The sequence below is a fragment of the Bacillus sp. PK3-067 genome (genome assembly GCF_056738645.1).
Genome location: NZ_CP096490.1, coordinates 1603756 through 1661426 on the forward strand (window position 1 = coordinate 1603756; position 57671 = coordinate 1661426).

General features: G+C 33.8%; 63 protein-coding genes (2 of these 63 only partly in view). 41 read left to right on the forward strand and 22 right to left on the reverse strand.

Annotation, left to right across the window (positions count from 1 at the left end; all coding sequences use genetic code 11):
- On the reverse strand, positions 1-810 hold the 5' portion of the coding sequence (locus M1D73_RS08405) for a LysR family transcriptional regulator (protein ID WP_121868187.1). It extends 84 nt beyond the left edge of the window; the window shows 810 of its 894 coding nt (coding positions 1-810); its start codon is at positions 808-810; its stop codon lies off the left edge, out of view.
- A gap of 162 nt (positions 811-972) precedes the next feature.
- Between M1D73_RS08405 and M1D73_RS08410 the strand changes: the two genes are divergently transcribed.
- The 5 genes from M1D73_RS08410 to M1D73_RS08430 are packed head-to-tail and all read left to right on the forward strand — an operon-like array spanning position 973 to position 6764.
- The gene (locus M1D73_RS08410; protein WP_121868188.1) at positions 973-1965 is read left to right on the forward strand and encodes an ABC transporter ATP-binding protein; all 993 of its coding nucleotides are present in this window, start codon (positions 973-975) and stop codon (positions 1963-1965) included.
- Positions 1943-2968: an ABC transporter substrate-binding protein gene (locus M1D73_RS08415; RefSeq protein WP_063246154.1), complete on the forward strand. Its 1026-nt coding sequence runs from the start codon at positions 1943-1945 to the stop codon at positions 2966-2968. Before M1D73_RS08410 ends, M1D73_RS08415 begins: the two co-directional genes overlap by 23 nt.
- Positions 2969-2980: 12 nt before the next feature.
- Positions 2981-4651 (forward strand): ABC transporter permease, encoded by a 1671-nt coding sequence (locus tag M1D73_RS08420; protein ID WP_121868190.1) that lies wholly within the window; start codon positions 2981-2983, stop codon positions 4649-4651.
- Positions 4648-5910, forward strand: a complete 1263-nt coding sequence (locus M1D73_RS08425; protein ID WP_033689189.1) for an MBL fold metallo-hydrolase — start codon at positions 4648-4650, stop codon at positions 5908-5910. Before M1D73_RS08420 ends, M1D73_RS08425 begins: the two co-directional genes overlap by 4 nt.
- Before the next feature lie 20 nt (positions 5911-5930).
- Positions 5931-6764 (forward strand): hypothetical protein, encoded by an 834-nt coding sequence (locus M1D73_RS08430; RefSeq protein ID WP_000755316.1) that lies wholly within the window; start codon positions 5931-5933, stop codon positions 6762-6764.
- A 49-nt stretch (positions 6765-6813) separates the two neighbouring features.
- Here M1D73_RS08430 and M1D73_RS08435 read toward each other — a convergent pair whose 3' ends face one another.
- A complete protein-coding gene (locus M1D73_RS08435) occupies positions 6814-7236 on the reverse strand; it encodes a YfmQ family protein (protein WP_000214581.1) in 423 nt (140 codons plus the stop codon).
- Between the two features lie 41 nt (positions 7237-7277).
- Between M1D73_RS08435 and M1D73_RS08440 the strand changes: the two genes are divergently transcribed.
- From M1D73_RS08440 to M1D73_RS08460, 5 genes are all read left to right on the forward strand, one after another.
- Positions 7278-7394, forward strand: a complete 117-nt coding sequence (locus M1D73_RS08440; RefSeq protein ID WP_001987133.1) for a hypothetical protein — start codon at positions 7278-7280, stop codon at positions 7392-7394.
- A 65-nt stretch (positions 7395-7459) separates the two neighbouring features.
- Positions 7460-7621: a hypothetical protein gene (locus M1D73_RS08445; RefSeq protein ID WP_000108701.1), complete on the forward strand. Its 162-nt coding sequence runs from the start codon at positions 7460-7462 to the stop codon at positions 7619-7621.
- Positions 7622-7798: 177 nt separating this feature from the next.
- A complete protein-coding gene (locus tag M1D73_RS08450; protein WP_001214666.1) occupies positions 7799-8893 on the forward strand; it encodes a serine hydrolase in 1095 nt (364 codons plus the stop codon).
- A gap of 113 nt (positions 8894-9006) precedes the next feature.
- The gene (locus M1D73_RS08455; protein WP_000208265.1) at positions 9007-9582 is read left to right on the forward strand and encodes a histidine phosphatase family protein; all 576 of its coding nucleotides are present in this window, start codon (positions 9007-9009) and stop codon (positions 9580-9582) included.
- Between the two features lie 89 nt (positions 9583-9671).
- Positions 9672-10043: a hypothetical protein gene (locus M1D73_RS08460; RefSeq protein ID WP_000461779.1), complete on the forward strand. Its 372-nt coding sequence runs from the start codon at positions 9672-9674 to the stop codon at positions 10041-10043.
- Positions 10044-10061: 18 nt separating this feature from the next.
- On the opposite strand, the gene M1D73_RS08465 is transcribed toward M1D73_RS08460, so the two are convergent.
- Genes M1D73_RS08465 through M1D73_RS08475 form a run of 3 tightly spaced genes read right to left on the reverse strand, consistent with a single transcriptional unit; the run spans position 10062 to position 11678 of the window.
- Positions 10062-10994 carry an alpha/beta fold hydrolase gene (locus M1D73_RS08465; protein ID WP_063225442.1) on the reverse strand — a complete coding sequence of 311 codons (933 nt, stop codon included), beginning with the start codon at positions 10992-10994 and terminating at the stop codon, positions 10062-10064.
- Entirely contained in the window at positions 10955-11284 is a 330-nt protein-coding gene (locus M1D73_RS08470) for a DUF3147 family protein (RefSeq protein WP_121868192.1), read from the reverse strand. Before M1D73_RS08470 ends, M1D73_RS08465 begins: the two co-directional genes overlap by 40 nt.
- The gene (locus M1D73_RS08475) at positions 11268-11678 is read right to left on the reverse strand and encodes a MarR family winged helix-turn-helix transcriptional regulator (RefSeq protein ID WP_000282374.1); all 411 of its coding nucleotides are present in this window, start codon (positions 11676-11678) and stop codon (positions 11268-11270) included. The genes M1D73_RS08470 and M1D73_RS08475 overlap by 17 nt, the downstream gene beginning before the upstream one ends.
- 121 nt (positions 11679-11799) lie before the next feature.
- Here M1D73_RS08475 and M1D73_RS08480 point away from each other — a divergent pair, with 121 nt between their 5' ends.
- Positions 11800-12627 (forward strand): PP2C family serine/threonine-protein phosphatase, encoded by an 828-nt coding sequence (locus M1D73_RS08480; RefSeq protein ID WP_002040904.1) that lies wholly within the window; start codon positions 11800-11802, stop codon positions 12625-12627.
- A gap of 42 nt (positions 12628-12669) precedes the next feature.
- Here the strand turns inward: M1D73_RS08480 and asnB are convergent, their stop codons facing one another.
- Positions 12670-14493 (reverse strand): asparagine synthase (glutamine-hydrolyzing), encoded by a 1824-nt coding sequence (gene asnB, locus M1D73_RS08485; protein WP_071740384.1) that lies wholly within the window; start codon positions 14491-14493, stop codon positions 12670-12672.
- 252 nt (positions 14494-14745) lie between these two features.
- Here asnB and M1D73_RS08490 point away from each other — a divergent pair, with 252 nt between their 5' ends.
- Positions 14746-15312: a sigma-70 family RNA polymerase sigma factor gene (locus tag M1D73_RS08490; RefSeq protein ID WP_000840007.1), complete on the forward strand. Its 567-nt coding sequence runs from the start codon at positions 14746-14748 to the stop codon at positions 15310-15312.
- Entirely contained in the window at positions 15309-16415 is a 1107-nt protein-coding gene (locus tag M1D73_RS08495; protein WP_000653138.1) for a DUF4179 domain-containing protein, read from the forward strand. Before M1D73_RS08490 ends, M1D73_RS08495 begins: the two co-directional genes overlap by 4 nt.
- Positions 16416-16456: 41 nt before the next feature.
- Here M1D73_RS08495 and M1D73_RS08500 read toward each other — a convergent pair whose 3' ends face one another.
- Positions 16457-17530 carry a WD40/YVTN/BNR-like repeat-containing protein gene (locus M1D73_RS08500; protein ID WP_121868193.1) on the reverse strand — a complete coding sequence of 358 codons (1074 nt, stop codon included), beginning with the start codon at positions 17528-17530 and terminating at the stop codon, positions 16457-16459.
- Positions 17531-17740: 210 nt separating this feature from the next.
- Between M1D73_RS08500 and M1D73_RS08505 the strand changes: the two genes are divergently transcribed.
- Both M1D73_RS08505 and fbpA read left to right on the forward strand, forming a co-directional pair.
- The gene (locus tag M1D73_RS08505; RefSeq protein WP_000510034.1) at positions 17741-18640 is read left to right on the forward strand and encodes a cation diffusion facilitator family transporter; all 900 of its coding nucleotides are present in this window, start codon (positions 17741-17743) and stop codon (positions 18638-18640) included.
- Positions 18641-18833: 193 nt separating this feature from the next.
- Entirely contained in the window at positions 18834-19004 is a 171-nt protein-coding gene (gene fbpA / locus M1D73_RS08510) for a Fur-regulated basic protein FbpA (protein ID WP_000098302.1), read from the forward strand.
- A gap of 56 nt (positions 19005-19060) precedes the next feature.
- Here fbpA and M1D73_RS08515 read toward each other — a convergent pair whose 3' ends face one another.
- Positions 19061-19732, reverse strand: a complete 672-nt coding sequence (locus tag M1D73_RS08515) for a GntR family transcriptional regulator (protein WP_121868199.1) — start codon at positions 19730-19732, stop codon at positions 19061-19063.
- A gap of 16 nt (positions 19733-19748) precedes the next feature.
- A complete protein-coding gene (locus M1D73_RS08520) occupies positions 19749-20714 on the reverse strand; it encodes a DMT family transporter (RefSeq protein ID WP_000378080.1) in 966 nt (321 codons plus the stop codon).
- A gap of 136 nt (positions 20715-20850) precedes the next feature.
- On the opposite strand from M1D73_RS08520, the gene M1D73_RS08525 reads away from it, so the two are divergent.
- Positions 20851-21162 carry a DUF3784 domain-containing protein gene (locus tag M1D73_RS08525; protein ID WP_000879373.1) on the forward strand — a complete coding sequence of 104 codons (312 nt, stop codon included), beginning with the start codon at positions 20851-20853 and terminating at the stop codon, positions 21160-21162.
- 35 nt (positions 21163-21197) lie between these two features.
- On the opposite strand, the gene M1D73_RS08530 is transcribed toward M1D73_RS08525, so the two are convergent.
- The gene (locus M1D73_RS08530; RefSeq protein ID WP_000757677.1) at positions 21198-22385 is read right to left on the reverse strand and encodes a GTP-binding protein; all 1188 of its coding nucleotides are present in this window, start codon (positions 22383-22385) and stop codon (positions 21198-21200) included.
- 168 nt (positions 22386-22553) lie between these two features.
- On the opposite strand from M1D73_RS08530, the gene M1D73_RS08535 reads away from it, so the two are divergent.
- From M1D73_RS08535 to nhaC, 4 genes are all read left to right on the forward strand, one after another.
- On the forward strand, positions 22554-23546 hold the full coding sequence (locus M1D73_RS08535; RefSeq protein WP_002195363.1) for a permease: 993 nt from the start codon (positions 22554-22556) through the stop codon (positions 23544-23546).
- Positions 23547-23559: 13 nt separating this feature from the next.
- On the forward strand, positions 23560-24444 hold the full coding sequence (locus M1D73_RS08540; protein ID WP_121868195.1) for a TIGR03943 family putative permease subunit: 885 nt from the start codon (positions 23560-23562) through the stop codon (positions 24442-24444).
- A 112-nt stretch (positions 24445-24556) separates the two neighbouring features.
- Positions 24557-25216 (forward strand): class I SAM-dependent methyltransferase, encoded by a 660-nt coding sequence (locus M1D73_RS08545; RefSeq protein WP_001104669.1) that lies wholly within the window; start codon positions 24557-24559, stop codon positions 25214-25216.
- A gap of 463 nt (positions 25217-25679) precedes the next feature.
- Positions 25680-27083 (forward strand): Na+/H+ antiporter NhaC, encoded by a 1404-nt coding sequence (gene nhaC / locus M1D73_RS08550; RefSeq protein ID WP_000843992.1) that lies wholly within the window; start codon positions 25680-25682, stop codon positions 27081-27083.
- 40 nt (positions 27084-27123) lie between these two features.
- Here nhaC and M1D73_RS08555 read toward each other — a convergent pair whose 3' ends face one another.
- On the reverse strand, positions 27124-27504 hold the full coding sequence (locus tag M1D73_RS08555) for a MerR family transcriptional regulator (RefSeq protein ID WP_000291863.1): 381 nt from the start codon (positions 27502-27504) through the stop codon (positions 27124-27126).
- Between the two features lie 16 nt (positions 27505-27520).
- Positions 27521-28231, reverse strand: coding sequence for an SDR family NAD(P)-dependent oxidoreductase (locus M1D73_RS08560; RefSeq protein ID WP_000759544.1), 711 nt, complete (start codon positions 28229-28231; stop codon positions 27521-27523).
- 191 nt (positions 28232-28422) lie between these two features.
- Between M1D73_RS08560 and fumC the strand changes: the two genes are divergently transcribed.
- Positions 28423-29811 (forward strand): class II fumarate hydratase, encoded by a 1389-nt coding sequence (gene fumC / locus M1D73_RS08565; RefSeq protein WP_000456610.1) that lies wholly within the window; start codon positions 28423-28425, stop codon positions 29809-29811.
- 95 nt (positions 29812-29906) lie between these two features.
- Here fumC and M1D73_RS08570 read toward each other — a convergent pair whose 3' ends face one another.
- Positions 29907-30329: a PH domain-containing protein gene (locus M1D73_RS08570; protein ID WP_000669069.1), complete on the reverse strand. Its 423-nt coding sequence runs from the start codon at positions 30327-30329 to the stop codon at positions 29907-29909.
- Positions 30330-31019: 690 nt separating this feature from the next.
- Here M1D73_RS08570 and M1D73_RS08575 point away from each other — a divergent pair.
- Positions 31020-31784 (forward strand): DUF2087 domain-containing protein, encoded by a 765-nt coding sequence (locus tag M1D73_RS08575; RefSeq protein ID WP_001280271.1) that lies wholly within the window; start codon positions 31020-31022, stop codon positions 31782-31784.
- A gap of 97 nt (positions 31785-31881) precedes the next feature.
- A complete protein-coding gene (locus M1D73_RS08580) occupies positions 31882-33291 on the forward strand; it encodes an MATE family efflux transporter (RefSeq protein ID WP_000804124.1) in 1410 nt (469 codons plus the stop codon).
- A gap of 56 nt (positions 33292-33347) precedes the next feature.
- Here the strand turns inward: M1D73_RS08580 and M1D73_RS08585 are convergent, their stop codons facing one another.
- Positions 33348-34046 (reverse strand): peptidase E, encoded by a 699-nt coding sequence (locus M1D73_RS08585; RefSeq protein ID WP_000762118.1) that lies wholly within the window; start codon positions 34044-34046, stop codon positions 33348-33350.
- A gap of 392 nt (positions 34047-34438) precedes the next feature.
- Here M1D73_RS08585 and M1D73_RS08590 point away from each other — a divergent pair, with 392 nt between their 5' ends.
- The 6 genes from M1D73_RS08590 (at position 34439) to M1D73_RS08615 (ending at position 38213) form a co-directional block, all read left to right on the forward strand.
- Positions 34439-34837, forward strand: a complete 399-nt coding sequence (locus M1D73_RS08590; protein WP_000347525.1) for a DUF3942 family protein — start codon at positions 34439-34441, stop codon at positions 34835-34837.
- A 107-nt stretch (positions 34838-34944) separates the two neighbouring features.
- Positions 34945-35358 (forward strand): BlaI/MecI/CopY family transcriptional regulator, encoded by a 414-nt coding sequence (locus M1D73_RS08595; RefSeq protein WP_000495053.1) that lies wholly within the window; start codon positions 34945-34947, stop codon positions 35356-35358.
- A gap of 4 nt (positions 35359-35362) precedes the next feature.
- On the forward strand, positions 35363-36175 hold the full coding sequence (locus M1D73_RS08600) for a M56 family metallopeptidase (protein WP_121868196.1): 813 nt from the start codon (positions 35363-35365) through the stop codon (positions 36173-36175).
- Between the two features lie 53 nt (positions 36176-36228).
- Positions 36229-36942: a cytochrome c-type biogenesis protein CcdA gene (ccdA, locus tag M1D73_RS08605; RefSeq protein ID WP_000990443.1), complete on the forward strand. Its 714-nt coding sequence runs from the start codon at positions 36229-36231 to the stop codon at positions 36940-36942.
- 18 nt (positions 36943-36960) lie between these two features.
- Positions 36961-37515 carry a TlpA family protein disulfide reductase gene (locus M1D73_RS08610; RefSeq protein WP_000733173.1) on the forward strand — a complete coding sequence of 185 codons (555 nt, stop codon included), beginning with the start codon at positions 36961-36963 and terminating at the stop codon, positions 37513-37515.
- 17 nt (positions 37516-37532) lie between these two features.
- Complete coding sequence (locus tag M1D73_RS08615; protein WP_000454850.1) at positions 37533-38213, forward strand: prolipoprotein diacylglyceryl transferase family protein; 681 nt, start codon at positions 37533-37535, stop codon at positions 38211-38213.
- A 121-nt stretch (positions 38214-38334) separates the two neighbouring features.
- Here M1D73_RS08615 and M1D73_RS08620 read toward each other — a convergent pair whose 3' ends face one another.
- A complete protein-coding gene (locus M1D73_RS08620; protein ID WP_000724012.1) occupies positions 38335-38472 on the reverse strand; it encodes a hypothetical protein in 138 nt (45 codons plus the stop codon).
- Complete coding sequence (locus tag M1D73_RS08625; RefSeq protein WP_121868197.1) at positions 38472-39566, reverse strand: response regulator aspartate phosphatase; 1095 nt, start codon at positions 39564-39566, stop codon at positions 38472-38474. The genes M1D73_RS08620 and M1D73_RS08625 overlap by 1 nt, the downstream gene beginning before the upstream one ends.
- 143 nt (positions 39567-39709) lie before the next feature.
- Here M1D73_RS08625 and M1D73_RS08630 point away from each other — a divergent pair, with 143 nt between their 5' ends.
- Complete coding sequence (locus tag M1D73_RS08630) at positions 39710-39886, forward strand: hypothetical protein (protein WP_002040916.1); 177 nt, start codon at positions 39710-39712, stop codon at positions 39884-39886.
- Between the two features lie 39 nt (positions 39887-39925).
- Here the strand turns inward: M1D73_RS08630 and M1D73_RS08635 are convergent, their stop codons facing one another.
- The gene (locus M1D73_RS08635; protein ID WP_000427637.1) at positions 39926-40471 is read right to left on the reverse strand and encodes a helix-turn-helix domain-containing protein; all 546 of its coding nucleotides are present in this window, start codon (positions 40469-40471) and stop codon (positions 39926-39928) included.
- Positions 40472-40621: 150 nt separating this feature from the next.
- On the opposite strand from M1D73_RS08635, the gene M1D73_RS08640 reads away from it, so the two are divergent.
- Complete coding sequence (locus M1D73_RS08640; protein ID WP_000658538.1) at positions 40622-41953, forward strand: D-serine ammonia-lyase; 1332 nt, start codon at positions 40622-40624, stop codon at positions 41951-41953.
- Positions 41954-42106: 153 nt separating this feature from the next.
- Positions 42107-43354 (forward strand): DUF445 domain-containing protein, encoded by a 1248-nt coding sequence (locus tag M1D73_RS08645; protein WP_000058302.1) that lies wholly within the window; start codon positions 42107-42109, stop codon positions 43352-43354.
- Positions 43355-43384: 30 nt separating this feature from the next.
- On the opposite strand, the gene exsE is transcribed toward M1D73_RS08645, so the two are convergent.
- The 4 genes from exsE to M1D73_RS08665 are packed head-to-tail and all read right to left on the reverse strand — an operon-like array spanning position 43385 to position 46386.
- Complete coding sequence (gene exsE / locus M1D73_RS08650) at positions 43385-44341, reverse strand: exosporium protein ExsE (RefSeq protein ID WP_001261429.1); 957 nt, start codon at positions 44339-44341, stop codon at positions 43385-43387.
- Positions 44338-45408: a hypothetical protein gene (locus M1D73_RS08655; RefSeq protein WP_001039115.1), complete on the reverse strand. Its 1071-nt coding sequence runs from the start codon at positions 45406-45408 to the stop codon at positions 44338-44340. The genes exsE and M1D73_RS08655 overlap by 4 nt, the downstream gene beginning before the upstream one ends.
- Positions 45401-45844 carry a hypothetical protein gene (locus tag M1D73_RS08660; protein WP_000972341.1) on the reverse strand — a complete coding sequence of 148 codons (444 nt, stop codon included), beginning with the start codon at positions 45842-45844 and terminating at the stop codon, positions 45401-45403. Before M1D73_RS08660 ends, M1D73_RS08655 begins: the two co-directional genes overlap by 8 nt.
- Complete coding sequence (locus M1D73_RS08665) at positions 45841-46386, reverse strand: RNA polymerase sigma factor (RefSeq protein ID WP_256737415.1); 546 nt, start codon at positions 46384-46386, stop codon at positions 45841-45843. Before M1D73_RS08665 ends, M1D73_RS08660 begins: the two co-directional genes overlap by 4 nt.
- Before the next feature lie 221 nt (positions 46387-46607).
- Here M1D73_RS08665 and M1D73_RS08670 point away from each other — a divergent pair, with 221 nt between their 5' ends.
- The 6 genes from M1D73_RS08670 (at position 46608) to M1D73_RS08695 (ending at position 53044) form a co-directional block, all read left to right on the forward strand.
- Positions 46608-47246 carry a response regulator transcription factor gene (locus M1D73_RS08670; protein WP_000694093.1) on the forward strand — a complete coding sequence of 213 codons (639 nt, stop codon included), beginning with the start codon at positions 46608-46610 and terminating at the stop codon, positions 47244-47246.
- A gap of 4 nt (positions 47247-47250) precedes the next feature.
- On the forward strand, positions 47251-48351 hold the full coding sequence (locus M1D73_RS08675) for a sensor histidine kinase (RefSeq protein WP_000397690.1): 1101 nt from the start codon (positions 47251-47253) through the stop codon (positions 48349-48351).
- A 138-nt stretch (positions 48352-48489) separates the two neighbouring features.
- Positions 48490-49428, forward strand: coding sequence for an ABC transporter ATP-binding protein (locus M1D73_RS08680; RefSeq protein ID WP_001093804.1), 939 nt, complete (start codon positions 48490-48492; stop codon positions 49426-49428).
- A 37-nt stretch (positions 49429-49465) separates the two neighbouring features.
- A complete protein-coding gene (locus M1D73_RS08685; RefSeq protein WP_001020163.1) occupies positions 49466-50575 on the forward strand; it encodes an ABC transporter permease in 1110 nt (369 codons plus the stop codon).
- Between the two features lies 1 nt (position 50576).
- The gene (locus tag M1D73_RS08690) at positions 50577-51722 is read left to right on the forward strand and encodes an ABC transporter permease (RefSeq protein WP_000651904.1); all 1146 of its coding nucleotides are present in this window, start codon (positions 50577-50579) and stop codon (positions 51720-51722) included.
- 110 nt (positions 51723-51832) lie between these two features.
- Complete coding sequence (locus tag M1D73_RS08695) at positions 51833-53044, forward strand: phospholipase D-like domain-containing protein (RefSeq protein WP_000591939.1); 1212 nt, start codon at positions 51833-51835, stop codon at positions 53042-53044.
- Positions 53045-53098: 54 nt separating this feature from the next.
- Here M1D73_RS08695 and pyrH read toward each other — a convergent pair whose 3' ends face one another.
- Complete coding sequence (pyrH, locus tag M1D73_RS08700; RefSeq protein WP_001248059.1) at positions 53099-53842, reverse strand: UMP kinase; 744 nt, start codon at positions 53840-53842, stop codon at positions 53099-53101.
- A 376-nt stretch (positions 53843-54218) separates the two neighbouring features.
- Here pyrH and M1D73_RS08705 point away from each other — a divergent pair, with 376 nt between their 5' ends.
- From M1D73_RS08705 to malS, 3 genes are all read left to right on the forward strand, one after another.
- The gene (locus M1D73_RS08705; protein WP_000713293.1) at positions 54219-55490 is read left to right on the forward strand and encodes a cation:dicarboxylate symporter family transporter; all 1272 of its coding nucleotides are present in this window, start codon (positions 54219-54221) and stop codon (positions 55488-55490) included.
- Positions 55491-55514: 24 nt separating this feature from the next.
- A complete protein-coding gene (aspA, locus tag M1D73_RS08710; RefSeq protein ID WP_000224188.1) occupies positions 55515-56954 on the forward strand; it encodes an aspartate ammonia-lyase in 1440 nt (479 codons plus the stop codon).
- Positions 56955-57029: 75 nt separating this feature from the next.
- A protein-coding gene (malS, locus tag M1D73_RS08715; protein WP_002195357.1) for an oxaloacetate-decarboxylating malate dehydrogenase crosses the window boundary here: on the forward strand, positions 57030-57671 show its 5' portion. Its footprint extends 1071 nt past the window's final position; 642 of the gene's 1713 nt are visible here — the first part of the coding sequence; the start codon lies at positions 57030-57032; the stop codon falls past the right edge of the window.

Here is a 57671-nt window from a genome sequence, read left to right on the forward strand (position 1 = left end):
ATAAATATTACGCTGAAATTCAAATTCAGGGATTGGTATATAGCATAGCTCATTTCGTTGTATTTCTTGCTCGATAGCAAGTTTAGAAATAAAGGCAATTTCATTACCATATTTTAAAATTTGTTTCATTGTTTCTAATGAGTCTAATTCAATTTCAGATTGGAATGTAATGTTGTGCGCCAACGTCCATTGTGTAAGTAAATCTCTCGTTGTAGATGGATTACGATGCAATAGTATGCGTTCCTTTTCGATATTTTGTAACGATACATTGTCTTTCTTTGAAAAATGATGTTCTTTGGAAAAGGCAAGAACAAGTGTATCGGGCATTATATTCGTTTGTTTTAAAAGTGGTTCATCAAATGGAGCAGCGGAAATTATCCCAAGATCGATTTCGTGATTTTGTAGCATCATTCGAATTTCAGGGGCTGTTTTCACTAGTAGCGTTATTTTTATATTGGGAAATTCGCATTGAAATTGATGAACGACTTCTGGCAAAAGATAAGTCGCTGGTACATAACTAGCGCCGATTGTTATAGCACCTTTATGAAAATCTTTAAACTCTTGCGTGACACGTCTAGCTTCTTTCATAAGCGCATCTATTTTACAAGCATAATGGTGCAAAGCCTCACCAGCCTCTGTTAAGAAATACCTTCCAGAACGTAATTCAAATAAAGACACACCGAGTTCTTCTTCTAAGCTTTTTATATGAAATGTAATAGTTGGTTGTTTAACGCCAAGTTTTTCTGCAACGATTGTAAGCTTTTTGTATTTCTTAATAAGTACTACAATTTCTAATTTTAAGAGATTCATTATGAATTGCCGCCTTTTTTATTTTAACTATAGAAAAAATCTATAGAAATAAATAGTTTATTAGAAGTTTTTTAATTTAATCTTTACAGTACATTAACATTGAGTATAAATCTTCCATATAGAATGAAAGCAGGTTAAGAATGAGGGGAGAGAGGTGAAGCAATGGATATTACAATTAGTGGATTAGAAAAGACATTTGGAAAAATACAGGCGTTAAAGCCGTTGCAGATTGTAATGAAACAAGGGGAATTCACTACACTTTTAGGACCTTCGGGGTGTGGGAAAACGACTTTGCTTAGAATGATAGCAGGACTTGAAGAACCGGATAAAGGAGAAATATATTTTGGAGACCAGTGCATGTATTCTGCTACAAAAAAGATAAAGACATCTCCTCATGAACGGAATATCGGTATGGTATTTCAAGATTTTGCTTTATGGCCGCACATGACTGTTTTTGAAAATGTTGCATTTGGTTTAAGGGCTACAAAGCAAACGAATCATTTACGAGAAAAAGTAGAAGATGCGATAAAGCGAGTTCGCCTGCAAGGTATGGAGAAACGGTATCCACACGAACTTTCTGGTGGACAGCAACAACGTGTCGCATTCGCTAGAGCAATTGTAACAAAACCTCACTTTATTTTGTTTGATGAACCGCTAAGTGCACTCGATGCAATTTTGCGAGAAGAAATGAGAATAGAGCTTATGGATATCGTTCATTCCATTGGTTTAACTGCACTGTATGTCACTCACGATCAAATAGAAGCAATGTCAATGTCAGACCAAATTATTGTCATGAAACAAGGAGAAGTATTACAAAAAGGAACACCGGAAGATATTTATGTGAAACCGTCTCATGAATTTGTTGCCAAATTTGTTGGTAAGGCGAATTGGCTTGTAGAGGGTGAAAAAATGATTCGTCCAGAGCATGTGAATTGGACAAAAAATGATGTGTGCGAAATGTATACAGGTGAAATTCAGCACGTTACATATGTAGGAGAACGTTATGAAGTGAAAGTAAATATGGGGACTTTAGGCATCTGGACAGCCTATCACAATAGTAAGCTAAGCATCGGTAAACCAGTATCGTTATATGTGCCAAAAAAATGTATTCATCATATAGGGGGAGAATCGTATGAAGAAATTCAGTTCGCTTAAGTCTTTATTTGTATGTACTTTATTATTTTCGGCTGTAGTAACAGGGTGTAGTTCAAAGACAGGCAATGCAGATGCGAAAAGTAAAAATACGACTGAAAAGAAAATTGTTGTATATAGTGCAGGGCCAAAAGGGTTAGCAGAAAAAATTCAAAAAGACTTTCAAAAGAAAACTGGTATAAAGGTGGAAATGTTTCAAGGGACAACTGGTAAAATTTTAGCGAGAATGGAAGCTGAAAAGAAAAATCCAGTCGTTGATGTAGTCGTACTTGCATCATTACCAGCGATGGAAGGATTAAAGAAAGAGGGTCAAACGTTAGCTTATAAAGAAGCGAAACAAGCTGATAAGCTGCGTTCTGAATGGTCAGATGATAAAGGACATTATTTCGGGTATAGTGCTTCAGCATTAGGGATTGTGTACAATACAAAAAATGTGAAGACAGCGCCTGAAGATTGGAGCGATATAACGAAAGGAGAATGGAAAGGGAAAGTGAATCTTCCAGATCCAGCACTTTCAGGTTCAGCTTTAGACTTTGTAACAGGATACGTGAAAAAGAATGGACAAGATGGATGGAATTTATTTGAGCAGCTTAAGAAAAATGAAGTTACAGTAGCAGGAGCAAATCAGGAAGCGTTAGACCCAGTTGTAACAGGTGCGAAAGATATGGTCATTGCGGGTGTTGATTATATGACGTATAGCGCAAAAGCAAAGGGTGAACCTGTTGATATTGTATATCCAAAAAGCGGAACAGTTATTAGCCCACGTGCAGCTGGGATTATGAAGGATAGTAAAAATGTTGAAGGTGCAAAAGAGTTTATTGATTATTTATTATCCGATGATGTACAAAAACAAGTTTCTAAAGCGTATTTATTGCCTGGTAGAACAGATATAAAAGCTGAAAATAGACCAAATGTAGAAGAGATTCCAGTATTAAATATTGATTGGAAAACAGTTGAGAAAGAGCAAGATGAAATAGGAAAACAATTTAAGAAAGTATTTCAATAAGATGGTGATTCCATGGTAAATCGATTCGTATCAGTAAGACAAGTTGGAATGACGGTAGCGTTATTACTTGTAGCGATGTTAATCGTCATTCCACTTTTTCTTATTTTATTTTCTAGTGTATATGAAAATAGTAGTTGGAACTTTTTAAAGCCTTTTGAAGTGATGCAGAGTGGTGGATTAGCTGGGATTTTTCTAAATTCGATGCTTCTAGGTGTACTCGTTGTAATAGGTGCTACAATATTTGCATTTCCATTAGCGTTTATTATGAGCAAAACAGATGTAGGAAAGTATAGTAAGTTAGATATTGTTTTTATGATTCCATTTATGACACCGCCGTATATTGGATCGATGGGCTGGATTTTGTTCATGCAACCTAACGGCTATTTTGAACAATTTTTCCCGATGCTAAAGACAGTTTCATCATCGTTTTTTAGTTTAGGAGGTATGGTATTAATTATGAGTCTGCATTTATTCCCATTCCTTTATTTCATGCTGAAAAACACGTTACTTCAGATTGGGAGTAGTAAAGAAGAAGCTGCAGCAGTTCATGGCGGAAGTTTTTTCTATCGTTTAAGAAAAATAATATTGCCGTTATTAGTATCAAGTTATGTAATGGGTGCTTTACTCATTTTCGTAAAGACGATTGCTGAATTTGGAACACCGGCTACATTCGGACGTAGAATAGGATTCCACGTGTTAACATCAGAAATCCATAAATTTATTTCGAGTTGGCCAATTGATTTTAGTAGTGCAACAGCATTATCTTTTTTATTACTTAGTGCTTGTATGCTCATTTGGTATATGCAAAATGTATTGAATCGAAAGTATTCATATGCAATAGTTAGTGGAAAAGGTGTGAAATCTAAAAGATATACTTTGTCTATATTTACGCGCGTTGTAGCATGGATGTATGTAATTGGTTTATTAATCGTATCAATTGGAATTCCATACTTTTCTATACTTATTGCTTCTTTTTCAAAATTAAGAGGCGGCGGTTTACATGTAAATAACTTTACAACAAGTCATTATGAGGCATTGTTTACAATGGGGTCTCCGGGATTAGAGGCTTTATGGAATAGTTTTCTTTTTTCACTCGTAACAGCGATTATTGCGGTAATGATTGGAGTCTTTTTGGCACTTATGATTCGAAAGGGGAAAAAAACCTCTGAAAAATGGCTTGATATGTGCGGTATGTTACCGAATATGGTACCAGGAATCGTTATGGTTGTAGGTCTTATTCTATTTTGGAATTCACCATATATGCCTATGTCAATTTACAATACACCAGTCATGGTTATCGTAACGTATGTTGTGCTGTTTTTACCTTACACGGTGCAATATGTAAAATCATCACTCGGACAAATTGATGATTCTCTCATGCAGGCAGGAAGTGTTTTTTCTGGAAATTATATTTATATTTTTAGAAAAATAATATTGCCTCTTATTATCCCAGGCATTCTTGCTGGATGGGCGATGACATTTACAATTTCGATAAGAGAGTTAGTAGCATCGCTTCTCGTATTACCTCCATCAGTAGAAACGTCAGCAACGTTTATTTTTGCTCAATTTGAACAGGGTGAAGTATCTATAGGCATGGCGATGGCCGTTGTTTCTGTTGGACTTACAACAATATGCTTATTACTGCTACAACATATGGAGCAAAAGCGAAAAGGGGTAGTATGATGAGGGTAGAAGTATGGGGAGGAGCAGGAGAGTACGGTCGCTCCTGCTATTTTGTAAAAAATAAAGAGACGAAAATAGTATTTGATTGTGGTATTAATCGATCTTATGAGGATGGTTATCCAAAAATAGAGAGAGAAGCTGCTCCATTTTTAGATGCGGTATTTTTATCACATATTCATGAAGATCATACGATGGGTTTACCTTTATTAGCGAAGTATGGATATAAGAAAAAAATTTGGACGACTCGTTATACGAAGGAGCAACTGCCGTTATATTATGAAAAATGGAGAAACTATAATGTGATGCAAGGGTGGAATTTACCTTATAGCGACCAACACATAAAAGATTTAAATTATGTATGTATTGATGAGATTAGCAATCCAAATGAATGGGTACAAATTACTCCTACATTGCGGTTTCAATGGGGATATAGTGGGCATGTATTAGGAGCTGTTTGGTTTTTAGTTGATATGTGTAATACATACGTATTTTATTCAGGCGACTATTCAGCAGAGTCTAATATACTACGAGCTAATTTACCTGAGAAATTGGGCCACAATATAAAAGTTGCAATTGTAGATGCCGCTTATCACACAGAGGATGTTTCGCAAAATGAAAGATTAGACAATCTATGTGCAGAAATTGAACGAGTTATGCAAAATAAAGGAATAGCATTATTACCGCTGCCACAACTTGGTAGGGCACAAGATATAGTATTGTATTTATATGAACGATATAAAGAATTTCCGCTTATAGTAGATAAAGAAATTTTGGCTGGATTTGAAGAGATGTTCGTATATAAAGATTGGATAAAAAATAATGAAGAACTTAAATGGGTTATGGAGAGTTTAAAAAGAAACATAATAGTGATGGATAATGATATTAGTATGCAAAATAGTTACGGAATAGTTGTAATGAGTGATGCGAATATGCAAACGAAACGAGCGCAGTTATATTATGAACAACTTCGGAATGAAAAACGGAATGCCGTTATTTTTACTGGGCATATTGCGAAAGGGAGTTTTGCAGAAAAAGTTATGAAAGAGCATGTAAGGAATACATGTAGGGTGAATCGAGTTGCGTATAAAGTTCACCAAAGTATAAGAGACGTTAAAGAGATGTTAAATACATTATTACCAGAACATACGGTGCTAGTGCACGCTTTGAAAGAGGATACGGATCGATTACAACAAAAGCTAAGTACAGCAGGATATGAAAATGTATATTCACTTGCAATGGAACGTATAGAAGTCATTTGAAATGTAAAGGGGATAGGTATATGAAAAAAGTATTTGTATTCGTAAGCATTTTCTTTTGTTGTTTCCTTTATAACGTTAAGGAAGGGTTTGCAGCTAGTCCAATGAAACCTAGTTTTGAAGTGAAGTTATTATTGAAGCCAGAACAAGTATTAGGTGATAACAAAGAGATGAAGCAAGAGGTACTAGAACATTTCCAGGCTGGTACAAAATATGAAAGAATACAAGTGCAATTTTTAGATACTGCGAATAAAAGTTTAAGCGAGGAAGGTTGGTTTGCTAGAATTCGAAAGAAAGAATTTAGTAAAGATTTTGAACTAACATATAAAAAAAGATATCCTATTCCAAATGGTGTAATTCAAGATGCACTAGAAGTAGCTAAAAAAGAAGGATTCGATAGTAATACGGATAGTTATGAGGCGGAAATAGATTGGGGATTTGAGAAGAAAACATTAAGCATTTCAAATAAGAAAAGTTACAGTGCTAAAGGATATGGAATACTTGATTTACCAAATAAACAAGCTGCTCAAAACATGTTAATAGAAAAATTACCAGGGAAAATGAACAAATGGTTGTATACAAATTGGGGAGAAGAGATGTTAAAGAATTCCCGTATTTACGGTCCTGTATTAATGAAACGATATACAGGAGAGTTTGAAAACATAAAAGCAAATATTGAAATTTGGCCATTAAGTAATACAGGGAAATTAGAAGATGATTTCGTAATAGAAGTGTCATTTAAAACAAATGAAGAAAGTATTACGACAAAACAAAGGGAATTATTAATGGCGAGTTTAGAGAAAAAAGGCTGGTTGTTACCGAAAGATAGTTTGAAGACAGAGCTTATTTTTCAGTAAATAGTAAAAAGGAATCCATATGCCATGGATTCCTTTTTATATATGAGTATTAAGCTAAATCAGCTGACACAAACATATCACTATTTTGAAGGTTTTTAGAGCGTAAACTATAAGCAACTACCTTCTTTTTATATTGTTTTACAACATCAACATGCTCTTCATGACTATAAATATAAAATGTAAAATCTTTTTTACCACGTTTTGCATTGATAATTAAAGGAGTGCCTTCATTATGGGGTGGTGCATAATAGCGATCTAAAAATAAACCTTCGTTAAAATCATGAATAATTTTTGATTTCTGTTCGCCTACTAAGTTATTTCCGTTCATTGTAACAGTCACATTCTCTTCTTCGAGTTGTGGATGTGTTTCAAAGCGACTAATAATGGATTCAATAACAGAGTTAGGAAGGCTAGAAACGATAATTTTAAATGCTCCAAATACAACTAACATTACAATAAACCAAGTCGTCATAGTATATCATCCCCTTTATTCTATTTAATAATATAACTCATATGGTAATAGTACATATGGTGAAGTTTTGTATAATTTGTGAAAAATATGCCATTTTCACGAACGAAATGTTAGAAAAATCAATTTTGTTACAAAAAGTTGAAATCGAAGTATTTTAAAAGAAAAAGGTTTATAATAAAAATATAACTAATAACCACATTACTAATTATAAGGAAGTGTAACTATGAGTACTGTAGCAATCGTATATGGTATTATTCTTTCCACAATTATTGTTTTGTTTTTTGTTGGGGTTTCACGTTATATTCATAAATGGAAAGAAGGCGTTGCGAAATTAAATCACATTGAAGAAGAACTTAGTGATTTAATGTTACATCATGGTAAGTAAACATTTATTTTTTAACCAAAAAATGTGAAGGATATCACAAAGCATGCTTTCCTAATGAAGGCATGTTTTTTTGTTGTTTAAGAAAAGATGTATTTTTGTATAAATAATCTAATTATTACTTAAAAAGGGAAATTTATTTAGTATAATATATAATATGTTTATTTTAGGGGGAGTATCATGAGGGGATTAAAAGTTGTTGGAATTATAGCTGGAATTACTATAGTAGGCTGTATAGCTTTCTTTTCAGTGAAGGAATATGTCAATTCCAAAGAAGACTCTAATTATGTGCTAAATTACATAAAAGAACATAAGGATGATAAAACAACTTCTTTAATTGTTAAAAGAAATGGTGAAACATTGACATCAATAAATGAAAAAGAAAAACTACCGCTAGCAAGTATGTCGAAAATCATTATAGCAATTGAATATGCTAAGCAAGTAGCTGAAGGGAAAATAAGAAAAGACGAGCAAATTTCATTGAAAGAATTAGAAAAATACTATGTGAAAAATACTGATGGTGGTGCACACCCTGCATGGCTAGATGATGTAAAAGTTAAAGAGTTAGTGAAGGGTGGTCAAACTTCTTTAGAAGAAGTAGTGAAAGGAATGATCCATTATAGTTCGAATGCGAATGCATCATATTTATTAGACAAGCTTGGAGCAGCGCGGATAAATGAAAGTTTGAAAGAGTTAGGCTTAAATAGTCACGATGAATTTTATCCAACGTATACAGGGGCATTATATATGAGGGGCTATGTTGAAAAAGAACTGCATATTCCTCAAAATAAAGCATTGGACAAGCTACGTAATATGTCTAATGATGAATATGTTAAGCATGTATGGCAAATACATGAATGGATGAAAGACGAGAAAGAATGGACAAAACGCGAGATATCTTTAAAAGCCGATATGGACTTTCAGCGTATTTGGTCAGATCGGTTTATAGGTGCAAATGCGAAGGATTACATGAGTTTACTGGAAAAGATAAATAGCAGAAATTATTTTACACCACAAATGCAAGGTGAGATTGAGAATATATTTAAAGGAACCGTAGGAGAGGGTATGTTCGAATTTGCTGGACAGAAAGGTGGTTCTACTGCATTTGTATTAACAAATAGTTTCTATGGTACTGATAAAAAAGGGAATAAGATTGAGATTGTCTTTATGATGAACAATTTGAGTGAAAAAGCATTTGAAAAGCTTCTAAGTAATATGGATTACTTTATTCGAGATATTGTCATAAGTGAGGAATTCAGAAATAAATTACAATGAAATAATTTTATTATGTAAACAAAGGGGCACTTATGAAAAGTGCTCTTTTGTAATACAGGATTTTCCAATCTTATTATTGAATATGAATTGAAAATAAGAAAGGAGGTTGAAAAATGACAACAATATATTTCGTTCGCCATGCCCATTCTACATATACAAAAGAAGAACGGGAACGACCTTTATCTGAAAAAGGGCACTGTGATGCAGAGAATGTAACACATTTATTAAAAGATAAACATATTGATGTTGTTATTTCTAGTCCGTACAAAAGAGCAATCCAAACTGTACAAGGAATTGCGAATACATATAAATTATCAATACAAACAGAAGAAGATTTGCGTGAAAGATTATTGAGCACAGAGCCAGTATCAAATTTTAATGATGCTATGCAGAATGTGTGGGAAGATTGGAGTTTTGCATACGAAGGCGGAGAATCGAATGATATCGCACAAAGGCGCGCTGTAATATGTATGCAAAATATATTAAAACAATATGAAGGTAAGAATATTGTAATAGGTACGCATGGAAATATTATGGTATTACTCATGAATTATTTTAATTCGAAATATGATTTTGAGTTTTGGAAAACACTTCATATGCCTGATGTGTATAAATTAAATTTTGATAAAAATCGTTTCATTTCTGCTGAAAGAATAGAGAAAACAGGTCATCGGTTAAATATTTTGTAAAAGTTTATCAAAAAAAGAGGAAAGAGAGAAGTTATTGTAGAAGTATGACTTTGTAACATAAAAAATATATGTTAAAGGAGGCTGTTTACATGTTTGAGAAAGAGAAAGAAGGGCTTATTGAAGTTCAAAACGTATATGAAATTGCACCAGAAGATGGAACAATCATTGGTATGGCAACGGAAGAAGAAATGGAAATTGCTGCTGAACTAGAGTTACAGTACTATGCCCATTCTCGTTTGTTAGAAGCAAATATTCAGTTAGACGGTTCCTCCTACAAAGAGTTACTTCAGGAGTTCCAGGAGTACGAAAGAAAATCAATGAGCTTTTGGCGAGCGATACATAAACGTTTAGCTGTGCCATGGGCGTGGGTACTACGTATTGATGTTGCGAATGGCCCTATATATGTAAGTAATGGAAGTTCATATTACGAAGAAATCGATGATGAAGAAGATTATGAATAGATAAGTAAGGAAGCAGCTTTAGTTGCTTCCTTTTTTTATTTGTAAGAAATGAATCGCCTCAATAATAATATCTGGTCGATCATTTTCTATACCGTGACTAGCATGTTCGGCAAGAATATATTGGCTGTTAGTTGAGAGGTGTAATTGTTCGTGAATTAGTTCTTGCCACATTGCTTCAAGTTGTGTTGCTTCCTCTTTTGGCATGCCACCATTAGTCAATTGAGTAATAGAATATTGAGGATCTCTACCGATAACGATTAATGGTATTTCTAATGTTTTACATAGCTCTTTTAGTAAGAGAGCACAGTTTTTCCACTCCGATAGTTCAGAAGCTGTCGCTTTATATAATGAAGGCGAGGTAGAGAATTCAATTTGCTGTTTTGATTGATCGGTGAGAATAGGTTTTAGTTCATTATAAAGTGTGTCTACATCCATTTTGGAATATATATTATATTTTTGAAACCAAACATCATCAGAATCAGTTTGATCAGAAATTGGTAAATGAAGTTCATCTAAACGGTGTAAGTTCATCGAAGTAGAATCAACTAAAATAAGTGCTTGCAGCTTATCTTCATGTAACATCGCAAAATGTTGTGCACATAATCCTCCATAGGAATGACCGATTAGAATAAATGGTTCTTGAATAGCTAGTTTGTTTAGTAACATATGTAGCTCTTTTGTAACGTGCCTTATTGTACGCGGCTGATTGCCTAAATCACTTTTTCCGTAACCTGGGCGATGGTATGAAACAACTGTAAAGTGCTCTGAAAGCTTTTCTATAATAGGAAACCAATCATAAAATGAGCAAGTCATTCCGGTTTGAATGACTACAGTTTGTTTACCATCTCCTTTTATATGTACTTCTATATTTTGCCCCATTATTTCTACAAATTTATGAATGTTAATTCCTCCTAAGCTTGAAATAATTTTTGACAAGCAAAAACGATACACCAAACACCTATACCAAGTAGGACAGATGTACTAAGTGTAAATGAATTTTTTAAACCAATATAGACAATAAATAATAGTAGTGCTGATGCGGGGAATCCATATAATACCCCTAAAGCAAATTGACTCAATTCTTGTTTATTTCCGCCTTCGAATGAAATCCAAAATAAACTAAGTAAACTCACGAGAGGAAGGGAAGCAATAAAGCCACCTATCGTACTGTAATGTTTAGCGACTTCAGTGATAATGCCAATAATAAGTGCCGAAACGATTACTTTAACGAGGAAATGCATATTTTGCCTCCTTCGCTAATAACGAAAATGCTTTTTCAATTAATTGTTGTTCTTCTTTTGATAACTGTGATTCTAATATTTTTATCTTTTCTTTATCTAGTAAAGTATGTTTTTCTAATCCTTCAATTCCTTCAATTGTTAATGTAAGGTTTACCACTCTTTCATCTTTTTTATTTCTCTCTTTAACGATGAAACCCTTTTGAATAAGGCGTTTTATATGTTCAGATGCTGTGTTATGAGAAAGACTAAGCTCAGTAGCGACTTTTCCAATTGTTATATCTTTCTCACGAGAAACGATTTGTAAAATACGAATTGCTTGGTGGGAAAGGTTGTCCTCGTATTCGTATCGTAAGTGATAATAAATGCTCTCCCAATGTTGATTAATGTTGTACATAATAATAAATCTCCTTTTTATATCGTATAGTAAGATATATTCGTGATTTCAGAAATAAAACCCTTTTATTTGGATAAAAAATGTTGAAAAAGTTTATTTTTATTGAAATATAAGGTAATCTATGTGTAAAGGTATACATTTAGCAAGAGAGAGGATGATAGCTGTGAATACATTCAAATGGATTAGTCATGAACAGATGTATGTAGATGAAATACATGTTGAAAAATGTGGTCCTCTTTCAGTCGGCGTATATGGGGGAAATCAAGAGAGTGATGCATATGAACGAGGAGATGCGGTGCTGGCTTGGTGGGATCCTGAATTACAATTTGAATTTGTTATGATTTTTGATACACATCACAAAACAAAAAATATAGATTATATAATAGAAGCGATTTCGGAAAGAAAAGAAAAACTAAAAGAGTTATTCTCATATCCAATACATTTAGCTTTCCATCATACACATATGTACTTATTAGCGTTATTTACAGATGAGTTATTTATTAAAAAGTGTGATCAAGATGATGAGGAACTCGCTTGCTTAATTTGTTTACGAAAAGGCGAATTTTTATATTGGTTATCAGTTGGTGATTGTTTCGCGTATTTATTCCATTCTGAGAAAACGAAAAATGGAAAAGGACGATTAAATAAACGGAAGAATTACGAATATATTGGCAGGAAAAATATTTTTGCAGCAAATACACCTTGCTTTACGTCAGGTGTAAGAGGATTAGAAAAAGGAATGAATCACATTGTAATGGCAACGGACGGTATTTTAGAGTGTGACAAACGAAGGTTTGATGATGATCAATCTTTAGTAGAAATATTACACGACGGAAATAGCTTGCAGATTGAGCCCGTATTAACAAATGTACTGCAGTGGAAAGGTAGAGACTGTGCCACGATTATTGGATGGTCTATTGATACTGATAATAAACAATGTGCTAATTAATATAAAAGGAGTTCAAGGTTTTTATCCTTGAACTCCTTTTTGTTAAGCAATATGGATGTGATATGTTTTTAACCATTCATTTACTTGTAGCATATACTCCATGGCACTTCTTGCTTCAAAATTGTTAATCTCTTTATTACTTTGATCAGCAATTGAAAGTAAGATGGAATGGTTAATAAGTGAGAAAATAGGATTGTTTTTATTGCTACACATATCAAGTGTTAAATTACGGATTGTTTGTAAGTAGTGTGGATCTTGTGAAGTTGGATAAGCGCTTTTTCTTCTATTACGTACATCGTCAGGTAAAGCTGGTTGTAGTGCTCTACGTAAAATGCCTTTTTCAATATTATCAATACTTTTTATGTTGAAAGGAACATTCCATAAATATTCAACTAATCTATAATCGCAAAACGGTACACGAACTTCAAATCCAACAGCCATACTCATACGATCTTTACGGTCAAGTAAGAAAGGAAGGAATCTTGTTAAAAATAAATAAAACATTTGGCGTTGTTTCGCGGATTTTTTACTTTCCCCTTCAAGAGTAGGTACTTCAAGTATCGCTTCTTGGAATCGTGTATCAATATAGTTTTCTAGATTACATTGGTTACTTACTTCATTTAGTAGAAGAGGAGATGTATTTTTCCAATTTGTTAGCCAAGGAAACTTATCTACATATAGTAATTCTTCTTGATGAAACCAAGGGTATCCACCGAATACTTCATCAGCCGATTCACCGGATAAAGCTACGGTCGCATCTTTTTTCATTTCGCAAAATAGTAAATATAGTGAAGTTTCCATTTCACCAGCACTTGGTAAATCTTTCGCATGAAGGGGAACGAATAAGTGATTTGCTAATTCTTCAGCATTCACAATAATATCATGATGCGCTGTCCCTACATGTTCAGAAACGCGTTTTACCCAAGGAGCGTCTAAACCAGTGCGAGCAAATGTCAGCTCGAAATCTTTTGCACTATTTACAAAGTCAACGGAATACGTATGAAGTGTTTTATTTTCCGCAGCAAATTCTTTACCCGCAAGTGCAGTAATACCGCTAGAGTCTAATCCGCCTGATAACATACAAACGAGAGGAACATCGGCAATTAATTGTCTTTTTACTGTATCTTGTAAAATAGATAAAATATGCGAAGATGTATCTTCTATAGAGTCTGTATGGAACTTACTTTCTAAATTCCAATACTTCGTAACTACTTTTTTATGACGTGTAAATGTTATAGAATGTCCAGCACGCACTTCTTGAATATGTTTAAAGACGCCACATCCAGGAGTTCGAAATAAGCCTAATCCAAATATTTCATTTATGCCATCCGCATCAATTTCAGCAGGAACAGATGGATGCGCTAATAATGCTTTTATTTCAGATCCGAAAATAATGCTGTCATTTCTTTCTGTGTAAAAGAGTGGTTTTACACCTAAATGATCACGCGCTAAAAATAATTGTTGCTTCTGATCATCCCATAAGGCGAAAGCGAAAATTCCGTTTAAATGTTGTACGCAGTCTTCTTTCCATTCTAAATAAGCATGTAGTAATACTTCTGTATCTGAATGGGTTTCAAATGCATGCCCACATTTTTGAAGCTGCTCTTTAAGTTCACGGAAATTATAAATTTCTCCATTATAAGTAAGAGCATACGTATAATCACCAGCACGGAATGTCTTCGGCTGTGTCCCGCCTTCTGGATCAATTACAATTAAACGCCGGTGTGCAAAGGCCGCATGAGGTGAAAACCAAAATCCTTCAGCATCTGGACCACGATGCTCAATACTATTTGCCATCTTTTTTAAAATAACATGTTGATTTGAAAGGTCTTCCTTCCAATCTACCCAACCTGTAATTCCACACATACACATCTCATCTCCTAAATTAAAATAGTAGATTAACGAAATAAAATGTACACTAAGTTAAAAAGTGACTATATAAATAGTGTACTACATGAATTAAATTACAGACTTGAGAAAATTTTCTTTGAACGCATAGTTATGTGAGACAATGGCTAAGGGAAAGTATTCCAAAAAATAAAAAGATGAGAGAAAAAATTTTCTCAGACGTTATATAGGGTGTAAAAGCTTTTACAAAACAATAAGGGGAATCGCTACATGAAATCAAATGAGAAAAATTTTATAAAAAGATTACAGCGGCAAAAAGAAGACGCGTTAGAATTTGTTGTCGATACATACTTACCACTCATAAAGGGGATCACGCATAAAGTTCTACTTCCCATTCAAAATGATGGACTCATAGAGGAATGTATAAACGATATATTTCTTTCCATTTGGAATAACGCAAATAAATTTCATGGAGAGCCGAGTGATTTTAAAAAGTGGATTGCAGCGATTGCAAAGTTTAAAGCAATTGATTATTACCGGAAATCGACTAAAACGGTAGAAATCATTTCAGATGAGTTTCATATCAGTACAGAAAAATCAGCAGAAGACGAATTAATCGTTATGGAAGATAGGGAAGAATTATTGAAGCTCATTAATCAATTAGAACCGCTAGATCAAAAGGTGTTCATTATGAAATATTTACTTGGTATGAAGACAGAGGAAATAGGTGACAAGTTAGGATTAACTCGGGCAGCAATTGATAATCGAGTGTACCGTGGGAAAAAGAAACTACAACAAAATGCTACGAATATTAGTTTTGGAGGTAGTGCAATATGAAAGACATTTATGAACTATTAAATGATATTGATATAGACGAAAAAGAACTAGAAGAAATTGAGGCTTCTGAAATTGAAAAGGAAAAAGTAAAACGAAATGTAAAACAATCGATACGTACGAAGAAAAAGATGAAAAGTTGGAAAAAAGGTGTGGCTGCTGCATCTATTTTAGTAGGATTATCAGTTGCAACACTCGGTATCGGATTTCCTACATATGCGGGGGGATTGCCAATTGTCGGTGACATATTCCGATTATTAGATAATGGTAGAACAGGGTTATATGAAAATTATAAAGAGTTTTCGACTGAGTTGAATATGACAAGGGAGAGTAATGGGGTTAAGGTTACAATTAATGATGCTGTGTTCGATGGTAGAACAATCACAATCACATACTCTATTGAGAGTGATAAAGATTTAGGTGAGAAGCCAAATATATTTGGATATCCGCAGGTGATGGGGTTTAATGGCGGGGGAGGAAGCTCTCAAGTAACAAAAGTTGGAGAGAAAAAGTACGTAGGTATGACTACGATGAGTGGTAATAGTAGTAAAAGGTTAGATGTTGCAAACGTTTGGTGGAATATGGAAGAGATTGAGTTGGATTATAAAGGTAATTCAATTAAGGGGAATTGGAACTTCGCACTTAGTTTAAAAGCAATGGAGAGTAAAGAAGTAAAGGTTAATAGGGTTTCTGAAAATGAATTAATAAAAGTAAATATAGACAAAATGGAAGTAACTCCGATGTCATTTATCGTTTTTTTCAATCAGGAAGAATCTAAAGTATTAAGAAGTATATGGGATAGCGCTGATGTGGAATTAGAAATAAAAGATGATTTAGGAAATAAATATGCTGGTGAAGGAAATGGCGGAACTAGTACAGTAGCCGAACCGCACAAAAGTAGTTGGAGTTCTACATTCCAAAAGTTAAACGAAAATGCAACAAAGCTTATCGTTACACCTCGTGTACACTTGCGAGTTCATACACCTGAAAATCATGGTGGAGTAGAGTATGTGAATGGAAAAGAGAAGAAAATAGAAGTGCCGAAAAAAGAAGCGAAGAGTAAAGATATTGTGTTAGATGATATCGTCATTGATTTAAAGAAATAAAAGAGAGACTGCCTAAAACCATTTAGGCAGTCTCTTTTTCGTTAAGAACTAGTAACGAGTAGTGCATGCGGATGCTGCGTTTTATATTCATCTTTCCACGGAATGTTTAGTTGTTCCCATGATTCGCCGCTATCATTGGATTGAAAGACGCCATTGTTATTTAACGTGTAGAACGTATGTGGTTCGGCTTCGTTTGTAGCAAACATCGAAATGACTGTACCGATTGCAGATGGTAGTCCTTGTTGTACTTGCTGGAACGGAGTATCTTTCGTTTTTCGATAAATATAAGATTCATAAGGGATACGGTGATGAGCCAGATCAGCACTCGGTGCAGCTGAAACGAGAATCGTATTGCAATCAGCTGGATCAATTGTCATGCTGTATAAATAATGATGTTCAAGTCCTTCACTACATGAGATCCAGCTGTTTCCATTGTTATAACTTTCAAGATAAGCACGATCAGGTCCGCCCATAAATCCGTCACCACATGATGCATAAAGACGATTTGGTGCTTCAGGGTGCATAAGTAATTGATGAGCATCGATAGGAGAACCGAATTTTTTATCAATCCATGTATGCCCTTTATCATTACTTTGAATAACAGCACCAGCTTCGATTGAAACGTGTATTGTATTAGGGTTGTTTGGATCAACTGTAATCCAGCGTACGTGATGGGTAAAAGGTCTAGGCGGGAAAGCCCACGTATAAGAAGATAATAATGATTTCATATTTTTAAGTTCAGTCCACGTTTCACCACCATTTTCAGAGCGAAATAAAGCGCTCGGTTCTGTGCCGACATAAACGACCCCATATCCGTTCACTTGTTCATTTGAGCTTATTGTTATGGAAGTGATAGAGGAGTGTAAAATACCATCTTCTTTAGGGAAATCAAAGTAACGATAAGAATCTCCAATTGGTCTCCATGAATCCCCGCTATCGTCGCTTAACCATAGACCTCGTCCGAATGTTCCGCAATATACACGGTTTGGGTGGAACGGATCAACAGCGATACAGGTAGGTTGCATATTTTGTAAGTGGTAAGTCGTTTCATAGTTATCATATTGTTCTTTCACTACAACAAGTTCACGTTCCATACAGAGAAATAAACGTTTCATTTAAGTAACCTCCTTAAAATTCTTTCATTAGTAAACAATATGAAAATAAAAAAGAAGTAGTCTTGTTTTATTTGAGAAAAAGGGATTGTCTAAAAAATAGCGAAGTGTGTATACAGAGGAAGCGGGCGTTTACAATCAGTCGATTCGGGATAAAGATGGGGAGTTTGTTTCATACTAACATACAGATATTGTACTTAAAGGAGTATAAGTATGGGACATTCGCATGATCATGGTCATTCAAAAAATAAAAAGGCATTACTAATTGCCTTCCTACTAACAACAAGTTTTATGATTGCAGAAGTTGTTGGTGGCTTTGTAACAAATAGCTTAGCACTACTATCTGACGCAGGGCATATGCTAAGTGATGCAGTATCTTTAGCTTTAAGTTTACTTGCGTTTAAGCTCGGAGAAAAAACAGCAACAACTGCGAAAACATACGGGTATAAGCGAGTCGAAATGTTAGCAGCATTATGTAACGGTGTCGTTCTTATTGTCATTTCGGTATACATTTTTATTGAAGCAATCCGTCGTTTTAAAGAACCAGTTGAGATTGCTAGTAATGGGATGCTCATTATTGCAGTCCTTGGTCTGCTTATTAATATTTTATCAGCTTGGATATTAATGAGAGGCGGAGATGTGAAAGGTAATTTGAATTTAAGAAGTGCTTTCCTGCACGTACTAGGCGATCTATTGGGTTCCGTCGGAGCGATCATTGCTGCGTTACTTATTAAATTTTTCGGATGGACTGCTGCAGATGCGATTGCTAGTATTCTTGTGTCTATTTTAGTTATTATTAGTGGATGGCGTGTAACACGTGATACGGTTCATATATTAATGGAAGGTGCACCACAGCACATAAATGTTGAAGAGGTAAAAAGTACGTTATTAAATATTCCGATTGTCAAAGAAGTTCATGATTTGCACATATGGTCTGTCACATCAGATTTTCAAGTATTAACATGTCATCTTATTATTAAAGGGAATGAAACGCAAAGTGTATTAAAAGAGGCTACGTATGTATTAAAGGAGAAATTTCATGTAGAACATGTCACCATTCAAGTAGAAATAGATGGTGAATTTCATCACGATGAGACAACTTGCAAAGTATGAAAGAAAAAGGATAAGAAAAAGTGTCATAACATTTTTCGCACGGCATACATATATATAATGTGGCCACAAATACTTTGCAAGGTAAATATTTCATGAAATTACTTTACTTATAAAGAGTCATCTTTTATAATCAAAAGTGGTAATTGATAAAGATTATCATTTTCAATGATCGTAGAAAGGAGTTTTTTAAAAGATGAGTAGTCAACTCCGTTTTGCTGTTGAAAATCGTAAGAGGCATTTAATTGATGAGTTAATTGGAGCAGGTGTGTTTAAGATTCGCGACCGACAATTATACGAGCTGTCTTTAGAGGAATTGGAAAAAGAGTACGAAGATATGGAAGATTATGCAAATATTCAGGCGTAGCTATATAGATTAGTAAAAGGAGAGCTGGTTACGATTTTGTGTAACCAGCTCTCTTTTTATTTCGTAGAAATTATTTTTTGTATTTCTTTCATGGGACGGAGCCAGTTGTGGGTCATTATTTGTTCCATTTGTTTTTCGTCCTGCTTCTGTAATGCTTGAATGATAGAGTGATGTTCTTCAATAGATTGACTTGCTGGAACAAAGTTTTGGAAAAACAAATATTCAAGACGTAAAACGTGAAGTTGCATATTTTCTAGAAAGGGTTCAATATATTGGTTTTTAGCAATAGAAGAAATTGTATTGTGGAATTGTATATCTAATTTTAAAGCTTGTTTTGCGTTTTTTTTCTCTATAGAGTGCTGAAAATGATCATTTATTTCAGAAAGTATTTGAATATCAGCGTCTGTAATGTTTTGAAGAGCTTGCTTTCCTATAATAGAGTGAAGACCAGCCATCGTTTCATAAATGATAGATACGTCGTCTAACTTAATAGGAGCAATTTTCGTTTTTTGCCCTGGTACCATTTCCACTAATCCAGAAAGCTCTAATATTTGAAGTGCTTCCCTTACAGGTGTTCTGCTTACTCCTAGTGCCTCAGCCAATTCCCCATCATTAATTTTTTCATTGGGCTTCAGTACACCTTCAATAATCCAATTTTGTAGTTGATTTAAAACGAGTGATTTTGCTGAAATTCTTCCTGGTTTTTTATAATTTTGAGGGATAGGCATAGTGAATTCAATCCTTTCATTGTATATTTTCCTTTTTTGCATGAACAAGCTTTAATTTTTGTTTCCCTTCATCCGGTTTTTGGCTTAAGATGAGCACCATTACAATGACACAAAAAGCGCCTAATAACTGAAAAGATTGAAATGGCACGTGCAATATAAGTACAGAAGAAATAATAGCTGCGAGTGGTTCTGTGCAACCAAATAATGTTGTTTCTTTCGGAGTCAGGTATCGTATGCTGTCTAAGTATAAATAAAAGGCAATAAGTGTCCCGAAAATGACGACAAATGTGATGAGCGGTAGGGTACTTAGTTTTACATATTTCATAGTTGATAATAAAATGAATTCGTTTGTAGAAATAAAGTGTACAATCGTTACACCAATACCCCCAATAATCATGCCCCATCCAACGATAACGGAGGAAGACCATTTTTCTAACAATTCCTTTGAATATAAACTATAAAAAGCGAGAGATAATCCAGATAAAATACCCCAAATAATAGCTGGTGTAGAAACAGCCAAGTTATGAACAGACCCGTTTGTTAGTAAGAGAAAAGTGCCTACTAATGAAAGGGTAATTGAAATGAAATCAATTTTTGATGGACGAACGTTCCATTTGAAAAGTAAGTATACAGTGATGAATATAGGAGCTAAATATTGTAATAATGTTGCCACGGCAGCATTTCCCTCTTTAATTGAAGCGAAATACGTATACTGTACAGCAAGCATACCGAATAGACCAAACAAAATCATTTTAATAGCATCAGATTTTTGTTTCCAAATGCCAAATATCTCTTTTTTTCTCGTTCCGAATGAGGAAATAATGAGCAAAATAATTCCAGATATAAGTAAACGGATCGTAACTAACCATTCGGTTGAAACATTGTCATATTGAAAAAGCTGTTGTGCAGCTGTACCAGACAAGCCCCATAAACAAGCACCGATTATGACCATTATAATTCCTTTTAATCGATTTGAATCCATATGATTTAAAATTCTCCTTTCTAAAAATATAAATTGAATACAATATGCAATATATCACAGAATAACTCGTTAATAAACTGAAATTTCTAATTTTATTTTTTGTGTATAGTAAAATATTGTAGAGGAGGGGGAGTATATGTTAGCTGGATTTTTAGTTTGTTTATTTGTTGGGTTACTTATCATTTTTTTAGGGTATCAAATACATGTGAAAAAGAGGTTGTTTTTGTTAGCAGGATATCAAGAAGAAACGTTTGTTGGAGATAAAAATAAATTAGCGAAGCTTTCAGGAGCATTTTCTTATATAGTTGGAGTTGCTACTATAATATTACCGCTTGGCTTGGAAAAAATAGGGGATGTAGTTGGTATCGTATATGCTATATTAATTGTTTTAGGTACAATTGTATTTATAATTAAAGCAAACCTATTAAATAAGAGTGCTATAAAGTAAAAAGGCTTCATTCTACTGAAGCCTTTTATTAATTATTATGAAGTATAAGTAAAAGCCGGAATAGGATCAATAAATGTATTCCACTTTTGTCCCATTTCCTTTTCTGTTAATAGACAATCATCTAATGATTGTTCAATCACAGAACGATTCATATCAATACCGATAAATACGAGCTCAGTTATTCGATCTCCATATCGCTCGTCCCAGTTTTTTAATACTTCTGGTTCTTCTGCAATCATTTGATTTCTTTCAGTTTCAGGTAATGCGGCTATCCATTCACCGGCTCCTTGAATTGTAATAGAGGAACCTGCTTGAGATAGAAGCCCTATCATATTATTACGAGATGCCAGCCAGAAGAATCCTTTCGCTCTTACAACATCTAAAGGCCATTTTTCTAGCCAATTCATAAGGCGCTCGGGATGGAAAGGATATTTGCGGCGGTAAACAAAGGAATTGATACCGTATTCTTCCGTTTCCGGTGTATGATAGTCACTATTTAATTCTTGTATCCAGCCGGCCGATTGACTGGCTTCTTCATAATTAAATAGATTTGTGTTTAAAATTTCTTGTAATGGTACTTTGCTAAACGAAGATTCAAGAACTTTTGCATTAGGATTTAATTTTTTTAGTAAATGATGAAGCTCTATCACATCTTCTTTTTCTAGCAAATCTATCTTATTAAGAATGATTACGTTTGCAAACTCAATTTGATCTATTAATAAATCAATAACTTCCCGGGTATCATTCTCATCGATTGCTTGTTTTCGGTCTAATAAACTTTCTCCATCTGCAAAATCATCCCAAAATCTGTTTGCATCTACAACTGTAACCATCGTATCGAGGCGACAATTTTTCGTTAAATCAATGTTAAGAACTTCGTCTGTATAAGTAAACGTTTGAGCAACTGGAATAGGCTCACTTATACCAGAAGATTCAATAATAATATAGTCAATATCACCATTTTCCACAAGACGATTCACTTCTATCATTAAATCTTCTCGTAGTGTACAACAAATACAGCCATTTTGAATTTCTACTAGTTTTTCCTCCGTACGTGAAAAACCACCCTTTTTTATAAGAGATGCATCAATGTTTACTTCGCTCATATCATTAACGATAACAGCTACTTTTAAGTTATTCTTATTAGTCAAAATGTGATGTAGTAAGGTAGTTTTTCCAGATCCTAAAAAACCACTTAATACAGTGATAGGTACTTTTTTCATGAAATGATCTCTCCTTTAAATCGTAATGATTACGTTTTATGTTAAACGATAGGAAAAGAAAAAGCAAGAATAAATCATAATGATTACGATTTAAGAATAGAAATAGACTATAAAATTTGTGCTGTAGTATGGAGCATTTGGACAAGCACATGTTTACATATAAATAAAATGGAGGCGAGAAGCTTGGTCTTTAATAGAGTTTCAAAAGAATTAGTAGGCATAGCTCTTATCGCTATGTTTCTCTTTTTATTATTTTTTGTAGATTTTACAAGTCTAGCAAATTTGCACAAAAATATGCCACAGGAATGGTTGAATGTGAATACAGTATTTTTAAGTATCATTTTTGAAGCAATACCCTTTATTTTATTAGGGGTAATTGTTTCTTCATGTATTCAAGTGTTTGTGACGGAAGATATGATTCAAAAAGTACTGCCGAAATCTCCGATTGTTGCAATGATTCCGGCAGTATTTGTGGGAGTTCTTTTTCCAATGTGTGAATGTGTCATTATACCAATTGTAAGAAGGCTCATTCAAAAGGGGTTACCACTTCATGTAGGCATTGTTATTTTACTGAGTGCACCCATTATGAATCCAGTTGTTCTTTTATCTACTGTATATGCGTTTCCAAAAAATGATTACGTTGTATATGCACGCTTTGGGATAACAATTTTAGTTGCTCTATTCATAGGTCTAATTGTGTATTATTGCTATCGCGAAAGAAATGTTTTAAAAGATATAGAGGTTTCAGTTCAAACAAGCAATAAAAAGAGTTGGAAAGATGTTATGAATCATATTGTAGATGAGTTTTTTGATACTGGTAAGTATTTATTGATTGGTGCTTTTTTAGCAAGTGTATTTCAAACGTTTTTTGATCGGAATGTACTGGATGCAGTAGCACATAACGAAGTAATTGCCCCCTTTATTATGATGGGATTTGGTTATGTTTTATCAATTTGCTCTGCAGCCGATGCTTTTATAGCGGCATCTTTTGGACATGTTTTCTCGGTAAAGGCACTTCTCGCATTTCTTGTATTTGGGCCTATGCTTGATATGAAAAATACGTTAATGCTATTTGCATATTTTCAAAAGAGATTTGTATTCTTTTTGATCGGAATTGTCATTGCATCTGTGTATACCATCCTGCAAATCATAATGTTATAGGAGGTGAGAAAGAATGGAGAAAGAGGAGCAGAAGGCATATCATCGCTATATACGTGGCATTATTTTAATTGGTTTAGCAATGCTCTTATTTAAACTACTTGTAACAGGGAATATTTATAATTTTATCGCTCCAAAAATGATTAAATTTACGTATATAGCTTTTGTAGTAATTTTAATTTTTGGTATTGTACAAGTTTGGAGAGATGGAAGAGAAAAACAGCATGATTGTAATTGTTGTAAACATCATATAACATCAAAATCAGGGATAAAAAGTTTCTTTGTATATGTTTTATTTGTCGTTCCGATAGTTAGTGCTTTTCTCTTTGGAAGTGTAACAATTGATGGAAGTTTAGCAGGAAAAAGGGGTATGAATCAAAGTGTACAGTCGAGAAGTCTAGAAAGGAACGAAAAAGAGGGGAAACAGGTTAAGTTTGATGGGCGAGAAGTATCAGTTGATCCAGAAGAAACATCAAATTTAGCAACGACTTATAAAACGGAAGAGCAAGTAGTAAAAAGTATGTTAGGACAGCGTAAACTACAAGTAAAGGATAAGGATTATGTTCAAACAATGAATGTAATTGGTCAAAATGTCAATTGGTTTAAAGGGAAAGAAATTACATTCTTAGGGTTTATATATAAGGATAAAGATGTGACGGGTAATAAAGCAGTAGTGGCTCGATATGGTATAACTTGTTGTATTGCGGATGCATCAGTCTGGGGGATGATTGTTACCGGGAAAAATATTGAAAAAATTCCAGAAGAAACATGGGTGAAAATAACAGGATTATTAGATGAAACGACATATAAAGGAACAGTCTTTCCACTTGTAAAAGTAAACAAAATCGAGAAAATTAATAAGCCAACTGACCCATATGTATATGATGCTTTACCTCAATAGAAAAGAATAAATTCTTCATATTTTCATGAAATAGAATCATAATCATGGCAATAAAAAAATAAAGATAAGAGTAATTTGGTTTGTTAAAAATATGTGCAGAAGGAGTTATGCGATGAACTGGGTTACTCATAAACCATCATTTGAATTTGAAACATTTAGTCCTATTATTCGGTCACAATCTGCGTGGAGTGGACATTTAGATTTTGCATATGACTTAGTACGATTTGAAAAACCGGAAACTTTAGTTGAGTTAGGTACACATCTAGGTGCTTCTTTCTTCAGTTTTTGTCAAGGAGTAAAAGATGGAGGGTTATCGACTAAATGCTTTGCAGTAGATACTTGGGCTGGAGATGGGCATACAGGTCCATATGGAGAAGGGGTTTTTCAAATAGTAGAAAAAGTAGTGAGCGATAACTACCTTAATATAGGAAATTTAATTCGATCTACTTTTGATGATGCTGTAGACCGGTTTCAAGATGAAACGATAAATCTGTTGCATATTGATGGCTATCATACGTATGAAGCTGTTTCTCACGATTATAATACATGGCTACCGAAAGTCGCGAAAAACGGTATTGTATTATTTCATGATATTGAAGTTAGAAGTGGTGATTTCGGCGTGTATAAGTTTTGGGATGAGGTAAAAGCGAAGTGCCCTCATTTTCAATTTGCGCATTCATATGGACTGGGAGTGTTATTTCCGAAGGGTTGTAGTGATAAGTTTGAGGAAATACTTAAAAATAAAGAAGAAATACAAAATATGTATAAATAAAGATAGGGCATACATCATTTTAAGGATGTGTGCCCTATTTTTTGCGTAGAAAATAATGGTGTGAATTAAAAAGTTAAGATAGTTGTAAAAAGTTTTGTTGCAGCAAATATTAAAAAAGTTAGTATGGGATTGTTCCTTGTAAATAAAGTGAAGCTTTAATATGTTCATATCGATTCGGAATTTTACAGTAGTTAATTTCTTACCTAAGTGCTTTGCACTTACTGAATTTTAAGGCGGAGGTCTTATTGGCCGAAAATATCGGGATAAATAAAAATACAACATTTTTTATATTTTTCATTGCGAAAAACGTAATCTACTTTTACAATAGAAAGGGTTGTGAATATATTATACTGGAAAAATAAATCGAAATAATATGAAAATTTTGTTTTGTCTTCGCTAATTGTATATTACATACATGTAAGACGACATACGTCATGTTATCGACTTGTAAGGAGAGAAAAAAATGAAAAGTGTAAGATTACCATCGATGCTAGAAATCATAGTTCTTTTATTACTATTTCTTGCTGTTGTCTTTTCCTTCCAAACGATTTTTGATCTCCCAATTCAATTAGCGCTATTTATTTCATGGTTTTTAGTAATTGCGCTTGGATTAAGATTAGGATTTCGTTATCAAGAATTGCAAGATGCAATTACGAAAGGGATTTCTAACGGATTAGAAGCAATACTGATTTTAGTTGCAGTAGGTGCTTTAATTGGAACGTGGATTGCTGGTGGGGTAGTACCAACATTAATCTATTATGGATTAGAATTTATTCACCCTAGCATATTCCTATTAGCAACATTAATTATTTGTTCTATAACTTCTATCGCAACAGGAACGTCTTGGGGAACAGTGGGAACAGCAGGTATTGCTATGATGGCGATTGGTGAAGGACTTGGTTTACCACTTCCGCTTGTTGCTGGTGCAGTTCTTTCAGGAGCTTATTTCGGCGATAAATTATCACCACTTTCTGATAGCACAGTTCTTGCAGCTTCTATGGCGAAAGTAGATGTTATTGCTCACGTTCGAGCTATGCTCGTATTAGATGTTCCGGCTTATATTATTACTAGTATTATGTTTACTGTAGCTGGTTGGATGTATGGCGGCGATAATGTAGATTTGAATCGAGTAGAATTTTTAAAAGAAGCTTTATTAAAGCAATTTGATATTAAAATATGGATGCTTGTTCCGGCGGTCATTGTTATCGTTCTATTAGCGATGAAGAAACCGTCTATGCCAACAATTGCAATGGGAGCTTTAATTGGTGCAATTTGGGCAACTCTTTTCCAAGGGATGAACTTTGGAGAGGCGATTGGAACAGCTTATAACGGATTCTCAATTCAATCTGGTGTTGAGTTTGTTGACAAGTTATTAAACCGTGGTGGAATTAACGGCATGCTTGGCTCAGTAGCCGTTATTATTTTCGGTTTAGGATTTGGTGGATTACTTGAAAAACTAGGTGTTTTAAAAGTAATCGTATCAAAATTTGAGAAGAAATTAAATTCTGCAGGTAATGTAACATTGTCTACATTAATCGTGGCATTCTTAGCTAATATATTTGGTTGTGCGATGTATGTATCACTAATTTTAACACCAAAAATTATGGAAGATAGCTATGATAAATTAAAAATAGACCGTCGTGTATTAGCGCGTAACTCAGAAGTAGGTGGAACGTTAACTTCAGGTATGGTTCCATGGTCTGATAATGGTATTTTTATGGCTGGTATTTTAGGTGTAGCAACGTTCTCATACGTTCCGTTTATGTGGTTAAGCTTCGTATCGTTAATTTTAGCAGTTATTTACGGATATACAGGCAAATTCATCTGGTATGTAGATGATGCAGATAAAGGAAAGCAAGCATCATAAAATAAAAATCACCTTCTACAATATGTAGAAGGTGATTTTTTTATTTTTTAATAGCATTTGCTGAAGTTATTTCATTCTCATATTTAGCAATTTTTTGTTGTATCTTTTTTAAGTTTTTTTCAGTGTCTTGCATGAGCTGTAAGACATTGGTCTCCTGTTGTTTCATTAATGCTAACCTTTGAAGGATGGTAGATTCTCCTTCCATAGACCAGTCGATAAATTGTTTTATTTTTTGAATTGGCATACTGGTGTTTTTTAAACACAAAATCATTTCTAAATATTTCAGTGCTTCTTCATCAAAAACTCGATCTCCTTTTTCGTTTCTTTGCAGAAAAGGAAACAGTCCTTGTTTATCGTAATAACGTATTTGAGAAATAGTTAAATGTTGCATTTTGGCGACTTGCCCAATTGTATAATACATATCATTCATCCTTTTATTACCAAGGTATAATGCCATCTTTGTTAAGTATTTTACCATTATAGTTTGTTTCACTTAATGCATATTTAATAATAATTTTAGCACTTTCAGTGGTTGTATGGCCACCAGGGGAATTTCCATTAAGATCCGTAGTTGTAAAACCAGGAGTTACCCCAAATACTTCTGGACCGTTAGTGGCAAATTCTTTACTAAAAGCTAATGTTAAAGCATTAATAGCTGTTTTGGAAGAATTATATCCTAGTGTATTAATTGGATGTGTTTCACCATTAGCAAACATTGTTAGTGAGGCCATGTCAGTTGTTACATTTATTATTTTACTGTTGCTTGAATTCTTTAATAATGGTAAAAAGGCTTGCATCATTTGGAAAGTTCCAAAAAAATTAACTTCAAATCCTTGGCGTAAAGTTTCAATATTTAATTCACTAGGTAGTGTATTGAAGTCTAGCGCTATGCCTGCGTTATTAATTAATAAATGTAAGTGGTCAGTCATTTCGTAAATTTTCTTTATTGCTTCTTGAATGGATTGTGAATTTGAAATATCTACTTGAATATAGGAAACGTTTGAAACATTTAAAGATTCTACGGCTTGTTGTCCAAGTTGTTCATTACGAGCACCTAAAAATACGTGATAATCTTTTTCTGCTAATTGACGAACAAGTTCATATCCAATTCCTTTATTTGCACCTGTTATAAAAGCATATTTTTTCATATTGAATTCCTCCAGTAGTGTTATAGTAGGTTACAATGGAAAGGATACAGCCTAAACTTAAGTTTAGGTCAAGAGGAATTTTTTAAAATAAATATAGAATATCTATATATAAGAGTGAGAATTCTTATCATTTAAGAGAAAGTCTGTTATTATAAGAGATGTAGGTATTATATTTTCAAGGGGATGAAAACATGGAGTACAGAATTGAAAGAGATACATTAGGAGAAATAAAAGTTCCAGCTGATAAATTATGGGCAGCACAAACACAACGTAGTAAAGAAAACTTTCCAATTGGAACAGAGCAAATGCCACTTGAAATTGTAAAAGCATTTGCAATTTTAAAGAAGAGTGCAGCGCTTAGCAATCAAAAATTAGGAAAGCTATCAGAAGAAAAAGCAGAAGCAATTGTAGAAGCTGCGGATGAAGTGATTGCAGGGAAATGGAATGAACATTTTCCGCTTGTCGTATGGCAAACAGGTAGTGGTACACAGTCAAACATGAATGTGAATGAAGTAATTGCAAATCGTGGGAATCAAATTTTGAAAGAGAAGGGATCTGACGTACATATTCATCCGAATGATGATGTGAACATGTCACAAAGTTCAAATGATACATTTCCAACGGCGCTTCATGTAGCTTGTGTAATCGCAGTAGAAAATCACGTATTACCAGCAATTACGAAATTAAAAGAAACTTTAGTAGAAAAAGTAACTGCATTTGAACATATCATAAAAATTGGTCGTACACATTTACAAGATGCAACGCCGTTAACTTTAGGGCAAGAAATTAGCGGATGGCACCGTATGCTTGAAAAAACAGAGCGTATGATTGCAGAGAGCAATACATATATGAAAGAGTTAGCAATTGGTGGAACTGCGGTTGGAACAGGTATCAATGCTCATCCTAAATTTGGTGAGATGGTATCAGAGGAAATTAGTCAATTTACAGGTAAACAATTTGTTTCTGCACCAAATAAGTTCCATGCATTAACGAGCCATGATGAAGTTGTATATACTCACGGTGCATTAAAAGCATTAGCTGCGGATTTAATGAAAATCGCTAACGATGTACGTTGGCTTGCAAGTGGTCCACGTAGTGGTCTTGGAGAAATTATTATTCCAGCAAATGAACCGGGAAGCTCTATTATGCCAGGGAAAGTAAATCCAACGCAAAGTGAAGCATTAACGATGGTTGTAGCGCAAGTGATGGGGAATGATGCAACAATCGGATTTGCTGCGAGCCAAGGTAACTTTGAGTTAAATGTATTTAAACCTGTTATTGCTTATAACTTCTTACAATCAGCTCACTTATTAGCGGATGCAATTGTTTCGTTTAATGACAATTGTGCAGTTGGTATTGAAGCAGATGAAGAAGTAATTAATGAAAATGTGAATCGTTCACTAATGCTTGTAACAGCGCTAAACCCACATATCGGATATGAAAATGCAGCGAAAATTGCGAAGCATGCTCATAAAGAAGGGTTAACTTTAAAAGAAGCAGCATTGCAATCTGGGCTACTAACAGAAGAGCAATTTGATGAAATTGTAGATCCAAAGAAAATGATTGCTCCAAAAGAGTAATAGAGAAAGCCAAGGTTCTTAGTATAGAATCTTGGCTTTTTTGATGTTCATTTTTATGTTTCATCTACTTGCAATACTACAAGCTTCAAAATATATTATTTGTTAGCAGGCGTATTCATTACTTTCATCTGTGGGCAGTTCTCTTTTAAGAGTGAAATGAATTTTTCTTCTTCTAGTGGTACGAAAGTGGTCACTGAGTCAAATAAATTGTAATGGATTTCTAATTGTTGTCTAGTCCATTTTTTTGAATGAAGTTTTTTACCAGAGTATTTAACGTGACGAATATCTTCAAATGGAATTTCAGTATGAAAAATGAAACCGTGTTTTACAACAAGAGATGATTCCGTTATGTTGTAGTGAGAGAAATAGAATGAAGAAAGATTCACGATATTTAATAGCATCATGAGAGTGAAAAAAATAGAATTTTCATTTTGGAAGAATAACGAAACGAAAAAAATAATTATAAATAATGTAATGAAAATGACGTGGAATGGATTTTTTTTCGCTTTAAATTTCAAGTTAGTCACCTCGGTATACTTGTTCTTTAACTAAATTAAATCATAACATTGTGATAAAACGTGTGAATATGCAGAATTGCATATTCGCGCGTTTTATTATTCATGTAAAATTTCTTGATGGGATAAATTCAAAAGAAGTTTTGTAATAGTGGAGTGGCATAAAGTGACTTACAAGAATAGAAAGATAGCGTTAGTCATAATTAGTTGTATGATCATTATGAGTAGTTGTGCTAATAAATTTGTTGAAGATAGAAATCGAAAGCATACATTTGTACAAGCAAGTAAGGTTTTAGTAGAGACTGTAAATAGAATATATAAAAAGTAAAGGATGTTTTCTTATACGAAAACATCTTTTTTGTAGTTAAAATTGAATACTGAAGTTTTGGAATGAGTGAATACCAGTTCCATATTCACTAATCGCATATGTATTCTGTGCAATTTGTTTAACGGTAAACTAAGGGTCTTAAAGAATATTTATGTTCTATTTCACATCCTATAAAATGAATTTGTATAAACATATTCGCTTTTCGTTGTATTAAACCCTTTTGTTAGATGTTTTTATAAAAGTTTATAAAATGGGCAAACGAAACGTTGAAATGTTTGTTTGTGTTGTGATAAGATGATGAAGTGATAATAAACGATATATTGATTTGTTTGGTTTTAAATAAACATTTTGAAGGAGTGTTTAGTATGAGTGATATTTCAGAGAAGTTTTGGGATGCGTCAATAGAGGAATTAAAGAAAGGGTATGTGTTTGATGAAGAAAAAGAGGAGTACATTTGCTTAGCTTGTGGTGAAACATTTATTAAAGGTGTTATTTATCAAGATAACCAAATTTTGTATGAAGCAGAGAAGTTCGTCCAATTGCATATTCAAAATGAGCATACGTCTATGTTTGATTATTTGTTAAATATGGATAAGAAATTTACTGGTTTAACGGATTTACAAAAGAAAATGGTTCAGTTTTTCCATATGGGACTGAATGATAAAGAAATTGTAAAAGAGATGGATGGCGGAAGTACATCAACAATTCGTAATCATCGATTTACACTGCGAGAGAAAATGAAGCAAGCAAAAGTATTTTTAGCGCTAATGGAATTATCAGAAGAAAAATCAAAAGTACAAACGAAATTTGTGCCAATTCATAGAACAGCAACGATGGTGGATGATCGATACAATATTACGGAAGAAGAAAATGATGAAGTATTAAAAGCTCATTTTACAGAAGGATTAGATGGACCTCTCTCTAAATTTCCGAAGAAACAAAAGCGTAAATTAATTATATTGCGCCATTTAGTGAAGAAGTTTGATAGTAATAAAAAGTATACTGAAAAAGAAGTAAATACAGTGATAGAAAATGTATACCCTGATTTTGTAACTTTAAGAAGATATTTAATCGAATATGGATTTTTAGATCGAACAGCCGATGGAAGTCAATATTGGGTGAAGTTATAATCATACGAAAAGAAAATGAATAGAAGCACAGTATTATAACAACTATACAAAGAGATAGAGATTGAAAATAGATGTTTAATAAAAGGAGAAATGAAATTTGAAACCACCTGCAGATAACAATAAAGAAGGTGCGGAGTCACATAAGTTGGAAAGTGAGAGTAAACCGATTTGGAAATCGATGTCGATGTTTTTAGTACCGTTATTATTAAGTAATGTACTACAATCAGTTGGACAATTATTTGGTATGGTAGTAGTAGGAAGATGGCTTGGAGTTAATGATTTAGCGGCTATATCAGCATTCTTCCCATTATTTTTCTTGCTCGTTTCATTTGTAATTGGTATCGGTTCAGGAAGCTCTATTTTAATTGGTCAGGCGTTTGGTGCTAAAAACGAAGATCGTTTAAAAGCTATCGTTGGTACGACGTTGACGTTTACCTTTATTATTGGAGTTGTGTTGGCGATAATAGGCAGTATTTTTGCAATGGATATTATGCGTCTAATGGGAACGCCAGAAAATATTATTGAAATAAGTGTACATTATGCACGGATTTTATTTATATCGATGCCAGTATTATTTTTATATTTCGCATATACAACATTTATGAGAGGTACAGGAGATTCTAAAACGCCATTTTACTTTTTAATTGTAAGTACAGCGCTAAATATGATCTTATTACCGATTCTTATTTTTGGATGGTTAGGAGCTCCGAAATTAGATGTGTATGGAGCGGCCTATGCATCTGTTATATCTACAGTTATTACGTTTATTGTCATGCTTGTGTATTTAAAGAAGAAAAATCACCCATTACAACTAGATGGAACGGTTAGAAAATACCTTCGAATGGATGGGGAGTTATTAAAGCTATTACTAAGGCTCGGTATTCCAGCGAGTATTAATATGATATTAGTTTCATTATCTGAAATTGCCGTAATCGCATTTGTAAATCGTTACGGTTCGGATGCAACAGCTGCTTACGGCGTTGTGAATCAAGTTGCAAGTTATGTACAAATGCCAGCAGTTAGCCTTGGTATTACAGTTTCCATTTTTGCGGCACAATCGATTGGTGCGAATCAATTTGATCGATTACAGAAAGTTGTGAAGGCCGGAATTATTATGAACTACGTCATCGGTGGTGTGTTAATATCTCTTATTTACGTATTCTCAAGAGACATTTTATCACTATTTTTAACGAGTCAAACTACAATTGAAATTGCTCATAGCTTAGTTATGATTACATTATGGAGTTATTTAATTTTCGGTCATGCACAAATTATTAGTGCGACAATGCGAGCGAGCGGTACAGTACTTTGGCCAACTGTTATTGGAGTTGTTTCAATTTGGCTTGTAGAAGTACCCGTAGCATATTATCTTTCTTACCATACAAGTCTTGGAATAGAAGGCATTTGGATCGGGTATCCAGCAGCATTTATTGTCAGCTTAATATTACAGTATGCATATTATAAGCTTTCATGGCAAAAGAAACGAATTACACGATTAGTTAGTTAAATAGAAAAATGTCCCTAAGTTATTAGACTTAGGGACATTTTTTCGTAAGTTCAGGTTTATAAATAGCTTTTTAAAGTTATATCAAAATGTTGTCTAATGAGTGTTTTATCACTCATATAAAACTCCCACGCTCTTTCCGGTTCACCGATAATCTCAAAGGATTCCTCTGTAATATATAAAGCGCAATTATCCTCCAGTGCAATTCCTTCTATATTCCCTTGATGATTTTGTAAAAAGGAATGGAAGGCGTTCATTCTGTTTAATTGATTATAATGTGGACAAAATCTTTTATTAACAATACCCCATCCGTTACTCTCTATATAACCAGAACCTTCATAATCTGATCGGATACTAGACGTGAACCAACACATAGCACCAGCGCTATAACCAGCAATAAGTGTTCCTTGCTGCAGAGCCAATAATAATTTTTCATCGAGTCTATGTTCTTTCCATTGCGTAAGCATGTGAATATAGTTCCCGCCACCTAAATAAATTAAATCGGCTGAATGAATCATCTCGTCTATTTCATACTTTGAAGGTGAATCTGTTGTAGTACGTAAAATTTGTACTTCACAATGTAATTGTTTTTCAAAAGTGTCTAAAAATAATTTTATATAGCTTTCATCATCATGACTAGCCGTTGGAATAAACAATATTTTTGGGTACTGTTTATTTGTTAATTCTATAAGGCGTTCATTAATAGGCAAGTGATTTGAATCTTGTAAATCACCGCCACCAATGACAGCTAATTTCATAGTAAAGCACCACCTAATTATTTTTGTTATATAAAAATTCGATAGAAGAGAGTTACATTCCTTCCGTAATGTAATCAATAATTAGAAAATGTAGCTTAAGTATATCGGAATAGTAAAGAAACTACTGACTATATATACCAATGCATTAGAAACCATACATTGATATATAATATTTCATACTAATGTTTCAAAATATGGAAAAAATATGTTTAAATAGATATAATGACGCATTGATTCATATTGAATTTATACTTATATTTTAAAAGGGTATCGGAAATAATAGCGATTTTTTAAAACAGTTTTTACTTTTAATAGGAAGTTGTATTACAATATGTTAAAATTATTTCAATATATTTATTTAATATGAAATACAAAGAAGGAGAGTGAAAAAAGTGGATTTTCGATTTGAATTTACAACGAAGCTGAAAGAATACTTAGACGATGAGAAGGATGAAAAAATAATAAAAGATGGACACAGAGATGTAATTTTTCACTATTTATATGCGTTAGAGACTGAAATTGGCGTTGTTAAAAATCCTAATTTTACTTTTTTTGCATCAGGAAGACGTTCACATATAGTGTTAGAAAACGTTGAATTTAAAACAGAAGTAAATGTAAAAAGTAATATAATTGAAATTACAAAAATAGTGGATAATGTAGCTATTCCGTTAGATACTATCGTAGCGAAAGATCGGGAATTATTTGCACTTGGACGTAATGAGAAGTTTAGTGTACAAATATTAGAGCAGTATCTTTTTGATACATTTGGAGAAAAATTAGGTTTAAAATGAATGGAATAGCCTATGTATTTATGGGTAGTTAATTTTCATATATATCATTTACGTTTGACCTTTCATTTAATTTATACTACAATTCGTAGTGTGAAAGGAGTTGTACAATGTTTACTCAAAACTATAAGTTAAATGAGCACGGGTTAAATCATTTCTTTGGACCGCTTGAAGCGAAAATTATGGAGATTGTTTGGTCTAGCGATGGTATTACTATTAAAGAAGTGCAGCAGAAATTAAGTGAAGAATCACCTGTGAATTTTAACACTGTTATGACAGTTATGAACAGGTTAGTAGAGAAATTACACTTAGAAAAACAGACTGTGAAAAGAAGTGGTATATATCGTGCTGTACAAACAAAAGAAGAATTCTTATCCAATCAAACGAAGAAAATGACACAGGAATTGATGGGGGAATTTGGAGATTTAGTTGTAAATCATATGTTAGATGAGTTAGAGCAGGCTGATCCGACTTTAATAAAAAAGTTAGAAGACAAATTGAGTCAGTTAAAAAGAGAGGATTAATGAAATGAAATGGCAAATGCGTAAAATCGTATTGTTAGCAGTAATTGTTAGTATCCTCTTTTTCAGTATGTTAGTGTATTACGTTACATATCCATTTCTGTTTCAAAATAAGATGTTCCTTCTTTCAAATTTTTGCTTGTTCCAGTTAGAAAAACATATGAAAGAATTATCGCTGATTCGTATTATAATCGCTGGATTATTACTACTTACTGTATTAATCGTGTGCAAAAGAATTTGGCGACAATTTTTCTATAGTAAAAAATTACAAAAAGTACTTATCCCTTTCGTCCGAAAAAGAAAACAAATATATATATTGCCGACTACGGAAGTTGCGGCATTTACAATTGGGCTATTTCGTCCGAAAGTTGTCATGTCGGAAGGGTTGCTTCAAACATTTTCAGATGAAGAAATGGATGCGATTATTTTCCATGAAGAATATCATCAAAAGAATTGGGATCCGCTAAAATTATTTTGTTTTACGCTATTAGCAGAAGGAATGATGTACATACCGATATTAAAAGGGTTGTTACAGCGATATCATACGTATCAGGAGCTAGCTGCTGATAAATATGCGATGCAAAAAATGGAATCTTCATTTGAGTTAGGTAGCGCGTTATTAAAATTAATTAAAATAAAGACAATGGAAAATCGATGTGTTACAGCTTCATTTGCAAAAACAGCAATAAATTTACGAATCGAGCAAGTGTTAAATGAAAAGGTTGTTAAGCTTACTATTCCGTTACATACGAATTCGGTATATGTAACAGTAGGTTTATTCTGTATGTCGGTTGTACTTATTGTCGGAGAGTGCATATAGCCTCTTTTTTTAAGAATAAACACTACTCGTTGTAGTGTTTTAGGGGGAATAAAATGAATGCAGCAGATTTAACAATTTGGCTTGTGGCTGGGGCGGGAGTATTGTCATTTATATCACCGTGCTCTTTACCGCTATATCCATCTTATTTATCTTATATTACAGGTGTGTCTATCCAAGATTTAAAAGAAAATCGTGGGATTATGCAAAAATCAGCGATTATACATACAGTATTTTTTATGATCGGATTTTCGGTTATATTTTACGCGTTAGGTTTATCGGTAAGCTGGATTGGAATAACATTTTCATCTAACCAAAAATTGATTCAACAAATTGGTGGGATTTTTATTGTTTTAATGGGGCTATTTATGACGGGCTTATTTCAGCCTAAGTGGCTTATGGCAGAGAAAAAGGTGCAATATAGAAGTAAATCGACTGGATATATTCGCTCGATTTTAGTCGGTATGACATATGCAGCGGGTTGGACGCCATGTGTTGGACCGATATTTTCAGCTGTACTCATGCTTGGCGCGACGAATCCTGAAGGGGCGCTTCTTTATATTACAGCGTATACTCTTGGGTTTGCGGTTCCATTTTTCGTGATGGCATTCTTTATTGGGAAGGTAAAATGGATTGTTACATATGCCAATGTCATGATGAAAATTGGCGGTGGAATGATGATTGTAACAGGTATTTTATTGTATACAAATCAAATGACGAAAATTACAGCATTCTTTATTCGTCTATTCGGTGGATTTACAGGTTTTTAAAAATGAGGAGGAAGAAAAGTGAAGAAACTAATTGCTATTATACTAGTAGGTGCTCTCGCTTGGGCAGGGGTTAACTTTTATAATTCAAAGAAAGAAGAAAAGGAAAGAAAAGCAAAGCAAGCAGAGTTACAAGAGAAAGAAGTATTACCACAAGTAGGTTTTAAAGCACCTGGCATCACATTAAAAGGATTAGACGGAAAGTTGCAGTCGTTAAATGATGCCAAGGGAAAACCATATATTATTAATTTTTGGGCATCATGGTGTGGGCCGTGTGAAATGGAGGCACCTGACTTAGTTCATATGTATGATAAATATAAAAAGGATGTTGAAATTTTTGCGGTGAATGCAACTGTTAGTGACCCAGTACAAGAAGCAAGCGCATTTGCTAATCGCTATGGATTTGAGTTTCCGGTTCTACTAGATATGGACGGAGTAGCTGGACTAGATTATAAAGTATTCTCTTTACCGACGACATTTTTTGTTAATAAAGATGGAATTATAGTAGATCATGTACGAGGTGTATTACCACCAGATCAATTAGAAAAGAAATTTAAGAAATTGATTGAGAATTAAAAGGAGATTTGGTGACGATGGAGTGGATTGTGAGGTTACAACCCATATCTCTTATAATTGGAAGTCTATTTGGTTTTATGTTGATGAAACGAAAGATGAAGTATCAAAATGTATCATATAAAAAAATGATGGATGCCGTAACAAATGCTTTTCTTATCATCGTATTTGTATGGAAGTTTGCACCAGCAATTTTAAATCCTGTATGGGCTTTTGGGGCGCCGGTGCAAGCAATATTAGCTATTGGAAGTATGCAACATATTGTAGTAGGATGCGTAATTGCGAGTGTATACATTGTTTGGAAAAGTAAAAAGGAGCAATTTTCGCTTCGTATTTTACTTGATGCATTGCCTTTTGGTCTGTGTGTGAGTATTATCTTTTATTTTCTATTCCATCATGAAGTAGGTGCACAAACGACACTACCATGGGGAATGAAAATATATGAATCTAAACTTTTATATCACCCTATTTTCGTATATGAGATCAGCCTTGCTCTTTGTATAATGGGCTTGTTATGGATGAAAAATGAAAGGCTCGGAAATGGAAAGAATATAAGTATTTTTCTAATTATTGAGGGGTTTGCTCATATTATTATTTCGCTTGTTAGTGAACAAAATTCGGTTCTGTTTGGTCTATCAGCAGAGCAAATAATGAGCTTTTGTATTATTAGTTTAGGGATTTTGTTGGTGCCGAAAAAATAAAAGATAGCCATGTACAGAGAGTATCTGTATGGCTATCTTTTATAAGCATATTTCTTCATCATATGCTAAATCATTATATTGTAGAAACCTAAAAACCCCTTTATTAGGGGTTTTTAGGTTTCTATAGGTCTGCATGTGTTTCTTGTTTATCTGTATCCCATTTTGGAAGTTGTTTTGCTTGTTGACTTTCAGTAAAATTATTAAATCCAAAAGCAAGTATGCATGTAAAGGTTAAAATAGCTAAACTAATCTTTTTCATTATCTTAGTGCCTCCTTAGTTAATAATTTTTGTTTTGCTTCGTAAGTTTTGAAAAAATATTTTTGAGATTTCTCTATTTTATTCACTTTATGAAATTCTACTGCTAATAATTCGTAATATTCTTGTACATAATCGTATAATTCTTTACTGTTAAAATATGTAGTGCCTGCAATGATTGCGTTTTCTAAGTCGTCTAGAATACCAGTGTGTTGTGTTTTTAAGATAGTGAAATGGTGTTTATATTCTTGATTATTTAATTCATTACAAATTTCTAAGCCCTTTTGAACCCAATCGTTTGCAAGTTCTTTTTCATTTAAACTAAAATGTTCTTTGGCTTGTAGAAAATTGGCTTTTATGTGTTTAGGTAATTTGTTTGTAACTATTGTAAGATGTCTAATAGCAAGGGTTGATAGATTTTGAGAAGAGTAGAGCCAACCTAAGTTATTTCGAACTTTTAAGATTAGTGTATCGTCTTTCAGCTTTTGTAAAATATTGATTGCTGAATTATAGTTCTCTTCGGCTTGTTCGAATTGTTTTAAATAAACAGAACATGAGCCTAAAATGTTTTCGCATAGAGCTATTTTAATTTCATAACGTGGATATTTTGAGAAAATCTCTTTAGCTTGATTTGCATAATTGATTGCTGTAAGTGGTTTGTTTGTATGGTGATTAAATATAGCAAATTTATATTTATATTCAGCTTCTTCTAGTTCGCCTGGTACATGTTTTAAAAGGGATTCAGCTTTTTCGTATTCTTTTTTTGCTTCATCATAATTTCCAATAATGGTAGCATGTTCAGCTTTAAAAAAGTGATAATAATAAGTAATAAAGTCTTCAGTTATGGGATTGTCTAAACGAACAATTTGACTAAAAGTATCATACTTAATGTTTGTCCAATCGGTTAGGACCTTATATTTAAAGTTTAGTAGGGAGTAGTAAAGCGATAGAGTTTGATCAGCTTCAATTTTATTAATCTGTTTCTCTATTTTTTCTTTTAATTGTTTCGCTTCAATTAATTGCTCCGCTACCATTACTTGATATAAAATGTTTAATTCGTTGACAATCTGTTCATGCCCTTTTAATAACACACTCATTATATATTCCCCCATTCGATAAAAGTATCCTAATTTAATTATTTCTATAATAGCAAAATAGAAGAAGTATAAGAGTGATTTTACCATATTTTTCAACAAAATTCTGAAAAATTAATTGATTTTTACATATTTCTTATTTTTATGTGAATATTACAAGTGCCTCTGGTAGTGGTGGGATGAATCTGACTCATGATACGTTAGCATCAATGGGAGGGATAGTTTTACTTGTAAATATGTTTTTAGGAGGATTGTTCGGATTGGGTTCAACTGTTAAGTTTTTAACAAAAATTTCACTTTCTTATTTAATAAAAACAGGATAATCCTCACTTTATAAGAATCATCCTGTTTTTATTGATATATTAAAAAATCGGCGGAGTAACAGAAAATAAGACTATCGCGTTTTTTTCAAAATGATTCACCCATTTATGCTTTAAATAAGCAGGTATTTTTACACTGTCGCCAGTTTCTAATACGTATTCTTCCTCATTTAAATATAATGTGATTTTCCCATCTAAGACAAATGCTAATTCTTCTCCTTTATGTTCTAGCACATTTTCTGATGAAGCTGTATTAGGCGGGACGGTCATAATTGCTGTTGCTAAATTTCCAGTGAAATCAGGTGAAAGCATTTCATATGATAAATTATCAATAATCATTTTCTTTCGTTTATGGGAACGTACAATTAAATCGTCTGTATTTGTATCTTCAAGTAAAAAGCTAAATGTTGGCACATCAAGAGCTTTAGCAAGCACTTTTAATGTTTGGATAGAAGGGTTAGCGGACCCGCGCTCAATTTGACTTAACATTGATGGTGTAATATCGGCCATCTTTGCTAGTTCTTTACTAGTTAAACCTTTTTCTTTTCTTTGTTTTTCAATTTTTTTACCAATATCTATATTTTCCATAATGAAAATCTCCTTAATAATTATTAAATTATATTTAAATAAATTAAATTAAAATTAACTTAATGGGATTATTTGTGTTAAACTATATTAAAATTAATTTAATTATAATTTATTGTATGGTGAGCTACAAGGATATAAGGAGGAAACAAAATGAAAGAAATAGGGGCATTACAAGCAGAATATCCATTAGTGAATAAGCTTATTGCAACAGAAGAAGTATTTTGGATAAATCCAAACATAGAAAAGTATGAAACAGCAATAAAAGATTCACCACTTAATGAAGAGAATGTAAAAGATGCGGAAGAGAGATTAAAGCGTTTTGCACCATATATTGCGAAAGTTTTTCCTGAAACGAAAGGGGCGAACGGCATAATCGAATCACCTTTAGTGAAAATACCTTCTATGAAAGAAGCTTTAGAGAGAAAATATGAGCAACCTATTTTAGGAGAATTATTATTAAAATGTGATAGTCATCTTCCAATATCAGGATCAATTAAAGCTAGGGGCGGTATTTATGAAGTGTTGAAACATGCTGAGCAACTAGCATTGCAGCACGGAATGGTAACAGAAGAAGATAATTATTCCGTTTTAGATAGTGATACATGTAGAGAGTTTTTCTCGAAATATTCAATTGCAGTAGGTTCTACAGGGAATTTAGGACTTAGCATAGGGATTATGAGTGCGAATCTAGGTTTTAATGTAACTGTTCATATGTCAGCAGACGCAAAAGAATGGAAGAAAGATTTATTAAGAAGTAAAGGTGTAAACGTTATTGAATATGAAGATGATTATAGCAAAGCAGTAGAAGAAGGAAGAAGACAAGCGGATGCGGATCCTAGCTGTTATTTTGTAGACGATGAAAACTCGCATGATTTATTTTTAGGATACGCAGTAGCAGCATCACGATTACAAAAGCAATTAGAAGAGTTAGAGGTTGTAGTAGATGAAAATCATCCTTTATTTGTTTATCTTCCGTGCGGAGTAGGAGGAGGACCTGGCGGAGTAGCATTCGGTTTAAAGTTATTGTATAAAGATAATGTTCATTGTTACTTTGCAGAGCCAACACATTCTCCTTGTATGTTACTCGGCTTAATGACAGGCCTTCATGACAAAATTTCCGTTCAAGATATCGGAATTGATAATGTAACAGATGCGGATGGACTTGCGGTAGGAAGGCCATCTGGATTTGTCGGTAAAACGATGGAACCATTTTTGAGTGGGAATTACACAGTAAGCGATGAAGAGTTATATAGATTGTTAAAAGAGCTAGCTGATACGGAGAATATTTATTTAGAGCCTTCTGCACTAGCAGGTATGATAGGGCCAGTGAAAGTATGTAAAGAAGATGAGTATTTACAAAAGCTACAGTTAACAGAGAAGGTGAAAAAAGGTACTCATATTGTGTGGGGAACGGGTGGAAGTATGGTTCCAAACGATATAATGGATGAATATTATAGGAAAGGTTTGGAATTAACGATATAAGAAAAATGAGGCTAGTTGTAGCCTCATTTTTTCATGTACATAAAAATCTTTGTTATTTTCACAATAGTTCTTTATAGTATATATAAAGGATAACTAATATTGAATAAATACAACAAAAAGCTTTATTTTACATAATAAGAGGATGTGTATACGATGTCATTACAGACTAAATATATAGCGGGTATTTCGCTTGGGGTTATGGGTGTCGGCTTTGCGGCTTCTATCCCTTTTCAAGGAACGATAGCTGGAGAGATTATACAAGGGGGATTTGAAGCTGGGTTAGTTGGCGGGCTTGCAGATTGGTTCGCAGTTACAGCATTATTCCGTCACCCGATGGGAATACCAATTCCGCATACAGCTTTGTTACCTAAAAATCGTAAACGAGTAACGAAAGGGCTCATCAATACGTTAGAAAATGAATGGCTGACGAAAGAAAGTATTACGAATAAAGTAAAAGAGATGCAGTTAGCACAAATGGTACTGCAAATTGCTGAGAGAGAAATGCAGTCTGATGCTGTGAAAAAGGGGATTGTAACGATTGCAGAGAAAGCAATTGTTACAATAGATACAGAAAAGTTAGCTGTTATTATTGAAAAAGAATTAAAAACATATTTGCATACAATTAATACAAGTAACATTTTACAAGTGCTTGTTGATCAATTAGTTGTGCAAGAATATGATGAAAAGACACTTGATTACATTTTAGTAAAAGTGAAAGATTGGACAGCGCAAGATGAAGCACGCTACCAGCTCGGTAGTTTAGGTATGAAGGCGATGGAAAATATAAAAGTAGATGGATTCTTACAGTTTACATTGAAATCGTTTATGAATATTGTAGATGAAGATAAAATTGGCGGCATTTTGCAGAAGTTTATTATTAGCAATATTAACAGCTTACAAGATGCAGATAATAGCACGAGACAACTTATATTAGCGAAAATTCGTCAAGAAATTACAAATGTAAAAGAAAATGAAGCGTTACTACAAGAATTAGAAAATTGGAAAGAAAAATGGATTGCCAATTGGAATGCTACTGACAAAATAAAAGAGATGCTAGAGCAAGTACAGCAAAGAGCAGTTGCTTTTGTAAATAATGAAGAATTTGCTGATAAATATGTTATTCCATTTTTACAAAAACAAATGAATAAAATAAAAGAAGATGAACAGACAGTTCAAAAAATAGAAGATTGGTTACAAAAACAAGTTGTAAGTCTTGTTGAGAAGAACCATTCGAAAATTGGTAAGCTTGTACAAGAAAATCTTGATAAGTTAGATGATAAGACGTTAATCGAAATGATTGAAAATAACGTCGGTAAAGATTTACAGTGGATCCGAGTAAACGGGGCGGTTTGCGGATTTATGATTGGATTAGTGTTAGAAGGAATTAAAGCGATTATATGAGAAAAACCTTCCGCAATTGCGGAAGGTTTTTTATTTTTCGAGAACACTCATATTCAAATTATAAGCTTTCTCAATATTTAACTTGTACGTCCCATTTCCAGTTTTAATCGAATTTTTATACCAATGTTCTTGGGTGTTTAATTCTGGATGTTCTTCTGAAGAAGTATTTTCGTTTTTCGTTAAATCTTCTACTTGTTCCCAAGGTGTACTTCCATGTGTTTCTTTTTGATTCGTTACTGCTGTTAAAGATACATCACTTTCTTTTGCAAGATGGACAGACACTCTTGAGCTTTCCTGTACAAACCAATTATTTTGTAATTGACCTGGATAAAGAGATAGTTCGTTATTTGAAGCACGGATTTCCACATTTTTATTTTGCGGAAGAACAAGCGTTGGTTTCACCTGTGGTGCTGAATTAAATAACGTATGCTGAACAGGTAATGATTTTAAAGTGATATACATCGTTTCTCCAGCCGTTTGAACTGAAAGGAAATCATCTCGTTTTAAATTGAGTTTTTCATTTGCTTTCGTTGTCATTTCATAAGTTCCCAAAAGATGAATTTGATTTGTATTATTTCCCTCTATCGTTAGAGGTTGATGGCCTGCATCTACTACGATTTTTTTGATAGATTCAGGTATATCAAATTGTCCGTCTGGAATATTACTCGTTTGCCTCGTTGTGTTAATAGAGTGACGAACTTCTTCTAGTAATCCAGTTGATAATAAACAGTAAAAAGCAATTCCGACGCTTCCTAAAACACCGATAAAGAAAATACTAAAAATATCATATTTAATAAATGATTGTTCCTTCTTAGAAAATAGAAGGTATAGTAAAACTTCAGCTCCAAGTATGATAAGTAAAACTGGCCACCATGCAGTTAGTGTATCTAATACTTGAATTCCTTTTACGACTGAAAATAGTAAAAAGCACCCTAACGATATAATAGAAAGCCCCATTGAGAATGTTCCAACACGCCAAGTCCTCATTCGCTTGTCCCACCTTTGTTTTCTTTATTTCCAAGTAACAATTTAAAGCCGCCGCCAATTAAAAGGAGCGCAACGATAGATGTCTGGAAATAGCGATAATATAGTTCACTAAGATGAATATTAAATATAGTTACAAAATAATCATTCAAAATAGGAAGGACTGTTTGATTTAATAAATAATAACCACCGAGTGTAATTAATCCGATACCGATCCATCTTTGATGATTTATAAAATAATCGATAATGGGTTCGTCTTGTACTCGTTCTTTTCCGTATTTTGCTGTTTGCTGTAACGCATCAAAAAAGCTATAGAACCAAATGATTGGTACTAAAAATAAAAACGCAGAAAGTCTTAATAAGTCGAGTAAATAAATAGATAGTAAAAAGGCTGCCATAAGCTGAAGACCACGGCGTTGTAAACCTAAATACATATGACCTGCTCCAGGGAACATCGCTAAAATAGAAGCAAATGTTTTACTTTTCTTTCCTTGCTCTCGATGTTCTTCAAAATCTTCGAAAATAGTACGGTCAATTAATTGCTCGTCGCGTTCTTTTTTCTGTAGTTGCTGAACAACGTCAAAGAAATTATAAATCCATAAAACAGGTAACGTAATAAGAAAGATAAGGAAACTTCCTTGAGATGTTAATAATGTTACAAATATAATCATGCTGCCTAAGCCAGCGCAAGCGACTAAAAACGTAAGACCGCGTTGCATAAGTCCTAATTGGAAATGGCCAAGTCCAGGGATGATGGATAGGAGAATGATATAAAATCGTTCGCTCTCTTTAGAGGAATTTATCAATTCTCCAGCTTCTTGTTTTTTCGTTTGTTTTATAATGGTGATAACTAAATCTAGTAAGTTAATTACCCATAGAACAGCTAGTAAAAATAGAGAAAGAAAAGCAATATCACGTTCTCTTACTACTATGGTACAAAATACTGCAAAGGAGAATAGAAATAAAGATCCTCCGCTATATAAAATAAACCGTCCTAGCTTTTTTAAGTATAAATGTCCAAGCCCAGGAATTAGCCCTAATACAAGTGCTAAAAAGGGGTTTTTATTCATGCTTTAAACCTCCGTCCTTTTTTGATGTATCTACCGATTTGTTTACAATTTGTTGTGAGATAGAAGACTCGTTATGTTTTGAAGATTTCTCGAAATTTGATGTCGCTGTAAAAATATATTGGAATAAACCACTTACCATAAAAATAATTGTAGCTGCAGTCGCAATTATGTAGTGAATAATTGTGCGTTTTAGTGAGTTTGTTTTTATATTTTCATTAGGTTGTAGCGTTTCAAAATTAATTTGCGTCATAACTTCGTTCGTAAATGAATCATCATTTATCATTGGAAGGTTTTCATGTTGTTCATCAATACTTTCCATATAAAGTGTTAAACAATGATCACATTCGTAAAGATGTTCTTCCATAGATTCACGTTTATTGTTTTCTATAAAATCTAATGTATAATTGCGCCAATCTTCTTTTGAATAATGCATCATAGAAACTCTTCCTCCTTCCAATGTTTTTTAATCCATTTTCGTGCCCGATACAGTTTCATTTCGACTGTTTTTACTTCGATGTTTTCCTGTAAAGCAATTTCTTGATAACTTTTTTCTTCTAAGTAATGTGCGAGAACGACGTCACGGTAATTTTCGGGAAGTTCTCTCAGTTTTTGAGCAATGAGTAATTTCTGCTCTTTCGTCAATAATAAAGCCTCAATATTATGAGAGGACTTTATATTTTCCTCAGCTTCTTTACATAAGGAGAGTTCTTCACTTTCTCTAGCTTTCTTCCTCTTATAATCAATAGCGTGATTGGTGGCAATACGCGCCATCCACGTTTTTAATCCGCGAAATTGATAATTTGGGAGAGAGGTGTGAATTTTTACGAATACTTCTTGTGTAACATCTTTCGCATCTTCTTCATGTCTTAAAATAGAAAAGATAACTTGAAAAATATAATGACGATATGTTTGTACAAGGATACGAAAAGCATGCTCGCTTCCTTGCTGTGCTTTTTCAATTAATTGTTTTTCCTCAATGGGTCTCTCCCTCCTTTTTGACGCATTCTATTATATAGACGTAAAGAATGATAAGTCACCCTACACATATTGTAAAAAAAAGAATAATATATTTTTTGCAGGAGAGCTAGATGAAAAAAGGTGTGAAAAAATGGTAAAGAGAAGTATATAATGAGCAAGTAGGAAATGTTACACGGAGAAAGGATGTGAATGTTAGTAGGGGAAGGGCCATACTAACAAACATGAAAATTAAAATATTAATAGCGGATGATAACTCTTTTATTAGAGAGGGCATGAAAATTATTTTAAATACATACGAAGAGTTCGAAGTAGTAGATACTGTAAATGATGGGGAAGAAGCTGTAGCATATTGTAAAAAGCATGAAGTTGATATTGCTCTTTTAGATGTTCGCATGCCAAATATGAACGGGGTAGAGGCGACGAAGTTCATTTGTGAAGAGACGAAAACAAAACCGCTTATTTTAACGACGTTTGATGATGATGAATATATTTTGGATGCAGTAAAAAACGGAGCGAAAGGTTATTTGTTAAAAAATAACGATCCGGAGCGTATTCGTGATGCGATAAAAGGAGTATATAACGGTCAAACTGTTATGCAAGATGTTGTCCTCGATAAAATTAAGTCTAATTTAATGGAAAGTAAAGAGGAAGAATGTAAAATTGATAAGAGCCTTTTCACAGAAAGGGAGCTTAGTATTATCGCATTAATTGCAAAAGGTTTCTCGAATAAAGAAATTTCGAAACAGCTTTTTATATCTGAAGGAACAATTGCAAATTATATTACGTCAGTTTTAGGGAAAACTGGACTTGAACATCGCACACAAATTGCGATTTATTACTTAACAGGGAAAGTAGATTAGTGATATGGAATTTTGGCTAACTGTAAGTAAATTAATTGTCTTTTTATATATTGTGTTTAGTTATATTTACGCAAATGTAGTAAATTTACCTTGGGTTATATTTACTTTACTTATTTACCTCTCTGTAAACGTAATGATTTCTATATTTAAAAAAGATACGTATAAAAAATTATTAATCTGTATGTCAATTGGCATAATTATGTTATTTACATGGAGGGTTCATCCATTTTTTATTTTGTTTTTACCTTTGAACTTATACGAAATTACATTCCATTACATAGAAAAGAATTGGCCACGCTTTGTTGTTATGATGCTCCCAATTACGATTGCAGATGAAAGTATTCGAATGACTTATGGATTAATTGTTGCATTTTCTTTTCTCGTTTTAACTATAGCAGATCGATATATATCGCGTGTAGTAAAGCTTGAATCGCAAAATGATAAGATGCGAAAAGATATGCAACGACTTACGAAAAGCTTACATGAAAATAAAGAGTACATAAGACAATCTGAATACACATTTAAGCTAGAAGAGAGAAATCGGTTATCGCAAGAAATTCATGATAAAATTGGTCACTCGATGACGGGTGCACTTATTCAAATGGAAGCAGCAAAAAGGTTAATGGAAATAGATAAAGAAAAATCTGCGGAGTTATTACAAAATGCAATTCACATTTCAAAAGATGGAATTGAAAGTATTCGCATTACATTAAAAAATATGAAGCCTCCAACTGAGCAAATTGGCATTCATCGTATGAAATTATTCATAGAGGAATTTGCCGGTAAGAATGATGTGAATATTCCTTTTGTATACAAAGGGAACTTAGATATGATTTCTCCTATTCAGTGGAAAATTATCGGTGAGAATGTTACAGAAGCACTAACAAATGCAATGAAATATGCTGATGCGACAGTTATTTCTATAGATATTCATGTACTTAACAAGATGGTTAAGGTGCAAGTGAAGGATAACGGAAAAGGGGTAGCTCTTGTTAAAAAAGGTCTCGGTATTATGGGGATGGAGGAGCGAACGGCGTCTGTAAACGGAAAAATTATTGTAGATGGGACAAGTGGTTTTTCAGTAACGATGTTGTTGCCAATATAAAGAGAATGGTACGAGGATGAACCATCTCATATGAAAAAAGTGAATATTCTCATGTGAAAAGAATGAACTTCTGCACTGAGCAGGTTCATTCTTTTTGTTTATACTAAAAGCAGAGAAACCGAAATAGGGGTGAAAATGATGAATACATTAGAAATTAAAAATTTAACGAAAAAATTTGGTGATTTCATCGCAGTTGATAATATGTCTTTATCTATTAAAGAAGGAGAAATATTTGGCTTTTTAGGATCAAATGGTGCTGGTAAGAGTACAACGATAAATATGATTGCTGGTTTGTTAAGAAGTAATGAAGGTGAGATTAGCATACTAGGAAAAAATATAAAGAAACATAATCGATTTGCGAAAATGAATATCGGTATTGTTCCGCAAGATATTGCGATTTATGAAGAGTTAACTGCCTATGAAAATGTGAAATTCTTTGCTGGATTGTACGGGTTACGAGGAGCCGAATTAAAAGCTAGGGTAGAGGAAGCTCTTAAATTTGTAGGACTTAGTGATAAACAGAAAAGCTATCCGAAGAACTTTTCTGGTGGGATGAAGCGAAGACTGAATATCGCTTGTGCAATTGCTCATAGACCGAAGTTAATTATTATGGATGAGCCGACAGTTGGAATTGATCCACAGTCAAGAAACTACATTTTGCAGTCAGTACGTAAATTAAATGAAATGGGAAGTACAATTATTTATACGAGTCACTACATGGAAGAGGTAGAAGAGATTTGTACGAAAATAGCGATAGTAGATCACGGTAAAGTAATTGCAGAAGGTACGAAAGAACAGTTAAAAGCAATTATTACTGACACGAAAGATATTTGGATTGAAGTGAAATCGGTAGAGAATTTAGATGTAGAAAAATTAAAAGAGATAAACGGTGTGAAAGCAGTTCAAATTGAAGAAAACGTAATTAAAGTGAATTCTGATGCGGGATTAAATAATTTAAATAAAATCATTCAACACTGTATCAATCATGATATTGAAATTCGTTCATTAGAGGAGCAGGCTCCCAACTTAGAAACAGTATTTCTTACCTTAACCGGAAGAAACTTACGAGATAAATAAAAGGTAAATGAAGAAAAGGTAAAGGGAGGTTCATCAATTGAACATCTTCAATATTGCAATTATGCACATTAAAAGAGAATTTAGAGACGTAAGAACTTTAGTTTTTATGTTAGCATTTCCGATTGTACTTATGCTTGTGTTAGGAACAGCGTTAAGTAATGCATTTAATAGCGATAGTCATACTATTAAAGATATACAAGTGATATACAAAGATGAAGCAAATGGTACGTTTTCTCAATCATTTGAAGCATTTGCAAAAGAAGTAAGTAAATCTGGTATTTACTTTAAGAAAGTTTCTGAAGAGGTAGATGGAAAAGAAAAAGTAAAACAAAACAAATACGCTGCGTATGTAGAATTGAATAAGGACGGGGTAAAGTTTTACGGAAGTGATAGAAGTAGTATTGAAAGTAGCATAGTTGAAGGAATGATGACTACATTTGTTGATAAGTACAATGTAGTAGTTGAGATTGAGAAAGTAGACCCTAGTAAAATTAGCACAATAATTCCGAATGGAGAACGTAATGAGTATATTAAAGAAACGGCATTACAAGCGACTAAAAAACCAGGTTCTATGGATTACTATGCAATTGTAATGACAACGATGGTTGCTTTGTATGGTGCGATGGGAGCAAGTAATTTAATTAGAGGCGAACGAATACGTAAAACAGGAGATCGTCTCATTGCTGCACCTATAACGAAAGCGGAAATTTTTATCGGGAAAATATTGGGTAATATGGTGGCGAATGCACTGTGCATACTACTTGTCGTTTTATTTAGTAAATTTGTTTTTCAAGCTAACTGGGGCGATCATCTTGGAGTTGTCTTACTTATTTTACTAACAGAAGTCCTTTTAGCAACTAGCTTCGGCCTCGGCATCGGATATATTACAAAAACAGGTGAAGCATCTAGAGCAATTATTTTAGTTATCGTACAACTAGCTTCTATTTTTGGCGGGGCATACTTCGTAGTAGAAGAAAATTTCATTACGAATTTATCACCATTAACGTGGGCAAACACTGCCGTTATGAAAATTATTTATGCAAATGATGTAGGGGCGGCACTACCAGTCATCTCTTTAAATATCGGAATCTCAGCACTCTTTTTATTCATATCGATTATCGCATTACGCAGACGGGAGGGGCTATAGTATGAAAGATATTTTATGGCTTATGCAAAAAACATTATCAGTCCTTTTGAAAAATAAAAAAGGGTTACTCATTATTATTAGCTTGCCGATAATAGGAACGTTAATCTCCTTTTCAATATATGGAAATGCGGGGCAAGGGACGTTAAATATCGGAGTTATAAATAAAGAAAATGAGTCGATAGCAAATGATACGGTGAAATTTTTAGAAGAAATCAATCATGTAAAAGTAAGTAAAGTGAAAGAATCTGAAGTAGAAGATAAACTCACTTCAAAAAAACTTGATGGAGTGATTACGTTACAGTCTGGTTTTTCAGAAAGTGTCCGAGAAGGAAAACCAAGCAATATTGAAATTTCATCGATTAAAGGTGATCAAGTAACAGCGTTTATTAAGTCATATTTGTACAATTATATTGATAATGTAGCAGCGATAAGTAAAGTAGCAGGAACAGATCAAAGTGCATTTGATACGATGTACGCAGGATATCAAAAAAGTTCATTTAAAGTGAAGACTGAGACGTTAGAAGATACTTCGAAAAATAAAGATATGACGAACCAAACCATGGGTTATCTTATTATGTTTATGTTATTTTCAGCAGTGAACTTATCAGGCTATATTTTAAAAGAAAAAGAGAATAGAACGTACTTTAGATTATTATCCACGCCGATAGATGGAAAGAAATTTATATTATCTAACGTCGGGGTAAATATGATTATATTAACAGTACAAATTATGATTACAATCCTATTCTTAACGAATGTTTTTCATACGAATATCAATATGCCCTTCATCGTTATGGTTGGTGTACTGATGATATTTGCTTTAATAGCGATTGGAATGTCGTTAGTAATTGTTGCTTTTTCAAAAAACTCATCATCGGCAAATGCGATGCAAAACATGGTCATTGTACCAACATGCTTACTAGCGGGTTGTTATTTCCCATATGACATTATGCCAAGTGCAGTACAAAAAGTAGCTAATTTTCTTCCACAGCGCTGGTTGTTAGACACAGTATCGAAACTACAACAAGGAATACCATTCTCGGAGTTGTATTTAAACATTTTAATTTTATTCGCTTTCGCAATTGCATTCTTCTTAATTGCGATTTATAAGTTTGGAAGAAATAATGATGCGAGAAATTTTGTTTAATGTGAAAAGGATGTGACGTTAAGTCACATCCTTTTTTGTATGAAGCATGAAATCTAAATTTGAATGACAAAATAGAAAGGTGGAAAGAAAATGATCGGAAGGAAATCAAAATGATTAAAAAAATATTGCGAGTTACTTCTATTGTTATTGCTATTTTCGTTTTTATTTTAATATGGATGCATATCGATGTTACCTTAGGTAGGAAAATGGAAGCTGGGAAAAACATGCCGACAGAGTATGCGCCTCATTATAGTGACTTTCAATTATATGTAGAAGGGAAGTCTTTTTATAAACAATTATTTACTGATATAAGAGAAGCGAAAAGCTCCATTTACACGTATTTCTTCATTTTGTCGGATGATAAAAGTAGCCATACTTTTTTAAACTTATTAAAAGAGAAGGCAAAAGAAGGAGTAAACGTCTATTTATCCGTTGATCGCATTAATGATTTATCATTTGAAAGAAAGATGAAAAATGAATTGCAGGAAAATGGTGTGCATTTTACATATAGTAGAAAACCTGAATTACCATTCGGCTTTTATTCTCTTCATCATCGTAATCATCGCCGTATTACGACGATTGATGGGGAGATTGGCTATACAGGCGGATTTAATATAGGAGATGAGTACTTAGGGAAAGATAAGCGATTTGGATATTGGCGTGATTATCATGTACGACTTAAAGGAGAAGGAGCAAAAGATTTAGAACAGCAATTCGCTTTAGACTGGAAACGAGATACGAAAGAAGAGATAAAGAGAAGTACGAATAAAGCTAGTAAAGGGAATACATTACATACTATGACTAGTTACAATGGGCATTACGTTGCTGAAAAATATATAGAGCTCATAAAACAAGCTCAGCACTCCATTGTAATTGCAACACCGTATTTTATAGCGAAAAATAAAGAATCTATGAATGCTTTAATCGCGGCGCAAAAGCGTGGTGTTACAGTAAAAATACTTTGGTCATATAAACCGGATCTACCTCTTATAAAAGAAGCGGCGTATCCATACATACGTCAAGCTGTTAATAATGGAATTACTGTATATGGTTATAAAAAAGGAATGTTCCATGGTAAATTAATGCTTATTGATAATGAATTAACCGTTATTGGTACAACAAACTTTACTTCGCGTAGCTTCAATATAAATGATGAAATGAATTTTTATATTTATGGTGGTCCTATTGTAGGACAAGTTAATAAGGCGTTAACAGAGGATTTTCATGATTCGAAAGAAATGACGAAAGAGTTTTTTGAAAAGTTATCTTTTTGGGAGCGTTGTAAGGAGAAAGTGGCGGGATTGGTTGACTTCTATTTGTGATGATGAATTAGGAAAGGGTGCCTACAAAAGGCACCCTTTTTTGGTGGGAAATCATTATTTTTCATGCACCAGCATCGTAACATCATCATTGATCAACGTCCCCACATGTTCGCCTAAACATATTTTCTTCATGACACCAGGCTCATCAAAGTTAAAGACGTGTGCTGGTAAATTGTAGTCCCGGGCAAGCAGTAATGCCGCTTGATCCATGACTTGTATATTTTGTCTAACGACATCATTATAGTTTAGTTTGCTGTACATTTTTGCTGATTTGTTATGCTTCGGATCACTTGTAAAAACGCCATCGACACCTTGTTTTGCGACTAATATGGCATCACTATTCATTTCAATGGCTCTTTGTACACTTGGATAATCTGTCGTCACGAACGGTTGCCCGTTTCCGCCTCCAAAGATAACGATATAACCGTTATCTAAATGGTGGACTGCACGCAAGCGAATGTATGGTTCAGCTACTGCATTAAATGGAATGGACGTCATAACGCGTACTTCTCTATTTGTTTTACTTGTTAAAACACCGCGAAGCATTAAGCTGTTAATGATTGTACCTAACGTACCGATATTATCAGCTTCTACGCGATCGATTCCCCATTCTTCAGCTAGATGCCCCCTAAAAATGTTACCGCCACCGATGACGATGGATACTTCGATACCTAAATCAACAATGGATAAAATTTCGTTTGCGATATGTTCTAATCGTTTGGAGTTAAAGCTATTTCCAGTTTGATCGGCAAGTGCACCGCCGCTTAATTTAATTAAGACACGTTTATATGGCCTCATAACAATTCCCCCTATATAGATCGCAATAAAAAAGGAACAAAGGCGAATGCCTTTGTTCCTTTTTAAGAAAATGAAAAAGAAAAGAAGAAGATAGGACGAATTGCTTTGTATAGTTTTTCATAACATCCACTCCTTTTCATTTTGATTTGTTTTAAGTATATATCTTTTTGATTATACGAAACAATCTGATTACTTATCAAGTTTATTTTATCGTTTTTTAACAAAATGGTGTCAATGAAAAAAAGAAGAAAAATATTTGAATTTTTTGTGACGAACTTGTAGGTTTTTGTATGATTTTGTAGGTTCGCTTATAAGATGTGTGAGTAGCTTTTATAAATTCAAATTGAAAGCGTTCGCATGAAGGGGATGAACATAAATGAAAAAATTCGGATTGGCAACACAAATTTTTGTCGCGCTTGTTTTAGGGATTGTAGTAGGGGCAGTCTTTTATGGCAATAAAACGGCGATTTCTTATATCACACCAATTGGGGATATATTTATTCACTTAATTAAGATGATTGTAGTACCAATTGTTATTTCAGCATTAATTGTTGCAGTAGCTGGTGTAGGAGATATGAAGAAGCTTGGGAAACTGGGTGGTAAGACAATTCTTTATTTCGAAATTATTACGACGATTGCTATTTTAATGGGATTACTTGCAGCGAATATATTCCAACCAGGTACTGGCGTTGATATGAGTAATTTACAGCAAAGTGATATTTCTTCTTATAAACAAACTGCAGATGCAACAGAGAAGAAAGGTTTTGCTGAGACAATTGTTCACATTGTACCGAAAAACGTATTTGAATCGATTGCACAAGGTGACCTATTACCGATTATATTCTTCTCAGTATTGTTCGGCTTAGGAGTTGCGGCAATTGGGGAAAAAGGAAAGCCTGTTTTTAACTTTTTTGAAGGCGTACTCGAAGCCATGTTTTGGGTTACAAATCAAGTTATGAAATTTGCACCATTTGGTGTATTCGCATTAATTGCCGTTACGGTTGCAAAATTTGGTGTAGCGACATTACTTCCGCTAGGAAAACTAGTGCTAGCTGTATACGTAACTGTTATACTATTCGTTGTGATTGTATTAGGTATTAATGCACGAATGGTTGGAGTAAACATTTTTACATTAATGAAAATTTTAAAAGAAGAATTGATTCTTTCGTTTACGACAGCAAGTTCAGAAGCTGTTTTACCTAATATAATGAGAAAAATGGAAGAGTTCGGTTGTCCAAAGGCAGTTGCCTCTTTCGTAATTCCGACAGGTTATACATTTAACTTGACTGGATCGGCTATTTATCAAGCGTTAGCGGCATTGTTTGTTGCACAAATGTACGGTGTGCACATGTCACTAACGGAGCAAATAACGTTATTATTCGTTCTCATGTTAACATCCAAAGGTATGGCGGGAGTTCCAGGTGCATCGTTCGTTGTTGTATTAGCAACGTTAGGTTCGATGGGGTTACCACTAGAAGGTATCGCGTTAATTGCGGGAATTGACCGCATTTTAGATATGATTCGCTCATCTGTCAATGTATTAGGAAATGCATTAGCGGCCATTGTTATGTCGAAGTGGGAAGGCGAATTCGATAATGAGAAAGCAAAACAATATGTAGAAACAGTCAAAGAAACAAAAGCAGCATAAGAAATCGTTAAGGAGTGAATAATCATGGCAACATTAACTGAAGTTAAAAATGGTGTTCGAATTGAAAAAGATTTTTTAGGTGAAAAAGAAGTACCAAACTATGCATACTACGGCGTACAAACAATGCGTGCAGTTGAAAACTTCCCGATTACAGGATACAAAATCCATGAAGGTTTAATTAAAGCGTTCGCAGTTGTAAAAAAAGCAGCAGCGCTTGCTAATACAGATGTAGGAAGATTGGAATTGAACAAGGGTGGTGCGATCGCAGAGGCTGCTCAAGAAATTCTTGATGGAAAATGGCATGATCATTTCATCGTAGATCCAATTCAGGGCGGAGCAGGTACTTCAATGAACATGAATGCAAATGAAGTCATTGCCAATCGTGCTCTTGAATTATTAGGAATGGAAAAGGGAGACTATCACTATATTAGTCCAAATAGTCATGTAAACATGGCGCAATCCACAAACGATGCATTCCCAACGGCGATTCATATCGCTACATTAAACGCATTAGAAGGTTTATTACAAACGATGGGTTATATGCATGATGTATTTGAAATAAAAGCAGAACAGTTTGACCATGTTATTAAAATGGGTCGTACACATTTACAAGACGCTGTGCCAATTCGTCTTGGGCAAGAATTTAAAGCATACTCTCGTGTGCTTGAACGTGATATGAAACGAATTCAGCAATCACGTCAACACTTATATGAAGTGAACATGGGAGCAACTGCAGTTGGTACAGGCTTAAATGCAGATCCAGAATATATTGAAGCGGTTGTAAAACATTTAGCTGCAATTAGTGAACTGCCACTTGTTGGTGCAGAAGACTTAGTAGATGCAACGCAAAATACGGATGCATACACAGAAGTATCAGCAGCACTTAAAGTATGTATGATGAATATGTCTAAAATTGCGAATGACCTTCGCTTAATGGCATCAGGTCCACGCGTTGGTTTAGCGGAAATTATGCTACCAGCTCGTCAACCAGGTTCATCTATTATGCCAGGGAAAGTAAATCCTGTTATGCCAGAAGTAATTAATCAAATTGCGTTCCAAGTCATTGGTAACGACCATACAATTTGCCTTGCTTCAGAAGCAGGACAATTAGAATTAAACGTTATGGAACCAGTACTTGTTTTCAACTTACTTCAATCAATTAGCATTATGAATAACGGTTTCCGTGCCTTTACAGATAATTGCTTAAAAGGAATTGAAGCGAATGAAGATCGCTTAAAAGAGTATGTTGAGAAGAGTGTAGGAATTATTACAGCCGTGAACCCTCATATCGGTTATGAAGCAGCAGCTCGCGTTGCAAAAGAAGCAATCGCGACAGGGCAATCCGTTCGAGAACTTTGTGTGAAAAATGGTGTACTGTCACAAGAAGACTTAGAATTAATTCTAGATCCATTCGAAATGACACACCCAGGGATTGCAGGAGCAACTCTTTTAAAGAAAAATTAAAAGAAGAGGGGGGACAAGCCCCTCTTTTTTGTTTACAATATAGAAATGCTATATATGAATAGAGGTAGGGATGTTATGAGCAAGTTTACAGTAGCTTCTAATGGTGCATTAGAAACAACATTAAGAGGAGCAGAAGTATTATCAACACCACTTTTAAATAAAGGGGTAGCTTTCACACAAAATGAAAGAGAAGAGTTAGGTTTAAAAGGGTTATTACCGCCAGCGGTTTTAACGTTAGAAGAACAGGCACGCCGAGCATACGAACAATTTAGTTCTCAGCCGGATGATTTATTAAAGAATGTATACTTAACTGCGTTACATGATCGAAATGAAGTATTATTTTATCGTATATTAACAGATCATTTACGTGAAATGTTACCGATTGTATATACACCAACTGTCGGTGTAGCAATTCAAAGATATAGTCATGAATATCGTAAACCACGTGGCGTTTATTTATCAATTAACGATTCATCAGGTATCGAAGAAGCATTTACCAATATCGGTGCAACAGCTGAGAACATTGATTTAGTCGTTGTAACAGATGGAGAAGGCATATTAGGAATTGGTGACTGGGGCGTTGGTGGTATTAACATCGCAATCGGAAAATTAGCTGTTTACACTGCTGCAGTTGGAATCGATCCTAGTCGTGTATTACCAGTAATTTTAGATGTAGGTACAAACCGTGAGGAGCTATTAAACAATCCATTTTATATT

What these genes read in the sequence shown, in the direction of transcription:
- M1D73_RS08410 (WP_121868188.1), top strand. Translation starts at nt 973, where the DNA reads ATGGATATTACAATTAGTGGATTAGAAAAGACATTTGGAAAAATACAG.
- M1D73_RS08415 (WP_063246154.1), top strand. Translation starts at nt 1,943, where the DNA reads ATGAAGAAATTCAGTTCGCTTAAGTCTTTATTTGTATGTACTTTATTA.
- M1D73_RS08420 (WP_121868190.1), top strand. Translation starts at nt 2,981, where the DNA reads ATGGTAAATCGATTCGTATCAGTAAGACAAGTTGGAATGACGGTAGCG.
- M1D73_RS08425 (WP_033689189.1), top strand. Translation starts at nt 4,648, where the DNA reads ATGATGAGGGTAGAAGTATGGGGAGGAGCAGGAGAGTACGGTCGCTCC.
- M1D73_RS08430 (WP_000755316.1), top strand. Translation starts at nt 5,931, where the DNA reads ATGAAAAAAGTATTTGTATTCGTAAGCATTTTCTTTTGTTGTTTCCTT.
- M1D73_RS08435 (WP_000214581.1), bottom strand. Translation starts at nt 7,236, where the DNA reads ATGACGACTTGGTTTATTGTAATGTTAGTTGTATTTGGAGCATTTAAA.
- M1D73_RS08440 (WP_001987133.1), top strand. Translation starts at nt 7,278, where the DNA reads ATGGTAATAGTACATATGGTGAAGTTTTGTATAATTTGTGAAAAATAT.
- M1D73_RS08445 (WP_000108701.1), top strand. Translation starts at nt 7,460, where the DNA reads ATGAGTACTGTAGCAATCGTATATGGTATTATTCTTTCCACAATTATT.
- M1D73_RS08450 (WP_001214666.1), top strand. Translation starts at nt 7,799, where the DNA reads ATGAGGGGATTAAAAGTTGTTGGAATTATAGCTGGAATTACTATAGTA.
- M1D73_RS08455 (WP_000208265.1), top strand. Translation starts at nt 9,007, where the DNA reads ATGACAACAATATATTTCGTTCGCCATGCCCATTCTACATATACAAAA.
- M1D73_RS08460 (WP_000461779.1), top strand. Translation starts at nt 9,672, where the DNA reads ATGTTTGAGAAAGAGAAAGAAGGGCTTATTGAAGTTCAAAACGTATAT.
- M1D73_RS08470 (WP_121868192.1), bottom strand. Translation starts at nt 11,284, where the DNA reads ATGCATTTCCTCGTTAAAGTAATCGTTTCGGCACTTATTATTGGCATT.
- M1D73_RS08475 (WP_000282374.1), bottom strand. Translation starts at nt 11,678, where the DNA reads ATGTACAACATTAATCAACATTGGGAGAGCATTTATTATCACTTACGA.
- M1D73_RS08480 (WP_002040904.1), top strand. Translation starts at nt 11,800, where the DNA reads ATGTGTAAAGGTATACATTTAGCAAGAGAGAGGATGATAGCTGTGAAT.
- asnB (WP_071740384.1), bottom strand. Translation starts at nt 14,493, where the DNA reads ATGTGTGGAATTACAGGTTGGGTAGATTGGAAGGAAGACCTTTCAAAT.
- M1D73_RS08490 (WP_000840007.1), top strand. Translation starts at nt 14,746, where the DNA reads ATGAAATCAAATGAGAAAAATTTTATAAAAAGATTACAGCGGCAAAAA.
- M1D73_RS08495 (WP_000653138.1), top strand. Translation starts at nt 15,309, where the DNA reads ATGAAAGACATTTATGAACTATTAAATGATATTGATATAGACGAAAAA.
- M1D73_RS08500 (WP_121868193.1), bottom strand. Translation starts at nt 17,530, where the DNA reads ATGAAACGTTTATTTCTCTGTATGGAACGTGAACTTGTTGTAGTGAAA.
- M1D73_RS08505 (WP_000510034.1), top strand. Translation starts at nt 17,741, where the DNA reads ATGGGACATTCGCATGATCATGGTCATTCAAAAAATAAAAAGGCATTA.
- fbpA (WP_000098302.1), top strand. Translation starts at nt 18,834, where the DNA reads ATGAGTAGTCAACTCCGTTTTGCTGTTGAAAATCGTAAGAGGCATTTA.
- M1D73_RS08515 (WP_121868199.1), bottom strand. Translation starts at nt 19,732, where the DNA reads ATGCCTATCCCTCAAAATTATAAAAAACCAGGAAGAATTTCAGCAAAA.
- M1D73_RS08520 (WP_000378080.1), bottom strand. Translation starts at nt 20,714, where the DNA reads ATGGATTCAAATCGATTAAAAGGAATTATAATGGTCATAATCGGTGCT.
- M1D73_RS08525 (WP_000879373.1), top strand. Translation starts at nt 20,851, where the DNA reads ATGTTAGCTGGATTTTTAGTTTGTTTATTTGTTGGGTTACTTATCATT.
- M1D73_RS08530 (WP_000757677.1), bottom strand. Translation starts at nt 22,385, where the DNA reads ATGAAAAAAGTACCTATCACTGTATTAAGTGGTTTTTTAGGATCTGGA.
- M1D73_RS08535 (WP_002195363.1), top strand. Translation starts at nt 22,554, where the DNA reads ATGGAGGCGAGAAGCTTGGTCTTTAATAGAGTTTCAAAAGAATTAGTA.
- M1D73_RS08540 (WP_121868195.1), top strand. Translation starts at nt 23,560, where the DNA reads ATGGAGAAAGAGGAGCAGAAGGCATATCATCGCTATATACGTGGCATT.
- M1D73_RS08545 (WP_001104669.1), top strand. Translation starts at nt 24,557, where the DNA reads ATGAACTGGGTTACTCATAAACCATCATTTGAATTTGAAACATTTAGT.
- nhaC (WP_000843992.1), top strand. Translation starts at nt 25,680, where the DNA reads ATGAAAAGTGTAAGATTACCATCGATGCTAGAAATCATAGTTCTTTTA.
- M1D73_RS08555 (WP_000291863.1), bottom strand. Translation starts at nt 27,504, where the DNA reads ATGTATTATACAATTGGGCAAGTCGCCAAAATGCAACATTTAACTATT.
- M1D73_RS08560 (WP_000759544.1), bottom strand. Translation starts at nt 28,231, where the DNA reads ATGAAAAAATATGCTTTTATAACAGGTGCAAATAAAGGAATTGGATAT.
- fumC (WP_000456610.1), top strand. Translation starts at nt 28,423, where the DNA reads ATGGAGTACAGAATTGAAAGAGATACATTAGGAGAAATAAAAGTTCCA.
- M1D73_RS08575 (WP_001280271.1), top strand. Translation starts at nt 31,020, where the DNA reads ATGAGTGATATTTCAGAGAAGTTTTGGGATGCGTCAATAGAGGAATTA.
- M1D73_RS08585 (WP_000762118.1), bottom strand. Translation starts at nt 34,046, where the DNA reads ATGAAATTAGCTGTCATTGGTGGCGGTGATTTACAAGATTCAAATCAC.
- M1D73_RS08595 (WP_000495053.1), top strand. Translation starts at nt 34,945, where the DNA reads ATGTTTACTCAAAACTATAAGTTAAATGAGCACGGGTTAAATCATTTC.
- M1D73_RS08600 (WP_121868196.1), top strand. Translation starts at nt 35,363, where the DNA reads ATGAAATGGCAAATGCGTAAAATCGTATTGTTAGCAGTAATTGTTAGT.
- ccdA (WP_000990443.1), top strand. Translation starts at nt 36,229, where the DNA reads ATGAATGCAGCAGATTTAACAATTTGGCTTGTGGCTGGGGCGGGAGTA.
- M1D73_RS08615 (WP_000454850.1), top strand. Translation starts at nt 37,533, where the DNA reads ATGGAGTGGATTGTGAGGTTACAACCCATATCTCTTATAATTGGAAGT.
- M1D73_RS08620 (WP_000724012.1), bottom strand. Translation starts at nt 38,472, where the DNA reads ATGAAAAAGATTAGTTTAGCTATTTTAACCTTTACATGCATACTTGCT.
- M1D73_RS08625 (WP_121868197.1), bottom strand. Translation starts at nt 39,566, where the DNA reads ATGAGTGTGTTATTAAAAGGGCATGAACAGATTGTCAACGAATTAAAC.
- M1D73_RS08635 (WP_000427637.1), bottom strand. Translation starts at nt 40,471, where the DNA reads ATGGAAAATATAGATATTGGTAAAAAAATTGAAAAACAAAGAAAAGAA.
- M1D73_RS08640 (WP_000658538.1), top strand. Translation starts at nt 40,622, where the DNA reads ATGAAAGAAATAGGGGCATTACAAGCAGAATATCCATTAGTGAATAAG.
- M1D73_RS08645 (WP_000058302.1), top strand. Translation starts at nt 42,107, where the DNA reads ATGTCATTACAGACTAAATATATAGCGGGTATTTCGCTTGGGGTTATG.
- exsE (WP_001261429.1), bottom strand. Translation starts at nt 44,341, where the DNA reads ATGAGGACTTGGCGTGTTGGAACATTCTCAATGGGGCTTTCTATTATA.
- M1D73_RS08655 (WP_001039115.1), bottom strand. Translation starts at nt 45,408, where the DNA reads ATGAATAAAAACCCCTTTTTAGCACTTGTATTAGGGCTAATTCCTGGG.
- M1D73_RS08660 (WP_000972341.1), bottom strand. Translation starts at nt 45,844, where the DNA reads ATGATGCATTATTCAAAAGAAGATTGGCGCAATTATACATTAGATTTT.
- M1D73_RS08670 (WP_000694093.1), top strand. Translation starts at nt 46,608, where the DNA reads ATGAAAATTAAAATATTAATAGCGGATGATAACTCTTTTATTAGAGAG.
- M1D73_RS08675 (WP_000397690.1), top strand. Translation starts at nt 47,251, where the DNA reads ATGGAATTTTGGCTAACTGTAAGTAAATTAATTGTCTTTTTATATATT.
- M1D73_RS08680 (WP_001093804.1), top strand. Translation starts at nt 48,490, where the DNA reads ATGAATACATTAGAAATTAAAAATTTAACGAAAAAATTTGGTGATTTC.
- M1D73_RS08690 (WP_000651904.1), top strand. Translation starts at nt 50,577, where the DNA reads ATGAAAGATATTTTATGGCTTATGCAAAAAACATTATCAGTCCTTTTG.
- M1D73_RS08695 (WP_000591939.1), top strand. Translation starts at nt 51,833, where the DNA reads ATGATTAAAAAAATATTGCGAGTTACTTCTATTGTTATTGCTATTTTC.
- pyrH (WP_001248059.1), bottom strand. Translation starts at nt 53,842, where the DNA reads ATGAGGCCATATAAACGTGTCTTAATTAAATTAAGCGGCGGTGCACTT.
- M1D73_RS08705 (WP_000713293.1), top strand. Translation starts at nt 54,219, where the DNA reads ATGAAAAAATTCGGATTGGCAACACAAATTTTTGTCGCGCTTGTTTTA.
- aspA (WP_000224188.1), top strand. Translation starts at nt 55,515, where the DNA reads ATGGCAACATTAACTGAAGTTAAAAATGGTGTTCGAATTGAAAAAGAT.